Below are 49,528 nucleotides of genomic sequence, written 5' to 3' on the forward strand. Positions count from 1 at the left end.
ATCCGCGATGCGCGCAATCTCAGCGCCGCTGAAGTCGAGAAGGTGCTGAGCTATCAGCGCGAGCATGGCGTGCGCTTCGGTGAAGCCGCCGTCACCCTCGGTCTGGCCAGTCCTGACGACGTGTTGAACGCCCTTGCGCAGCAGTTCCACTATCCCCTGGCCAGTGCCGAGCGGCGCCTCGCCAGCCCCGAGCTGGTCACACTGCTACAACCCTTCTCTGTGCAGGCGGAAGCGATCCGCGCGGTGCGCAGCCAGGTCACGATGCGGCTCAGCAAGCCTGACACCGTGCGCCAGGCCATGGCCGTTATCAGCCCTGCCAGCGGTGACGGCAAGACGTATTTCGCGGCCAACCTGGCCGTAGCCCTAGCCCAGCTTGGCGGACGCACGCTGATCGTCGACGCCGACCTGCGTGGCCCCCGCCAGCATGAGGTGTTCAAGGTCAGCAACTCGGCAGGCTTGTCATCGTTGTTGTCGGGCCGCTCCGAGACTCAGGTCATCCAGGCCGTCGAAGGCGTTCCCGGGCTGTTTGTCTTGCCCTGCGGCCCAATCCCGCCGAACCCGCTGGAACTCATCGAACGTCCGGCCTTTGGCCTGCTCGTGCGCGAGCTGACCTCCAAATTCGACCATGTCGTCATCGACACGGCGGCGGCCTCTCTGGGATCGGACGCCTGCGTCGTCGCCGCAAAGTGCGGTGCGGCTCTGGTGCTAACGCGCCGACATGAGAACAAGGTCGCCGCGCTGCAGGATCTGGTGGCCAGCATGTCTGGCAGCTCGGTGCAATTGATTGGCGCGGTCGTCAACGAGTTTTGAGAAGGTGCGAGCTTGTGTCCGCTGCGTTCGATTCGCGTGTTGCTGCGCCCAAGAAGATGACACGTCAGCCCGAGCTCAAATCCTGGGCGCCGCTGGCGTTGCTGCTTCTCGGGTGGGCCATCATGTACGGGCCCAGCTACTACAACTTGTCGAGAACGATCTGGGCCAGTGACGAACAGGGGCACGGCCCCATCATCCTGGCCGTCAGTGCTTGGCTACTCTTTCGTAAGCACGAGGAATTCGCGGCGCTGAAGCGTGCACCCAGCAACTTTGCTGGCAGCGTGCTGCTGTTGTTGGGCATCGCGGCCTATGCGGTCGGGCGCTCTCAGTCCATCTGGATGCTGGAAATCGGATCTCAGATCCTGGTCCTTGTCGCGCTGCTGCTACTGTTCTTCGGCTCGGCGGGCGTCAAGCTGGCATGGTTCCCGCTTCTGTTTCTGGTGTTCATGATCCCCTGGCCTGGAGACTGGGTGTCCTTCGTGACCTCGCCACTCAAGTCCGCGGTGTCTGCCGTGGCATCCAGCGTCCTGTTTGCGGCGGGGTACCCGGTGGGGCGTTCGGGTGTCATCTTGACGGTGGGGCAGTATCAGTTATTGGTGGCAGACGCCTGTGCTGGTTTGAATTCAATGTTCACGCTGGAGGCTCTGGGGCTTCTGTATATGAACATCATGCAATACACGAGTCTGGTGCGAAATATCGCGCTGGCCATCCTGATCATCCCGATCTCATTTGCGGCCAACGTGATTCGGGTGATGATCTTGGTGCTGGTAACTTACCATTTTGGTGATGAGGCCGGGCAGGGTTTCGTGCATGGATTCGCCGGTATGGTGCTGTTCCTTGTGGCTCTTACGTTAATACTGTTCACGGACAAGGTCGTAGGATTTTTCCTGGAGCGTAAAAAGGGTACGGCATGAAAGGCGACCTGATTAGATCTGGCGTACTTGCTGCTGTGATGGCAGCGGCTTGTGCCATCGCCTTGGCCATTACGCCCAGGGTTTTTCTGGCCGACCTGAAATCGCGTGAAAAACTAGCCAGTATCGTGCCGACGAAATTTGCGGGCTGGGTGGTGGATGACTCCATCTTGCCGGTTCCGCCCAGCCCTGATCTGCAGAAGGTGCTGGATGCCACCTACGACGAAACGGTGGCAATGACATTCAGGAGCGCGGCCGGCGAGCGCGTCATGCTTTCTTTGGCCTACGGGCGCAACCAGCACAAGGGCATGATCACGCACCGGCCCGAGATCTGCTATCCCGCTCAAGGCTTCAAATTGAGCAGTGGCGTCAGCGATGGCTCCGTCGATATCCGCGGCAAGCCGTTGCCCGTGAAACGCCTGGTAGCAACGATGGGCCCACGTAATGAGCCGATCACTTATTGGGTGATGGTCGGAGATGAAATCACGCAATTCGGTTATCCGCATCGCTGGGTTGCGATTCGGTACGGCCTCAAAGGGGAGATTCCAGACGGCGTGCTCGTTCGTGTTTCGTCGATATCGGCGGATGACAACAAAGCTTTCGCGCTGCAAGATGCCTTCATCCAGGATCTGCTGGCCGCCATACCCCCCCAGAATCGCAGTCGCCTTCTCGGTTCAATCTATCAATAATCCCTATTTTTCAATTGCCATTTTGTAGTATGACAAAGACCGCTCTGATTACTGGCGTTACGGGCCAAGATGGTGCCTACTTGGCGGAATTGCTGCTGTCCAAGGGCTATGTGGTGCATGGCATCAAGCGCCGCGCCTCATCCTTCAACACCGACCGCGTCGACCACCTCTACCAGGATCCGCATGTCGACAACCAGCGCTTCAAGCTCCACTACGGCGACCTGACCGACAGCACCAACCTGATTCGCATCATCCAGGAGGTGCAGCCCGACGAGGTCTACAACCTCGGCGCGATGAGCCATGTGGCGGTCAGCTTCGAAAGCCCCGAGTACACGGCCGATGCCGACGGCATGGGCACGTTGCGCATCCTCGAAGCCATCCGGATCCTGGGCCTGGAAAAGAAGACGCGCTTCTATCAAGCGTCCACCTCCGAGCTGTACGGCCTGGTGCAGGAGATCCCGCAGAAGGAGACCACGCCSTTCTACCCGCGCAGCCCTTATGCGGTCGCCAAGATGTACGCCTACTGGATCACGGTCAACTACCGTGAGGCCTACGGCATGTATGCCTGCAATGGCATCCTCTTCAATCACGAGAGCCCGCGCCGCGGCGAGACCTTCGTCACCCGCAAGATCACGCGCGCCGTCGCCCGCATCGCGCTCGGCCTGCAGGACTGTCTGTATCTGGGCAACCTGAGCGCATTGCGCGACTGGGGCCATGCACGGGACTACGTCGAGATGCAGTGGCTGATGCTGCAGCAGGACCAGGCCGACGACTTCGTCATCGCCACCGGCGTGCAGTACAGCGTGCGCCAGTTCGTCGAGTTCGCCGCTGCCGAGCTGGGCGTGACCGTGAGTTTCGAGGGCGAGGGCGAGCAGGAGATCGGCCGCGTCAGCAAGGTCGTTGGCGACAAGGCCAAGTGCAAGGTCGGCGACGTCATCGTGCGCGTCGACCCGCGCTACTTCCGCCCTACCGAAGTCGAAACCCTGCTGGGTGACCCGACCAAGGCCAAGGAAAAACTCGGCTGGGTGCCCAAGACGACGCTGCGCGAGCTGGTTGCCGAGATGGTGCAGGCCGACTACACCGCTGCCCGCCGCGACAGCCTCGTCAAGATGGCGGGCTTCCAAGCCTATGACTACAACGAATGACGAACAAGTCCGCGACGTAGCCGCAGGAAAGCCCGGCGGCTACGTTGCTGCTCTTGACGGCGTTAGAGGTTTGGCGGCGTTGGCCGTTGTCCTCTATCACATTGAATACTCTCATCGATGGTTCGCCAAAGGATATCTTGCCGTTGATCTGTTCTTCATTCTTAGTGGTTATGTGCTGTCCCACAGATATGCGGCTTCTGCTGCTTCCAGGACTGGCTTTTCTAAGTTTGCATGGGCTCGGGTAGCAAGGCTGTATCCGCTCCATCTTGCCACGCTGCTTCTGTTGGCTGCGGCGGAGTTGTGTTTGTCGCTGGCGTTCAATAAGCACGCGGTGATTCCCGACGCCCTCGGCTACACCTTTGTTCTTAATTTATTTTTGTTGCAGTGCGTTGGTCTCTGGGACCACCCTAGCTGGAATACCTCGTCGTGGTCCATCTCCGTTGAATTTTGGGTGAATCTCGGATGGTATTGCTTGCTTGGATACCTGAAGGATCTGCGCGCGCTGATAGTGCTTCTGCTCGTTGTCTGGTTGGGCGGGCTTGGCCTGCTGTTTGCTCACGCTGACGTCCTTGACTACCACGCAGAGTCTATTGGCTTCATCAACGCAGGAATATTGAGGTGTGCCGTTGGCTTCTCTTGTGGAGCATTGGTATTTTATATGCGCCACCAATGGGTTGGATTGCATGAGGCGGCGGGAATTGGATTCCTGATTTTGTTTGCCTTCTTGATTGCTGTGCCATTTGAATCGGTGGACTTTGTGGTTGCCGCAGTTTTATTTCCTATCCTTGTTGTGGCTGCCCTGGGTAAATCTGGTTGGGTCGTCAAGATATGTACTTGGCGGCCGGTAACTTGGCTCGGCTTGATTTCGTATTCAATTTATCTCAATCATTTGCTGGTCATCAAAACCGTCAATTTGATCGGGGCGAAACTAGACTTGCTGCTCCGCGGTGTTCTCATTCTTGCGGTCACGATTGGCTTGTCTTGGTTGACTTACAGATTCGTTGAATCTCCGGCGCGTGCGTTTCTCCAGTCGCGTTGGCGTATACGAAATCAAAGGCCTCTGGAGGCTGGTGTTAATTGAATTTTTGGATGTAATTCCCCTGCCATGGATAAACAATCACATATCTTCGTAACGGGTCATCGCGGCATGGTGGGCTCCGCGCTGGTGCGTCGCCTTGAAAAGGGCGGCTACACCAACATCCTCACCGCCGGCCGCGACACGCTCGACCTGCTTGACCAGAATGCCGTATCCGCCTTCCTCGCGGAGCACAAGCCCGACTACATCTACATCGCTGCGGCCAAGGTCGGTGGCATCCAGGCCAACAACGTCTATCGGGCGGATTTCCTCTATCAGAACCTGCTGATCGAGGCGAACCTCATCCATGGCGCCCACCTGGCCGGCGTGCAGCGCCTGATGTTCCTGGGCTCCAGCTGCATCTATCCGCGCGACTGCCCACAGCCGATCAAGGAAGACTACCTGCTGACCGGCCCGCTGGAGCAGACTAACGAGCCTTACGCCCTGGCCAAGATCGTCGGCATCAAGCTCGCTGAAAGCTACAACCGCCAATACGGCCGGCAGTACGTCAGCGTGATGCCGACCAACCTCTACGGCCCCAACGACAACTACGATCTCGCCAACAGCCACGTGCTGCCCGCGCTGATCCGCAAGGCGCACGAGGCCAAGCTGCGCGGTGACGCCGAGTACGTCGTCTGGGGCAGTGGCACGCCGCGCCGTGAGTTCCTCTACGTCGACGATCTGGCCGACGCCTGCGTGCACCTGATGGAGCAGGGCTACGACGGCGCCCTCGTCAACATCGGCACCGGCGAGGACGTGACCATCCGCGAACTGGCCGAGACCGTCATGAAGGTGATCGGCTTCGAAGGCCGCATCGTCTTCGACAGCAGCAAACCCGACGGCACGCCGCGCAAGCTGCTCGACGTCTCGCGCCTGCAGTCGCTGGGCTGGCAGTTTCGTACCGACCTGCACACGGGCGTTGGGCTCGCTTACGCGGACTTTCTGAAGCGGGCTTGACCGCCATGTCCGGCAGTCTGGCGCAGCCTCCCTTGACCAAGTCCCTCGCTGCTCGCAGCTTCAGCGCACTGCTGTGGTCCTACGCGGGCGCCCTCGCCAAAGTGCTCGCCCAGTTGGTCATCCAGGTCGCGCTGGCGCGAATGCTCGGGCCCCTGGCTTTTGGCCAGGCGGCGATGGTGCTCGTGGTGCTGGGTTTTGGCTGGCTGCTTGCTGATGGTGGATTTGGTTCTGCGCTGATCCAGAAGGCCGAGCTCAGTGACGATGACATCGCTTATGCGCTGGGCTGGGTGTCGTTGCTGTCGCTGATCATCGGCGTTGTCATCTTCGCAAGCGCCCCGCTGCTGGCCTGGCAGCTCAAGGATGAGGCATACACCGACCTGATGCGTGCTTGCGGCGTGCTGATTCCGTTGCAAGCGTTGTCCAACATCCCGATGAGTCTGCTGCGCCGCAACCTCGACATGAAGCGGCAGCAACTGCTCAACGTCGGCGGCTATCTTGTGGGTGTGGGCGTGATCGGAATGGCCCTGGCCCTGGCGGGCTATGGCGCTTGGGCGCTGGTGATCGGATTCGCCGCGCAGACTGTCATCAACCTCGTGTTCGGCTACCTGGCCATCAAGTTCCCCTTGCGGATCAAATTCAGCGGCGATAGGGCTTTGCGAAATTTCGGTTTCAGCGTGATGGCTACCAATATGGCCAACTGGGCGATCGACAGCATCGATCGCATCGTCATCGGCAAGCTGTGGGGCTCGAGCAGCTTGGGCGAATACTCGGCAGCGGGCAACCTCTCGCGCGCGCCGGCTGCCATGCTGGTGGGTGCGGCGCAATCGGTGGTGTTCTCGTCCGCTTCGCGCGTGCAGGATGACCACGCGAGAGTTCGGCGCGGCTTCATTGCTGCGGCTTCCCTGGTGCTGCTCATCACCTGTCCGGTGTTCGGCTTCCTCTCGCTGCATGCGCCTTTGGTGATGCATGTGCTTTATGGGGAACGATGGCTGAATGCAGCGCCCCTGTTTGCAGCGCTCTGCGTCGCCATTCCCAGCTATGCCTTGCTGTCGATTGCGGGCCCCACGCTGTGGAGCGTCGGCGCTGCGCGCAGCGAGTTCAAGGTACAGGCGAGCATCGTCGTGCTGCTGGTCGTGGGCCTGTATCTGCTTTCCGACTATCCGCTGGTGAATGTGGTGTGGCTGGTGCCCGCGCTGTATGCGTTGCGCTCGCTGCTGGTGCTGCTGGCGTTGGCACACCGGATCAGCCTACCCGCAGCGCCGGCCTTGCGCGCTGCGCTGGGCGCGGCGGTGCTGACCGCGGTTGTGCTGCTCACGAGCCTGGGCATACGCAACCTGGCACTTGGCGTGATCGGAGATGGCTTCGCTTCTGCTGCCGTCGGTCTTGTTTGCTGCCTGCTGGCGTTGCGTCTGGGCTCGCAGTGGCTATTGGCACCAGAACTGAGGCAGATGCTGCTCGCGCGTGCGGGTGAGTCGGCTCTGGCGCGCCGCTTGTGCAAACTGCTTGGCATGAGGGCCGACGCCCAATGAGTCCGATGAAGGTTGTTTTCGATCATCAGATTTTTGCGACGCAAGCCTACGGCGGTGTGTCGCGATATTTCGTCGAGCTCGCGCGCGGCATGAGCCCGCGCGATGCGCAAGTCCAGATCTTTGCGCCGGCATACGTCAATCGATATCTCGGCGGGTCTGATCCGCTGCATCCGCTCAGCTTTGAACTGCAGGGCTTGCGCCGCGGCCTCCGGTACCGGCCTTCATTGCTGGCGCCGCTGCTGTGGGGAGCGGTGAAATTCAAGTCGCCGCAAATCTTGCACGAGACCGGCACCAACCACTTCAACCCGGCATCGGCATTGAACGGCGATGGGAGGCTGATCAGCACGGTCCATGACATGACCGTGGAGCGATTCCCCCACTATTTCGATCAGCCGACGCGCCGCATCGAAGCCAAGTTGGCGGCGCTGCGCAGGGCCGACGCCATCATCTGCATCTCTGAATCGACGAAGTCGGATTTGATTTCCTTCTATCCGGAATTCGCCGACAGGTGCCACGTCGTCCATCACGGCGTCACCCAGGACCGCGCCACTGCCCCCCGCCCGGCCGTCCTGCCTCCGAGCTATCTGCTGTATGTCGGCACCCGCCAGACGTACAAGAACTTCGACAACCTCATCCGCGCGCTCGGCGCCGCCAAGGGCTTGCCGGCCTCGCTGCAGTTGGTCTGCTTTGGCGGGGGGCCGTTGAGCGAGGAAGAGAAGGCGCTGTGCAACGCCAGCGGCTGGCCCGTGTCCCGCGTGACGCAGCTTCACGGTGACGACGCCTTGCTGGCCCAGGCCTACAAGCACGCCGAGCTGTTCGTCTTTCCATCGACCTATGAAGGCTTCGGCATGCCGCTCACGGAGGCGATGGTGCAAGCCTGCCCCATCGCCTGCGCGCGAGCCACGTCGTTCCCGGAAGTCTGYGAAGACGGCGCCGAGTACTTCGACCCGGCGGATGTCGGCGACATCGCACGCGTCGTTGAACGGTTGATGGCTGACCCCGCCAGGCGCAGCGCGGTGTCGGCCGCCGGTCAAAAGCGTGTTGCCCACTTCACCTGGGCGCGGTGCGCCGCAGAGACGGCAGCGGTCTATCGAGACGCGCTGAGCCGGAGGGGTCGGCGGTGAGTCGCTTGCAATGGTGCATGCCCGTCGTCAGGGGACGCGGTGCCGGCTTGGGCAATGAGTTGGTGCCCTGGGCGCGCGCCTACCTGATGGCACGGGAGTTGGGTGCACATTGCCTGCACCCCGCCTTTGGGATCAACCAGCGCCGATACGGCCATCACTTCGGCACTTCGAACGCGGATTGGCTGATTCATCGCGGCATGGCCGCGGCCTTGCCCCATGTGCGATTCGACGAGGCCGACTATCTCGCCCATGGAGGCGGGGACGTCAGCGAAGCATTCAGCCGGTTTGCCAAATCGAATGGATTGCATGATCGCGGCCCGTTGGTGGTGCTGACCGAAGGCATGTGGGGCGGCATGCACCACATCGCGCGCGCCAGGGAATTCGTCAGGACGACGCTCTATCGCAGCCGGTACGCGGCGGGCAATTTGTCCGAGTTGTCGGCTCGCCTGGACCCGGCAAAACTGACCGTCGCCATGCACGTGCGGCTTGGTGATTTTCAGGAATCCAAGGCCGAACTGCAGTATTACCGCGGCCGTTTCAATTGCGCGCTGCCGATTGACTGGTTCTTGAATATCGGCAGGCGATTGCTGGCCGAATACGGGACGCGTCTCCAGTTCCAGATTTTCTCGGACGGCTCGCCGGAGCAACTTCGACCGCTGGTCGATTTACTGCATCCCGTAGACACCCGGAGCGCGGCGCCGGCGGATATCTCTGATCTGCTCGCCATGTCGCAAGCCGATTTGCTGGTTTGCTCCGTATCGTCCTACAGCGTATGGGCGGCCATGCTTTCTACGGCGCCATACCTTTGGTTTGAGCCGCAAATGCATCTGCATGGCGACGATATGCTTTCCATCTGGGGCCATGAGAAGGGTCAAGGTCTTGAGGCAAGTCCTACGGTATTGGCTGTAGACATGCAAAGAACATTGGCACCGGATCACCGCCACGGCCGAGCGTTTGCCATAGGCATGGACGACGCCTTGGATGTTCACCTGACACAAACCTTGAACGGGCGGCTCAGATCGCACCAGCGACAGGGTGACCTCATTCAATATGGCGCGGTGGGTCCGGCTCGACAACGGCAGTTCGATTGACCAGCATGGAGTTAACCCAGAATGAATGAAATACTTGCATTCACGTTCGAGGTTTTGCCCTATGTGGCTGCGCTTGTGGCGGCAATCATTGTTGCACTCAGTATCGTTGCCTCCGGCTGGCTGGCTGACAAGTGGAGCGATTCGAGCAAGCTGGCAGTCATTCTTGGAGCGCTCGTTGTCGGCAGTGCGTTGAGCATCCTCCTCAGCGGTCGTACGATTTACTCACAGGACGTGACACTCAACACCCTGGCGGCGCTGCAAGAATCCGACCAAGGCGCCGGTTTCTGGGCCAGTCGACTAACCAACGCGTTGATACTTTTCGTCTCGCTGGGTGAGATATTCCGGTGGTGCACGGGAACACGCAGGATGGCGAGCGGTACGAAATGGGTGCTGCTCAGCTTCTTTTCTTTTTACGTGGCGTCCTATGTTGCGGGCCTGTTGTTTACGACCACGCGCGAAGTCAAGCTGGGTTGGATTTACGCGCCAACAGCCTTTACAGCTGTGGCTTTGCTGGCGCCAGCCGGGATGAATGGCGATGCGCTGCGCAAATTCAAATGGGCATTGATCGGCGTTCTGGCTGCCAGTCTGGTGGGGGCCGCGGTGCTGCCGAGCATGACGGTCGAATCGGGCTATAAATCCTGGATTCCAGGATTTTCCTACCGTTTGTACGGGTTTTCCGATCATGCCAATTCACTTGGCATCGTGGCAGCTCTGGCGGTTATTCTGGAACTCAGCCCATTGGTCAGGAAGCGGCCCAATCTGATATTTCTGGCGATCTCGCTGGCGGCGTTGATCTTTACCCAGTCGAAGACTTCCTGGATCGTGGCGCTGATAGGTGCGATCTTTGTGCGCTTCGAGGATATTCGTGGCTACTCGAAGTCGAGCATGCCCGGCCAATTCACGCTGAAACTCGTCTTCGCCGGCGCCGTCGTTGGATCGCTGGCGGCGCTGGCGTTTGCACTGTCGGCCTATGCCGGCCTGCTGGACCGCCTGCTGAATTTCAAGGAGGGGATCACTTTCACCGGTCGCACGCGGATCTGGGAAATCAGCTGGAATGAACTGCTGAAAAACCCCTTGTTTGGCTATGGGCCTTCGATTTGGGATCCTCTTTATCGTTTTCAAAACAACTTCATGTCTGCCGGACATGCGCACAACCAGTTCTTTCAGACTGCCGGGCAAGCGGGGATTTTTGGTTTGTTGACGCTGGCCTGGTATGTATACCTCTTGGGTCGAAACTGTGCCGGCACATGGCGGGCCAGTTCGGGGCTGGCCGGGATTGCTTTCGTTAGTCTGATGATTCGTTGTTTCTCCGAAAGCCCCATGCGCCTTGGTGGCCTTTCCGGCATGGATTCCGTCCTCCACCTGCTGGCATTTGCGTTCGCGGCAATGTTCATTCATTCAAGAGCGCCCGTTCATGGTCTCGACAGACGAACTCAATTGCTGCACGGACAGCGCGCCTTTTGAAATGAATATTTCTGCTGAGATCAATCGTCCGCGGCGCGTTTGTGCCTTGCTGACGAGCTTCAACCGGCGCGACAAGACGGTCGCATGCCTCACGCGCCTTGGATCTAGTGCGGCATTGCATGGGATCCAGTTGAATGCTGTGTTGGTGGATGACGGGAGTACGGACAAGACAGCAGCTCAGGTATCTGGTGCATTCGATTGGGTCCATGTCATCGTCAACGACGCAGAGCCCCTGTTCTGGTGTCGTGGCATGCACCGGGCATTTGCGGCTGCCCTGGAGCGGGGCTATGACTATTACCTGCTGCTCAACGATGACACGATGCTTGACGATGATGCGCTGCCGCGTTTACTGGCCGACGCTGCAGCATGCGGTTCGCGCACAGAAATGCCGGTCATCGTGGTGGGCAGCACTCGTGACAGTATGTTGGGGACACTGACCTACGGCGGGCAGGAGAGGCCCAACCCGAGCAAGTACACGACATTCGTCAAGATTGAACCGGCAGCGCAACCGCGCCGGGTTGAGACATTCAATGCCAACGTCGTGCTGATACCAGCGGCTGCGGCCCTGCGCGTGGGCAATCTCGACCCTTACTTCGAGCATGCGCTGGGCGACATCGACTATGGCCTGCGTGCCACCGCCGCTGGCGTCGAGATCTGGCTGGCGAGTGGGTTCCACGGCACCTGCGACAACAACAGCGCCGCAGGGACGTTCAAGGACGCAGACAAGCCAATCGCCGCCCGCTGGCGCCACATGCTGAGCCGCAAGGGGCTGCCCTGGCGCTCCTGGCTTCATTTCACACGCCGTCACGCAAGCTGGCAGTGGCCTGTGTTCTTTGCCTGGCCCTATTTTCGATTCTGGCTTGACGGAGGCCGCAAGGCGATATTCCACCGCCACCATTGATTCAATTCGAGCTACCTTTACTCGCTTGACCTGCCATACCCGCAGGGTGAGCTGGTCGTGGTGTTTCGAATCCGTTGTTTGAGAAGGATCATGTCATGGCCGAACTGGCGCCCATCGCGCTATTCACATTCAAGCGTCCGGTGCATACGCAGCGCACGCTGGAAGCGCTTGCGCGCAACCCTGAATTCCTGCGCAGCGAATTGCACATCTTCTGCGACGGCTCCCGTCGCCCGGACGAGGACGCTGCCGTGGAGGCAACGCGCGATGTCGCGCGCAAGTTCCCGCATCCAAACAAGACGGTGCATGATGCACCCAGCAACCGCGGACTGGCGGCGTCTATCATCAGCGGCGTGGGGCGGCTCTGCGCCGAGCATGGCCGGGTCATTGTGGTCGAGGACGATCTGGTCGTAGCGCCAGTTTTTCTGGATTTTCTGAACCGCGGGCTTGAGCGCTATGAAAACGACGACAGAGTGATGCAGATTTCGGGCCATATGTTCCCGGTCGATCTGTCGTCGAATGAAAGCGATGCGGTTTTTCTGCCGTTCACCACCTCGTGGGGTTGGGCGACGTGGCAACGGGCCTGGAAACACTTCGATCCCTCGATGAAATCATTTTCGACTGTCGAAGGCAGTCGAGCGACGCGCAAGCGATTTAATCTTGGCGATGCCTACCCTTACTACTCGATGCTGAAAAAGCAGAAGGCGGGCATGATTGATTCTTGGGCCATTCGTTGGTATTTAAGTGTGTTCGTGCGCGACGGACTTGCGTTATATCCTCGGCGCAGTCTCGTCAGCAATGAAGGATTTGACGGTTCCGGGATGAATTGTGGCGTTGTGGGCAATGGTTCTCAGGACGCCACGGCGACGGAATTCACGCAGGCCTTGGTCAAATTGCCAAGCCCAAAAGACGCGACCGACGTTGCAGCCTTTGGCACGGTAACCGCACTCTTGAGGTCGCAGAATACCTTCTGGGAGCGGGCCCGTCGTCACCTGAAAAATAGATTCGCTTAGCGGATGAAATCCCTTATCAAGTCGCTTTTGTCCTCGTTGGCGCTTTGGCGAATCAAACGGCAATTTGCTTCGCTTAGCGCTGGCGCAGGTAGCCAAGTCTATTACTGGCGTATACGCTCGGGCCGGGGCGGTCATTTACGCATTGGCAATGAATCACGGGTGGAGACTCGCTTAACCATCGAGCGCGAGGGCGCTACTTTGACGGTGGGCGACCGCAGCTTCATCGGTGGAGGAGATATCAGTTGTGCAAGCTGCATTACCGTAGGTGACGATGTAATGATTGCTTGGAACACGACGATCTTTGACCACGCTTCCCACTCGTTGCGCTTTTCTGAGCGAGCCAATGACGTGACGGGTTGGTTGCGTGGGAGCAAGGATTGGTCTGTCGTTCAAGTTGCGCCAGTGCGCATTTGCGATAAGGCCTGGGTTGGTTTCGGCAGCATCGTTCTTCCTGGTGTCACCATCGGCGAAGGTGCTGTGGTGGGTGCCGGATCTGTCGTGACGCGCGATGTCCCGCCATGGACCATCGCAGCTGGTAATCCGGCGCGCGTTATTCGCGAGCTTGCAGAAGATGAGCGGTGATTCGATGACCGTGTTGATCACCGGTGCTCGCGGCTTCATCGGCCGCCACGTGGCACGCCACTTTGCGGACAACGGACATAAGGTGGTCGGCCTTGGTCATGGCGCGTGGCTGGAGTCGGTGCGTGGCCAATGGGGCGTGGCTGAATGGCAGAACGGCGAGATCTCGTCTGCCAATCTGGACGCTTTGTCGGCCCTCGTCGGCGTTCCCGACATCGTCATCCATCTGGCCGGCGGCAGTGCCGTGGGCCCGTCGTTTGCGCAGCCTGCAGAGGACTTTCATCGCTCGGTGGTGGCTGCCAGCGAGCTGGCTGAATGGCTGCGACTTCGCGCACCGACGGCGCGGCTGGTGATGGCGTCCAGTGCGGCCGTCTACGGCGCTGGGCATTCGGGCCCGATTGCTGAGACCGCCCCTTCCACACCCTACAGCCCTTATGGCTTTCACAAGCGCATGGCAGAGTTGGCGCTCGAATCGCACGCCCGCAATTTCGGGCTGCGTGTCGCCATCGTTCGGCTGTTCTCGGTCTATGGCCCAGGCCTGCGCAAACAGTTGCTGTGGGATGCCTGCACGCGGTTGGTGCAGGGCGAAACCCAGCTGAAGCTGGGTGGCACGGGCGATGAGTTGCGCGACTGGCTGCATGTGGACGACGTGGCCCGGCTGATGCTGTGGGCGGCCGAGCGGGCGAGCAACACGGCCGAGGTCATCAACGGCGGTACGGGTGTTGCTACGCCCGTGCGCGAGATTGCACGGCGCCTGTGCACCGCATGGGGCAGCGGTTGCGCGGCGGAGTTCTCGGGTCAGGCGCGGCCCGGAGACCCGGTGCGCCTGGTGGCCGATGTGTCAAAGGTGTGTGCGGCGGGCTTCACGCCCACGCGGGAGTGGGGTGCAGGTCTGGACGACTACGTGGCCTGGTTCCGCGCCCAGCATGCGGCGGCGGTGCAGGAGGAAGCCCGATGACGCGCGTGGCCTTCACCATCTTTGGTGGCGATGGTTGGACGGGTGGCATCAACTACCTGCGCAACCTGCTCTCGGCCGTGGCTGACCTGCCGTCCAAGCCCGTCGAGGCGGTGCTGTTCATCGCGCCGGAAACACCCGCAGACAGTGTGGCCATCCTGCTACCCTTTCTGGCGCAGCCGCCCGTGGTGGTGCCGGGTTGGGGCGCGTCAGCGGGCACGCGTACGGTGCGCCTGCTGGGGAGTGCCGTGCTGCAACGCGACTCGGTGTCGCTGCGCGCTTTCCGCGAGCAGCGGATTGATGTCGTGTTCCAGCATGCAGCCTGGTATGGCTATCGTTTCCCGATGCCCACGTTGGCCTGGATTGCCGACTTCCAGCACCGGCATCTGCCGCAGATGTTTTCGACGGCCAATCGGCTCAAGCGCGATCTGGGCTACGCAGCGCTGAGCCGCTGTGCGACGCGGCTGATGGTCAGCAGCGAGGATGCGCGCCAGGATTGTGAGCGGTTCTTTCCGGCCTCGCGCGGACGCATTTCAGTGCTGCCTTTCTGTGTCACGCCGCCAGACCCGGCGCGACAGTTGGCTGTTCCCGAGGTGCTCCGATCGCATGGCCTGTCCGAGCGCTACTTCTACATGCCGAATCAGCTGTGGCGGCACAAGAACCACCTTGTGGTCATCGAAGCGCTGCACCTGCTCAAGCAGGCCGGTGACCCGGTTGTCATTGTCAGCACGGGCAAGGCGGCAGATGCGCGCAATCCCGATCACCCTCAGAAGGTGCTCGCGCTGGCCCGTCAGTACGGTCTGGAGCAGCAGTTCCGTTTTCTCGGGTTGGTGCCCTACGAGCATGTGATGCCGCTGGCGATGGGCTCGGCGGCCCTCATCAATCCTTCGCTGTTCGAAGGCTGGAGCACAACGGTGGAGGAGGCGAAGGCGCTGGGCGTGCCCATGGTCTTGTCCGACATTCCGCTCCATCGCGAACAAGCCGGCCCGCTGGCGCGCTATTTTGAGCCGACCAGCTCCCAGGAACTCGCCGCGTGCCTGCGCGATGCTTGGGCAACGCTCCCGAATGCCGCATCGCGCGGCGACACGCAGCAGCAGGCGCTGTTGCACTACCGTCAGTCACGGTCGCAGTTTGCGGACCGGTTCGCCAACCTGGTCGCAGGGTTGGCGAAGCGCGAGGGTGGCGCTACCGCTGCCCTCGGCACCACGTCGCCTTGACCATCGTGATAGCCCAGCCGTTTTCCACCTTTCTGAACTGGTCGCGATGGTTAGCCGCTGCTTTGGTGGTCATTGCCCACGCGCGGCACCTGCTTCTTGTTGATTACAGGCAGGTGCTCGCACCAAACATGGCCATCAAGGCACTCTATTTCTTCACTGGCCTTGGGCACGAGGCTGTCGTTGTCTTTTTCGTGATCAGCGGCTATCTGGTGGGGGGCTTGAGTTTGCAGAAATGGAGGACCAAGGGGGTCAACCTTGGCACCTATGCCGTCGCACGCGTAAGCCGCATATACACCGTCCTGATTCCTGGCCTTTTGCTGGGCGCGACCCTTGACTGGATCGGGTGGCATTTCTTCAACCATAGCGCCCTCTACACGGCCGCTGCGCAGTACGGAAGCTCTATGAACACGACGGTTTCCGAGAATCTCGGGCTGTCGACATTTCTTGGCAATCTCCTGATGCTGCAAGGGATAAGCGTGCCGCGTTTGGGCAGCAATGCGCCGCTGTGGAGCCTGGCCAACGAATGGTGGTACTACACGGCGTTCGCGCTGCTAGCCGGCGGGTTGCTAGCACCCAGTCGGGGGCGCAAGGCAGCCCTGTTGGTGCTACTGCTGCTGTTGACCGTACTGTTACCGCCACGCCTGATGCTGTGGGTGTGCGTGTGGTGCCTTGGTGTCGCCGCGGCAGAGTGGATAGAGCGTGGGCGGCGCTTCCCCCCGTTTTGGCTCGGCGCGCTCCTGTTCGGTGGCGCACTCATTGCGTCGCGGCTGAGCCATAACGTTGAAACCGCAGCTGACGAAGCCGGGGTTTTCTCAGGCTTTGGACGCGACCTGTTGTTTGGCCTCGCATACACCCTGTTGTTGGTCTGCGCAGCAACCGGCTTGCGCCGTGCGCCCAGCTTTTCCCGCCTGCACCATCGTCTTGCCGATTTCTCGTACAGCACCTATGTGATTCACTTCCCGGTGATGCTGCTGATGGTGGCTGTCGCGTTCTCCTTTGGCCTGGTCGGTGTTCAGGTACAGCCCACGACTTTCAACCTGACGTTCTTGTTCGTGTGGATCGCTTTGGTGTACGTCTGCTGCTACGGATTCTTTTGGTTGTTTGAAAGACATACCGACAAGATCAGGCGCGGCCTCGGCTCATTGCTTCTAGGGCAACCGAAAGCGCCTGCGCGGCCTTGAGCTGATCGGGCGTACATGCAGCCGATGTGACAACAGCGCAGCTGTGCGCAGCAATGAAAGCGGGAGCCGCGATGCATCGCACCGGGCTCCCGAAGTGGGGTGAAGCCAGCAGGTCTGGCGACAGCGTGGCGACCTTACAGGTTTGAAGCCTTCAGACCGGCAAGGCACGAACTCGCCGGGGTGACGCCATTCGAAATAAAGCCAAGCCAGTTGAGGCGCTTGAAGTTGGCTGTCTTCATGGCCAAGTTGTTGACGGTCACCTTCTCCCCGTTGGTCCGCGTCATCTCCAGCTTCCATACGCCGCTTGGCTGCGCCATGGGGGCCGTCACTTTGAACTTGATCCATTGCCCCACATCGACCGAGGCAACCGTAGTGCCACGGACTTGAACACCCTTGGAACTGATGAACATCGTCGGGCCGCCTTCATAGGGGCTGCCGTCATCGCGCCACTCGTGCCAGAAACTGGTGGCGGCATCGATCTGCAGGCTGAACTCGACCGTGGTGATCCCCGTCGTGTGGTTCAGCTTGGCATACGCCATCGGCTCGTAGGTATTTTGGAACGTGGCGTTGTCGTAGTAGGCCAAGCATTTGCCGCCCGGGGCGTCTGCCTTGTTGATGACCTTTATCGAGTTGGGATCGTTGCCGAGGATGTAGGTAAAGCCTGTCGAGGGCCGTGAACCAGCGGTCGTGCCGGCGATGTCGAGCGTCCATTCCAGGCCGGTTGCTACCAAGGCGGGTGCCAGCAGTTCCTTGCCGATCACCGCAGGCAGGGCTGGCGCAGGCAATGCAAGCACGGCAAGGGCGGCCGTGGTGCCTTTGATCCCCAGCGCTGTATTGATGACGGGCGTCCATGTCGCGGAGTTGCTGCTGACGGACAACGGTGCCGAGGTCGTCGTGATCGCCGTCTTGCTGGTGGTGCAGCCGGTGCCGCAGATCGAGTTGTCAACGGTGGTGCTGAGGTTGCTGGAGACCTCGTTGATGGAGGCCGCCACCTCTGGCGCCTTGGCCAGGTTGCCGAAGACCTGCGGCTTGTTGGAGACAAACAGGTTGGCGCGCACGGTCAGGTTGGTCGCGGTGTCCAGACGGCCGACGTTAACGTCCGGCGCGTCACTGGCCACGAACACATTGTTATGCAGCGTGTTGTCGCGACCGTATTGCAGGAAGTAGCCGCCGCTGTCCGTGCCAACCACGACATTGGTCTGCATGATGATGCCGCTGCTGCCCTGGTCGTTGTATAGGCCCCAGCCGCCACCGCCATTGCCACCGTAATGGCGCACCTCGCGGATCACGTTGTTCGTGATCGTGGTGCCTGGCGACTTGCCCAGTGTGTAGATGCCGCCCAGGTCGGCCATCTGGCCCTGGCCGATGTTGTAGAGCAGGTTGCCGTTGATCTTGTTGCGTCCAGAGCCGGCATCGGCGTAGCCCCAGGTCCAGCCCACCGAGATACCGGTGTAGGTTGTGCGGTAGACGTTGTTCCACTGCACCTGGTTGTCCCAGGTCTGGCCCAGCCAGATGGCCGCTGCGCCTGGGAAGACTTTGCCAGTCTCAGAGACGTTATTGCCGTTGATCTGATTGGCGCCGCTGGCGTAGGTGTCGCTGGGGCTCTGGCTGGTCAGGCCGACGCGAATGCCGCCCGCACCGGTGTTGGTGAAGGTCGAATTGCTGACCTTGGACTCCCGCACGCTGTCGCGCAGCCAGATACCCCAGGCCGCCGTCTGCGAGACCTGGCATTGATCGAAGACGATGGCGCGGGCTTTGTTGACCTCGATGGCGGCGCCCAGCTCGACTGCCGATTGGTGGTCGACGAAGCCGGTGGCAGGCGTCAGGAAGCGGGTGTGCGCGAACGACAGGCCGATGAAGCGCAGGTTCTGTACCTGCTTGGTGTTGGACTCGCCCTGGATGAGGAACAGCTTCTCGAGCAGGGGCAGGGTGGGCGTGACCGATTGGCCGGCTTCGTCGGCCTGGCGAATGTAGCGGATCACGCCGCTCTCGTAGATCCACTCGCCCGGCGCATCCAGTGCGGCGACGACGTTCTCCACGAAGTAGCGCTGCGACACGCCAAAGTTCTGGAAGGGCCAGAGCGACCGGGGCGTCACGCGCACCGCACCGGTGGGTGTGCCCAGCGTGTACAGGTGGTGGCGGCTGCTCGTCCACGAGTGCATCACGTCGACGATGGCGCGCGCCTTGTCGGCGGCACTGAGGTTGGCCATCCAGGTAAGGTCGGCAGCGGCCGGCGCAAAGGCCTCAGAGCCTTGGTTGTCTATCGGGTCGGTGGCAAGCACGATGGGCCGCTGGACGAACCACGCCGAACCGGCGTTGGGCTGGCGGGCCAGGATGGCGCGGCGGCCGTTGACATAGAGCTGTGAACCGCCGGGGATCACGGCGGCATCGACCGGCGCATTGAAGCTCAGCGCGGTGACCGTGCTGGGTGCCGTCTGCGTGCCAAGCGATTTGCCGCCGCTGATGGTGACCGTGCCGACCTGGCGCGCCTCATAACTGACAGGAGCCGCTGTCGTGCCGGAGTCGGACGAGTTGAACCCCAGCGTGCTGCTGAGCGGGTAGGTGCCGGGGCCGATCAGCACACGTACCGGCAGGCGGGTCGCCGAGCCGGCGAGCATGGCGGCCAGCTTGACGCGAGCGAGCGCTTGAGCGCGTGCCAATGTCAGGACGGGGCCGTCCGCGGCGCCGACGGTCTGGGTGGCCCCAGTCGCGGCGTCGCTGCCATTGGCTTCGACGTAGATGCGAACGTCGGACACCACTTCGGAGGTTGCCGCTGCGATCTTGGCGGTAGGGCCAGCTGTGGCGGCGGCCGTGCTCGCGACCGTGGTGCTATTGAGTTGGCCGCCCCCGCTCGTTGTCGCGAGGATGGTGACGCTGCCCTGCGTCTGCGTGCCGCTGCCGGACGTCGAGCTTCCAGGTGTCGTAGTGCTGCTGCCCGTCACGGTCGAGGTGGCAGCGCGCGCACCTGTCGTGGGTGTGGCTGCCGTCGTCACGGCTTGCGCAGCGGACGCCGCGGAAGCGGCCGATGCCGGGGCCTCAGCCGCCGAGGCTGCAGCGGCGCTGGCTACCGCAGCCGACGCGGAGCTGTCGACGGGAGCGACTGCGGCCTGCGAGTGCGAATCCGCGCTCCCGCCCCCGCCACCGCCACAGGCGGTCACGGCAAGCACTGAGCCAATGATGGCACTCGTCAGCGCGGACAGTTGCATGGGCGAACGGGAGGTGGATCGATACAGCATTGAAGGTGGGCCCGGTAAGAGGAAGCGGGCAAACGAGCCGCTCTAGTCAGCATTCTCTCGACTACGAAAAATCGCAAGCGCCAACTCTGCCGCGCTTCCAGAGCGCCATTCGTAACTCAATAAAACACGCGCCAATTAGTGCCCGCTCGTACGTTTGCTTACGGGGGTTAGGCACTCTCTCAGTGCATACCAAACAAATAGCGAGTTACCGACAAGATACCGCTTCCACAGGCGGCCAGGTTCCTGACCAAGGCGGAAGAGCCATTCGAGGCCCGATTCGCGCATCCATTTCGGCGCTTGTTTCTTGGTGCCGGCGATCAGCGCAAACGCCAGGCCCACACCGATGGCAACTGGCTTCAGCTGGCTGCGATGGGTGTCCATCCAGAATTCCTGCTTGGGGCAACCAAGGCCGACGAATACGATGCCTGCGCCCGACTCATTGATGCGCTGGACGATTTCGGCGTCGAAGGGCGGCTCGGCCGGCAGCATGGGCGGCGAGACCAGACCGGCGATCTGCAATGTGGGAAAGCTCGCCAGCAGATTGCGTTGCAGATGCTCGAGCTCCTCGGGCGTGCCGCCGTAGAAGAACACGCTGACCTGCTCCTGCGCAGCGCGTTCGGCCAGATCGAGCACAAGCCCCGGGCCATATACCCGTTCCGCGTCCTGACGCTGCTGGAAGGCGCGCAGCGCCCATACCAGGGGCATGCCGTCGGTCACGACGGTCGTGGCGTTCTCCATCAGCTGCGCAAGCCGCGGCGTGCGCTTTGCGCGGGTCAGCATGTCGACGTTGGCGACGCAGACCAGCCCGCCTTGTGCCTGCCGGGCCTGGGCCATGATTGACTCCACGGCCGTCGGCATGGAGCCGACAGACAGGCGAATGCCGAACAGCTTGGTTTCTGAGAGCGTGGAGTGACCAGGAAGCATGAGGCGGTTGCGTACGAGGGGCGCTTGAAGTTTCGAGCCGGAGCAACTTGGGCCAGGACAAGCTCGGACAGGGGCACGGATGGGGCGATGCGCGTGGGCGCTGCCGCTGGCGTCGGCAGGCAAATCGAGCCTGGATAGCCAACGTCGATCAGAATAGCGGCTTGACGGCGCGGCCGCGAGCTTTGCGAACATAGTTTTGGGGGATACGTCTTGAAGGTTTTGGTCACCGGCGCCGCCGGCTTCATCGGCATGCATGTCAGCCAGATCCTTCTGGCACGGGGCGACCAAGTCGTCGGCCTGGACAACCTCAACGACTATTACAGCCCCCAGCTCAAGCACGACCGCTTGGCGCGCCTGACGCCCAAGCCCGGTTTCAGCTTCGTGCAGATGGACGTGGCGGACCGCGCCGGCATGACCAAGCTCTTTGCCGACGAACGCTTCGATCGCGTGGTGCATCTGGCTGCCCAGGCCGGGGTGCGCTATTCCATCGAGAACCCGCACGCCTACATCGACAGCAACATCGTTGGCTTTACCAACATCCTGGAAGGCTGCCGCCACAGCGGCGTGCAGCATTTGGCCTACGCGTCCAGCTCCAGCGTCTACGGCGGCAACACGCTGATGCCGTTCTCTGAGCATCACAGCGTCGACCATCCCATCAGCCTCTACGCGGCGACGAAGAAGGCGAACGAACTGATGGCTCACACCTACTCGCACCTTTTCGGGTTGCCGACGACGGGCCTGCGCTTCTTCACGGTCTACGGTCCCTGGGGCCGGCCGGACATGGCGCTGTTCCTGTTCACCAAGGCCATCATCGAGGGGCGGCCCATCAACGTGTTCAACCACGGCAAGATGATTCGCGACTTCACCTATGTCGACGATATCGCCGAGGGCGTCGTGCGCGTGCTGGACCGCACGGCAACTTCCGATCCTGATTACGATCCCGCCAAGGCCGATCCGGCGCGCTCCAGCGCACCTTACCGGGTCTTCAACATTGGCAACCATGCGCCCATCCAGCTAATGAGCTTCATCGAGGCCATCGAGCAGGCCGTGGGCCGCGAGGCGGTCAAGAACTTCATGCCGCTGCAGGATGGCGACGTGCCGGCCACGCATGCCGATGTAGAAGAGCTGGCGGCATGGACGGACTTCCGCCCTGCCATGCCTGTACCCGAAGGCATCCAGCGCTTTGTCGCCTGGTATCGGGACTACTACAAGGTCTGATCCCAACGGCGCTGTCATGCGCCTGCGTTACAAACGCGTGAACCGTTTCTGCAAGAGGATAGAGAATGAAAGTCACCGCCATCGGCACCGGCTATGTCGGCCTAGTCACCGGGGCCTGCCTGGCCGAGATGGGCAACCACGTGGTTTGCCTGGACGTGAATCCCGAAAAGATCCGTGTCCTGAACGATGGCGAGATCCCCATCCACGAACCCGGTCTGCTGGAGGTGGTGCGCCGCAATGTGGCGGCCGGCCGCCTGCAGTTCACGACCGACGTGGACATGGCCGTCCAGCACGGCACGCTTCTCTTCATCGGCGTGGGCACGCCGCCCGACGAAGACGGCTCGGCCGACCTGCAATACGTGGTTTCCGCGGCCCGCTCCATCGGCCAACGCATGACCGACTACAAGGTCATCGTCGACAAGAGCACGGTGCCGGTCGGCACGGCCGACAAGGTCCGCGCCGCGGTCAAGGAAGAACTCGAAAAGCGCGGCCTGGGTGACATGGCCTATGCCGTCGTCTCCAACCCTGAGTTCCTGAAGGAAGGCGCGGCGGTCGACGACTTCATGAAGCCCGATCGTGTCGTCATCGGTTCCGACGATGAGCAGGCCACGCTGTTGATGCGCGCCTTGTACGCGCCTTTCAACCGCACCCAGGACCGCATGCTGGTCATGGACGTGAAGAGTGCCGAGTTCACCAAATACGCCGCCAACGCGATGCTGGCCACGCGCATTAGCTTCATGAACGAACTGGCCTTGTTGGCCGAGCGCGTCGGCGCCGACATCGAGCTGGTGCGCCGCGGTATCGGCTCGGACCCGCGCATCGGCTACCAGTTCCTCTATGCAGGGGCCGGCTACGGCGGTTCCTGCTTCCCCAAGGACGTCAAGGCGCTGGTCAAGACCGCTGCCGATAACGGTATCCCTCTGAAAGTGCTGACGGCCGTGGAAGAGGCCAATGAGCGTCAGAAGCGCGTGCTGGTCGACAAGGTTGTTGCGCGTTTCGGAGACGACCTCAAGGGCCGCCGCTTCGCCATCTGGGGCCTGGCCTTCAAGCCCAATACCGACGACATGCGCGAAGCACCGTCGCTGGTGGTCATCGACGAGCTGACGAAGCGCGGCGCGACGGTGGCGGCCTATGACCCGGTATCGATGCCCGAGACAGCCCGCGTGCTCGGCCCGCGCGACGACGTGACGCTGGTCGAGCGTGCCGAGGCGGCGCTGCAGGGTGCGGACGCGTTGCTGATCGTGACCGAATGGAAGGAGTTCCGCACGCCGGACTTCGACGCCATCAAGTCGACGCTCAAGGCGCCTGTCGTGTTCGACGGCCGCAATCTCTATGACCCCAAGCTGATGAAGGCGCTGGGCATCGACTATCGCGGCATTGGTCGTGGCTGAGAGCCGCCTTCGTTCAAAGCCGCACTAGGGCTGTGGCTTGAGGTCAAACGCCAGTTCTATCGCTTTGTCGCTGCCGTTGGTCCATGTCCAGCAGTAGCGTCCGGCCGATGGCGCTTCGACCTTGCCGTTGGCCCTCCAGCCGTCCGTCGAGGCTCCCACCGGCGTCTTGTGGCTGCCATCCATCTGGTAGATGGCGTAGCTCAGCGTCTGGGACGATTCGAAGGACCAGATCAGCTTCTGGTTTGCTTTGAGTTCGCCGCAAAACTCGTAGGTCTTGGCGGGCTGCACCTTGACGGTCCGGGTGTACCTGCCTTCGCCGAGCCATTTGATTTCGAGCGACTGCGCGGAAGCCGCACTGCAGGCGACCAAGGAAACAATCAGCGCGAGACAGCGGGCAAGGCGGCATGAGGGATTCTTCATGTTGAACAACTCCTGGCTCGTGCGCTCCGTGGAAGCCGAGCTAATCGAAACACCTGGCGGCGCCCAGCAGTGGGGCGGCCACATCCTTGGCTGACAGCTGAGGCGTGATGCCGTCCAGCGGCCAGGCGATGGCGATGCCGGGATCATCCCAGCGCACCGAGCCTTCGTACTCAGGCGCGTAGGGTCCGCTGGTCTTGTAGAGAAAATCCGCGGTTTCGCTGATGACGACGAAGCCATGGGCGAAACCGGGCGGGATCCAGATCTGGCGCTGGTTCTCGGCCGACAGCTCAAAGCCGACCCAGCGGCCGAAATTGGCGCTGGAGCGCCGCATGTCGACGGCCACGTCGAACACGGCGCCAGTCACGCAGCGCACGAGCTTGCCCTGGGGCTGCGGGTTGAGCTGGTAGTGCAGGCCGCGCAGCACGCCGCGCGAGGAGCGCGAATGGTTGTCCTGCACGAAGTGGACGTTGTAGCCCAGCGCCTTGTTGAAGCGTTCCTCGTTCCAGGTCTCCATGAAGAAGCCGCGAGCGTCGCCAAAGACCTTGGGCTCGATGAGCAGGACCTCGGGCAGGGCGGTGGGGATCACGTTCATGTCAGAAGGCGCGGTCGGTCAGCAGCTTGAGCAGGTACTGGCCGTAGCCATTCTTGGCGAGCGGCTTGGCCAGGGCCTCGACCTGGGCCGCGTCGATCCAACCGGCGCGGTAGGCAATCTCTTCCGGGCAGGCCACCTTCAGGCCCTGGCGCTTTTCCAGTGTGGCGATGAATTGGCCGGCTTCGAGCAGGCTGTCGTGGGTGCCGGTATCCAGCCAGGCATAGCCGCGGCCCATGATCTCGACATTGAGCTGGCCCTGGCGCAGGTATTGGGCGTTGACGTCGGTGATCTCGAGTTCGCCGCGGGCGCTGGGCTTGATGGCGGCGGCGATGTCGCAGACCTGTTCGTCGTAGAAGTACAAGCCCGTCACCGCGTAATTGCTCTTCGGGCTTTTCGGCTTTTCTTCGATGGACAGCGCGCGTTGCTGGGCATCAAAGTCGACCACGCCGTAACGCTCGGGGTCGGTCACGTGATAGGCGAAGACGCTGGCGCCGTTGTCGCGGCCGGTGGCGCTGCCGAGCAGGCCGGCAAAGTCATGGCCGTAGAAGATGTTGTCGCCCAGCACGAGGGCGCTGGGCGCGCCGCCAACGAAGTCGCGGCCGAGGATGAAGGCCTGGGCCAGGCCATCGGGGCTGGGCTGCACGCAATAGCTGATGTTCAAGCCCCAGCGTGCGCCATCGCCGAGCAGGGCTTCGAAGCGGGGGGTGTCCTGCGGGGTGCTGATCAGCAGGATGTCGCGAATGCCCGCGAGCATCAATGTGCTCAACGGGTAATAGACCATCGGCTTGTCATAGACCGGCAGCAGCTGCTTGCTGACGGCCAGTGTGGCCGGGTGCAACCGCGTGCCGGAGCCGCCTGCGAGGATGATGCCTTTGCGGTTCTTCATAGGGGTCCTAAAGGATTTCCTCGAGCATGCGCTGGACGCCCTGCTGCCAGGGTGGCAGGACGAGACCGAAGCGCTGCTGCAGCTTGGCGGTGGCCAGGCGCGAGTTCAGCGGGCGCTTGGCGGGCGTCGGATAGTCGCTCGTTGGAATGGCGAGGATCTGATCCGGCGCGACCTTGATGTTGGCGCCGCGGGCGCGTGCGAATTCGATGACGAAGCGGGCGTAGTCGTGCCAGCTCGTCGTACCGTCGGCCACCGCATGGTAGGTGCCAGTAAACGCGGGGTTCACGCGCGCGGCGCGAAGCATGTGCACGGTCAGGTCGGCGAGCAGTTCGGCCCCCGTGGGTGCACCGATCTGGTCGGCAATGACCTTGAGCTGCTCGCGCTCGGTGGCCAGGCGCAGCATGGTCTTGGCAAAGTTGCCGCCACGTGCCGCGTAGACCCAGCTGGTGCGCAGGATGAGGTGCTGGCAACCGCTGGCGCGGATGGCGTCTTCGCCCTCAGCCTTGGTTGCGCCATAGACGCTGAGCGGGCCGATGGGCGCCTCTTCGTCACGGGCATGGCTGCCGCTGCCGTCGAAGACGTAGTCGGTCGAGTAATGCACCAGCAGGGCGCCCATGCGCTTGGCCTCAATGGCGAGCAGGGCGGGCGCGGCGGCGTTGATCTGGCGGGCTAGCGCGGGCTCGCTCTCGGCCTTGTCGACGGCGGTGTGTGCAGCCGCATTGACGATGACATGGGGAGCGATGTCTCTGACCCGGGCCAGCAGCGCCTCGGGTTGGGTGAAGTCGGCACCGTCGTCATGGTCCATCGCGACGACCTCGCCGGCCACGGCCAGCGCGCGTTGCAACTCCCAGCCGACCTGGCCGCCCTTGCCGAGAAGGAGGATCTTCATGGCTCAGCTGTATTGCTTGGCGACCCAGTCCCGGTAGGCGCCGCTCTGCACGCGCGCGACCCATTCCGGATGGTCCAGATACCACTGCACCGTCTTGCGAATGCCGGTCTCGAAGGTCTCGGCCGGGCGCCATCCCAGTTCGCGCTCGATCTTGCGCGCGTCGATGGCGTAGCGGCGGTCGTGGCCGGGACGGTCCTTCACATAGGTGATTAGGCGCGCGTAGGGGCCGTCTGCCGAGGGCTTGAGTTCGTCGAGCAAGGCGCACACCGTCTTGACGATGTCGATGTTGGCTTTCTCGTTCCAGCCGCCGATGTTGTAGGTCTCGCCCACCTTGCCACCGGCCAGCACGGCGCGGATGCCGCTGCAATGGTCGGTCACGTAGAGCCAGTCGCGGATCTGCTGGCCGTCGCCGTAGACGGGCAGGGGCTTGCCCGCCAGCGCGTTGACGATCATCAGCGGGATCAGCTTCTCGGGGAAGTGATAGGGCCCGTAGTTGTTCGAACAGTTGGTGGTGACGACCGGCAGGCCATAGGTGTGGTGCCAGGCGCGCACGAGATGGTCGCTGGCGGCCTTGCTGGCCGAGTACGGACTGTTGGGCTCGTAGGGATTGGTTTCGGCAAAAGGCGGGTCCGACGGTTTCAGCGAGCCATAGACCTCGTCGGTCGAGACGTGATGGAAGCGGAAGGCCGCCTTGGCCTCATCCGCCAGCCCGCCCCAGTAGGCGCGCGTAGCCTCCAGCAGCGTAAAGGTGCCGTCGACGTTCGTCTTCATGAAGGCGCCCGGGCCATGGATGGAGCGGTCCACATGGCTCTCGGCCGCGAAATGGACGATGGCGCGAGGCTGGTGCGTGGCCAGCAGTTGGTCGATCTGCGCACGATCGCAGATGTCGCCCTTGACGAAGACGTGGCGCGCATCGCCGTCCAGCGAGGCCAGGTTCTCGAGGTTGCCGGCATAGGTCAGCACATCGAGGTTGACGACGGGCTCGTCGGATTGGCGCAGCCAGTCCAGCACGAAGTTGCTGCCGATGAAACCGGCACCGCCGGTGACCAGGATCGTCATGTCGTCATTCTCAATGGGGTCCGGGACGGCATGCTAGACGGGGAAGCGGCATGCAAGCCGCCGAAAAGCCGGAACTTTCAGGCCCGCCCGTAGGTGTCCTCGAAGCGGACGATGTCGTCCTCGCCCAGGTAGGAGCCGGACTGCACCTCGATGATCTCCAGCGGCACCTTGCCCGGGTTGGCCAGGCGGTGGGTCTGGCCCAGCGGGATGTAGGTGGATTGGTTCTCGGTCAGCAGGATGGTCTTGTCGCCGTTGACGATCTCGGCCGTGCCGCTGACGACGATCCAGTGCTCCGCGCGGTGGTGGTGCATCTGCAGGCTCAGGGACGCGCCGGGCTTGACCATGATGCGCTTGACCTGGAAGCGCTCGCCCGAATCGATGCTGTCATACCAGCCCCATGGGCGGTGCACCTTGCGGTGCAGGGCATGTTCGCCGCGTTGTTCGGCGCCCAGGCGGTTGACGATCTGCTTGACCTCCTGGCTGCGCGAACGGTCGCTGACGAGCACGGCATCGGCCGTCTCGACGACGACGATGTCCGTCAGGCCCACGACGCCCACAAGGCGGCTGGTGGCGTGGACCAGGGTGTTCTTGCTGTCGGCGAACAGGGCGTCACCGACGAAGGCATTGCCATCGGCATCCTTGTCGGCCACCTGCCAGACGGCCTCCCAGGCACCCAGGTCGTTCCAGCCGGCATCCAGCGCGACCATGCGCAGGGGGATGTCCGTCCCGGGGCAGCGCTCCATGACGGCGTAGTCGACGGATTCGCTGGGCACGGCGGCGAACTCCGGCTTGCCGGGGCGCACGAATTTGGCGTCGGTCTTGCGCGCGTCCCAGGCGGCGCGCGTGGCGGTGGCGATGTCGGGGCGGAAGCGCTCCAGCGCCTTCATCCAGACGCTGGCGCGCAGCACGAACATGCCGCTGTTCCAGWAGTAATCGCCTTCGGCCAGATAGCGCTCGGCCGTCTCGAGGTTGGGCTTCTCGACGAACTGCGCGACCGCCAGGCCGGCGGAGTCACCCGAGGTGCGGATATAGCCATAGCCCGTCTCGGGCCGGTCCGGCGTGATGCCGAGGATGGCGATGGCACCCTCGGCGGCGATGCGAACCGCATCCTGCAGCGCCTTGGTGAACGCGGCGGGGTTGGTGACGGTCTGGTCGGCCGGGGTGACGACGAGCACCGGATCCTTGCCACCCTCAAGCGCGGCCAACGCGGCCAGCGTCAGCGCCGGCGCCGTGTTGCGGCCCAGCGGCTCCAGCAGCACGCTGCTGGGCTCCTGCCGGGTCTCGCGCAGTTGGTCCAGCACGAGAAAACGGTGCTCCTCGTTGCCGACGATGCAGGGGCCGGCCAGCTCGAATTCGGGCGAGGCCAGCGCAGCCAGGCGGCGCGCAGCCAACTGGAACAGGCTTTCGTTGCCCGACAGCACGAGGAACTGCTTGGGATAGCCGCTGCGCGACAGTGGCCAGAGCCGGGTGCCTGAGCCGCCGGCCATGATGACGGGTTGGACTTGAATCATGCGGGGTGAAATCCGTGGGGGTTGAGTTGTTGCCAGCGCCAGCTGTCCTGGCACATGCGGGCGAGATCGAGTTTGGCTTGCCAGCCGAGCATTTCGCGTGCCAGCGCCGGGTCGGCCCAGCAGGCCGCGATGTCGCCGGGGCGGCGCGCGACGATTTCGTAGGGCACGCTGCGGCCGCTGGCGGCCTCGTAGGCGCGCACCAGATCGAGCACGCTGTAGCCCTGGCCGGTGCCGAGGTTGACGGTCAGCGAGCCGGTGTTGGCCAGCAGCCAGCGCAATGCGGCGACATGGCCCTCGGCCAGATCGCTGACATGGATGTAGTCGCGCACCCCGGTGCCGTCAGGCGTCGGGTAGTCATTGCCAAAGACCGAGAGCTTGGCGCGCCGGCCCACCGCCACCTGGGCGACATAGGGCATCAGATTGTTGGGCGTGCCGCGCGGGTCTTCGCCGATGCGGCCACTCTCATGGGCGCCGACCGGGTTGAAATAGCGCAGGCAGGCGGTCTGCCAAGCTGACTCTGCGATGCCGAGGTCGTGCAGGATCTGCTCGCCCATCAGCTTGGTSGCGCCRTAGGGGTTGGTCGASGAGGTCGRYGCGTCCTCGCGCAGSGGCAGYTTKTCSGGWGCGCCGTAGACGGTGGCGCTGGAGCTGAACACCATGCGCRTGCARCCRTGGCGYTTCATGRCCTCGCAGGTRTTGACCAGSCCRCCGASGTTGTTGCGGTAGTAGGCCAGCGGCTGGCTGACCGATTCGCCAACGGCCTTGTAGGCGGCGAAGTGCACGACCGCGGCTGGCCGGTAGCTGCCGAAGATCTCGTCCATGGCCGCAGCGTCACAGACGTCGGCGCGCTCGAACTCGATGGGCGCGCTGGCGAGTTCGGCCAGGCGCTCCAGCACGACAGGAGAACTGTTGACGAAGTTGTCGACGCCCACGACACGGTAGCCCGCCTGTTGCAACGCCAGCCAGGTGTGCGATGCGATGTAGCCGGCGGCCCCGGTGAGCAGGATGGTGGTCATCAGTAGAGGATGACTTGGCCGGTGCAGCCATAGCTGCTGGCGCTGTAGACGTACAGTGGCACGCTGCTGTCCCGGCTGGCATGGTCGTACTGGCAGCCCAGGCTGATGCCGCGCGAGAAGGYCCAGCGCAGGCCGAGGTTGTAGGTCTTGCTGGCCTCGAAGGCATCAAAGAGGGCGGTGGACGCCTCGGTGGTGCGCCGCGTACGCTTGTCGGCGGCATTGGCGCTGAGGCTGAGCTTGCCGGTGAGGGCGTAGTTGCTGCCAAGCTGCCAGGTCGTGTAGATGCGGTTCACGTCCGGCGCGCGGACGACGCTCTCCTGGCCCGTGTCGCGGGAGTACTGCAGGTTGAACTGCAGCTTGGCCGTCGGCTGCCAGTTCCAGCCGACGGAGCCGGTCGTGCCACTGAAGTCGCTCAGGACCTGGAGACTGTTCTTGGTTTTGCTGCGGCTGATGCGGGTGTTCAGCGTGCTGCGGCCGCCGGTACTCCAGCGCACGGTGAAGTCGATGTCGTCGCGCGTGTAGTCGTTGGGCTCCGTAAGCGCCCTGGGCTGCAGGGTGGCGGGGTCGATCGTGAAGAAGCCGTTGGGATAGCGAGGGTTCTGGCCCTTGCTGTGGCGGGCGACCAGCCCCAGCCTCACATTGCCTCCTGGCATGGCGTAGACGCCCAGGGAAGCGGTGTTCTGGTGGTAGGCGAAGCGGTCGTATTCTTCAGCGGTGAATTCACGCCGGCGATACAGCCAGCCGCCTTCCAGGGAGTAGCGCGTGCCGACGCCCAAGCGCGCAACCGCTTGGTATTCGTCGTTGCGCTCGTTGTTCTTCTTGAAGATCTGCGTGACGCCGTTGCCGACGTTGAAGTCGGCCAGCGAGCGGTCCGATTTGGCACTCAGCGTGCCGGAGAGGTCGCCAACGGTCTGCCAGTCCAGCGCTGCTCGTGCTGTGTAGGACAGATTGTTCAGTTCGCGGTTGTTGCGGTAGCGGTTGTCCTGCACCGAACCATCCAGCCTGAGGTGCTGGCGCCCTAGTCGCTCGTCCAGCCCGCCGAGCAGGCCGATGCTGACCACGTTGTCGTTGTTGCTCGCGCTGCTCTCGCGGAAGATGTTGGAGACATGGGTGACGCCCAGCGAGCCACCGATGTAGAAAGGGGCGGTGTCGTCCGTCTGCGCCCACGCCGGCTGTCCCAAGGCAGCGACCGCGGCGGCAAGTGCTACAAGCCGCGCTGTGGTGGAGATTCGAATGGGCTTAAAAGGCATGTCGATCAAACACCACCAGCCTTACCGTCCGCAGAATGATCTGCAGATCGAGGGCCAGTGACCAGTTGCGCAGGTATTCCAGATCGTATTCGACGCGCGCCACCATCTTGTCGATGGTGTCGGTCTCGCCGCGCAGGCCATTCACCTGGGCCCAGCCGGTGATGCCCGGCTTGACCTTGTGGCGCACCATGTAGGCCTTGATGATCTTGCGGTATTCCTCGTTGTGGGCCACGGCGTGCGGGCGCGGCCCGACGATGCTCATGCGACCCTGCAGCACATTGATGAATTGCGGCAGTTCGTCCAGCGAGGTGCGGCGGATGAAGGCGCCAAAGGGCGTGATGCGCGCGTCGCCCTTGGTGGCCTGTTTGACCACGGGACCATTGTCCTGTGTCCGCATCGAGCGGAACTTGTAGACGATGATCTCCTCGCCATCCAGGCCGTTGCGCTTCTGCCTGAAAATGACAGGGCCTGGTGAGCTGAGCTTCACGCCAATGGCCAGGGCAAGCAGGATGGGCGAGATGAGGATCAGGATCAATGTGGCCAGAATGACGTCGCTGACGCGCTTGATCAGCTGGTTGGTGCCGGTGAAGGGCGTCTCGCAGATGCCGACCACCGGCACGCCCGAGATGTCCTGCAGGCGGCCCTGGATGATGCTGATGCCGAACACGTCGGGCACGAAGAACAGCGAGGCCGTCGTGCCCTGCACCTGTTCCAGCAACTCGACGATGCGAGGCTGCGACCCCAGGGGCAGGGTGATGTAGACCTCGCGCACGCCCTTGTCGCGCACGAACTCGCTGAGCTGGGGCAGGGTGCCCAGGATGGAGGCGCCGGCTTCCGGGTGCAGGCGCTCAGGCGCACGGTCGTCGAAATAGCCCAGGCAGACGACGCCCTGAGAGTCGCGCAGCGCTCGCGCCACCTTGTGGCCCAGCACGCCCGCGCCGACGACGACCGCCGTGCGGCGCGCGCCCGGGTCGCGTGCCCGCCATTGCTGGATGCGCCGGCCCGTCTCGATGGCGGCGATCTGGACGGCAGGTGTGATGACGGCCCACCACAGCAGCACCTCGTCCTCGAAATAGTGCAGGCTGTTGGTGGCGTAGCCGCACAGCAGCAGGATGCCCAGCAGCACCAGCCAGGAGGACAGCACGTCCACAAGGGCGCTGGCCGGGTGGTCGCTGAAGCGGTTGCGGCCCGGGAAGGTGAGGGCGAAGACGAGCAGGCACAGCGTCAGGGTGGGGCGCAGCACCGGCTCGTCGAAGTGACCGTTCACGACAAGAAAGGTCAGAACGATGATGCCGGGCTCCAGGAAAGCGGCGATCAGGGATTCGACCGACTGCGGTGCGCTGTAGAACGTCCTCTTGTAGCTGCGGTCCTCAAACATCTTGGTGGGTTTGGTAGTCCTCGGGTCAGGGTGTACCCGAGGCTGAAAAGGATCAGGGATTCTCTACCAACAAATTTGACGGCCGAACCGTCGGCGTCCCCTGTTCATGGTCCGCTGCCTACAATCTTGTATATGTCTGCTTCCTGGCCCCTGCCGCCCCTGCCGCCCCTGCCTCCGCTGCCGTCCATCTCGCCCTTGCTGATGCCGGCCCTGCAGGATCGCCTTGTTTTGCTGATCAACCATGTCGTGTCGCGGGAGCCCATCGCGGCGCAACGCCTGCGGCCGCTGGCTGGGCGTGGGCTCGTCGTCCACCTGGCAGGCTGGCCTAGCCTGCTGCCGGCGGCGCCTGATTTGATACTCGGTGTCACACCAGCGGGTCTTTTTGAACGCCTGGACGCCGCCCCGGCAGGCGCCGGCGGCCTGCGCATCGAGATCGATGCATCCAACCCCGCCAAGCTGGCTCTGGGTGCATTCACGGGAGAGGCGCCCACCGTCAGCGTGCAGGGCGATGCCGCTTTCGCTGGCGAGATGCACTGGTTGATGGACAACCTGCGCTGGGACATCGAGGACGATCTGGCCGGCATCGTCGGGCCGCTGCCCGCCCGCCAGCTCGCCCAGTTCGGCCGCACCTTGCGGCGCACGTTGTCGGGCATGGCCGCGCGTTTTGCGACGACGACGTCCGGTAGCGGCGCATGAGGTTTGTCTCGCGGCTGCTGGTCATTCTGTGGACGGTCTGGCGCTTCGGTCTCGATGATCTGGCCTTGTCGGGCCTGCGTCGCAAGCGCTTCAGGCTGCTGCGTCGCCTGACCCGGCTGGGCCGGCGCTGGCAGCAGCCGCGCGGCGTGCGCCTGCGGCTGGCGCTGGAGCACCTCGGCCCCATCTTCGTCAAGTTCGGCCAGGTGCTGTCGACGCGGCGCGACCTGCTGCCGCTCGATGTCGCGCTGGAGCTGGCCAAGCTGCAGGACCGCGTGCCGCCCTTCCCGGCGGCGCTGTCGCGTGAAATCGTCGAGCGCGCCTTCGGCCGGCCGCTGGAGGAACTGTTCGCCACCTTCGACGCCGAGCCAGTGGCCAGCGCCAGCATCGCCCAAGTGCATTTCGCGACGCTGAAGGACGGCCGCGAGGTCGCCGTCAAGGTGCTGCGCCCCGGCATGCTGGACATCATCGACGACGACCTGTGGCTGATGCGCCAGCTGGCCGTCTGGATCGAGCGCTTCTCCGCCGATGGCCGGCGCCTGAAACCGCGCGAGGTGGTTGCTGAGTTCGACACTTATCTGCACGACGAGCTGGACTTGGTGCGCGAGGCCGCCAATGCCGCCCAGCTGCGCCGCAACATGGCCGAGCTGGATCTGATCATGGTGCCCGAGATGCACTGGGACCTGTGCAGCTCCGAGGTCATCGTCATGGAGCGCATGAAGGGCGTGCCGATCTCGCACCGCCCGGCGCTGGAGGCGGCCGGCATCGACATCCCCAAGCTGGCCCGCGACGGCGTGACCATCTTCTTCACCCAGGTGTTTCGCGACGGCTTCTTCCACGCCGACATGCACCCGGRCAACATCCAGGTGAGCCTGGCGCCCGAGACCTTCGGCCGCTACGTCGCGCTGGACTTCGGCATCATGGGCACGCTGACCGAGGTGGACAAGGACTACCTCGCCCAGAACTTCATCGCCTTCTTCCAGCGCGACTACAAGCGCGTCGCCGAGCTGCACATCGCTTCCGGCTGGGTGCCGCCCGAAACCCGGGTCGATGCGCTGGAAAGCGCCGTCCGCGCCGTCTGCGAGCCTCATTTCGACCGGCCGCTGAAGGACATTTCGCTGGGCCAGGTGCTGATGCGGCTGTTCCAGACCTCGCGCCGCTTCAACGTCGAGATCCAGCCCCAGCTGGTGTTGCTGCAGAAGACGCTGTTGAACGTTGAGGGCCTGGGCCGCCAGCTCGATCCCGAACTCGACCTCTGGGCCACGGCCAAGCCCTTCCTGGAGCGCTGGATGAACGAGCAGGTCGGCTGGCCGGCGTTCAACAAGCAGTTGATGAAGGAGGCGCCGCGCTTCGCACAGCTCATCCCCGAGCTGCCGCGCCTGCTGCACGACGCCCTCAAGAGCCAGGCCCGGCGTGCCGACGACGCCGAGACCCGCGCTCTCGTGCGCGAGCTGCGGCGCACCAACCGGCTACTTTCCGGTTTGCTCTGGGGCGCCGCGGGCTTTGCCATCGGCGTCGCCGTGGCTTGGCTGACCGTGCGCTTTCTGGACATCAGCCCCTAGCGAGGCTCGCCAGCCGCGCCCTCATAATCCGCGCCAAATTTTTCGGCCCTTATTGCGCTCATGAACACCACGCTCATCGTTTTCGTCGTGCTCTATCTGCTCGGCACGCTGGGCATCGGTGTCTGGGCCGGCACGCGGATCAAGAACACCAGCGACTTCGCCGTCGCCGGGCGCAGCCTGCCGCTGATCATGGTCGTCACGACCACCTTCGCAACCTGGTTCGGCGCCGAAACCGTCATGGGCCTGCCGGCCAAGTTCGTGCAGGGCGGCCTGGGCGCTGTTGTTGAGGACCCCTTCGGCGCCGGTTTCTGCCTGGTGCTGGTGGGTGCCTTCTTCGCCGCGCGGCTGTACCGGATGAACCTGCTGACCATCGGCGACTTCTACCGCCAGCGCTTCGGCAAGGGCGTCGAGGTGTTCTGCTCGCTGGCCATCATCCTCAGCTACCTCGGCTGGGTGGCGGCCCAGGTCACGGCCCTGGGGCTGGTGTTCAACATCCTGACCGACGGCGCCATGAGCCCGCAGACCGGCATGGTCGTCGGTCTGCTGGCGGTGCTGGTCTACGTCGTCATCGGCGGCTTCCTGGCCGTGGCCTGGACGGACTTCATCCAGATGATCGTGCTGGTCATCGGCCTGAGCGTCATCGCGGTGTTCGCCTCGGACCTGGCCGGCGGCGCAGACAAGGTGCTGGCCCTGGCCAAGAGCCGCGACCTGGGCCGCTTCCTGCCCAACCCGACCTTCACCGAGATGGCCATGTTCCTCGGCTCGGGCCTGACCATGATGCTGGGCTCCATCCCGCAGCAGGACGTGTTCCAGCGCGTCATGTCCGCCAAGGACGCCAAGACGGCCCAGCGCGGCGCCATGATCGGCGGCTTCAGCTACATCGCCTTTGCCTTCGTGCCGATGTTCATCGTGCTGGCCGCCGTGGCCGTCATGGGCGACAAGGCGCTGGAACTGGCCCAGAACGACTACCAGCGCGTGCTGCCCAGCTTCGTCATGGGCCACATGCCGCTGTTCATGCAGATCCTGTTCTTCGGTGCGCTGTTGTCGGCCATCAAGAGCACCTCGTCAGCCACGCTGCTGGCGCCGACGACCAGCTTCGTCGAGAACATCCTCAAGCAGATCCGCCCCGGCATGAGCGACAAGCAGTCTCTCGTGGCGATGCGCGTCACGCTCGTCATCTTCGCCTTCGCCGTGCTGGCCTACGCCATCGCGCTGCAGGGCACATCCATCTACGACCTCGTCAGCGCCGCCTACCAGGTCACCCTGGTCGCCGCCTTCGTGCCGCTGGTCTTTGGTCTGTACTGGGGCCGCTCGACGACCCAGGGCGCGGTGTTCTCGATCTTTGCCGGCATCGCCGTCTGGGTGGCCTTTTTCCCGCAGGTGACGACCTGGGGCGAGCTCTTCCCGGGGCAACTGGCCGGCCTGCTGGCGGCGCTGGCGGGCATGGTGGTCGGCTCGCTGATGCCCCAGGTGCTGACCGACCGTCGCGAGCACGTCAGCCACCATCTCCAGCCTCATCCCTGAGCGTGTCCCTTAAAATGTCGGGCTTTGCGTCTCTTCGAGCCCGACCATGCCAATCTACGCCTATCGCTGCAGCGCCTGTGGTCACGCCAAGGATGTGCTGCAAAAGCTGTCCGACGCGCCGCTGACCACCTGCCCCGCCTGCGCGGCGCAGAGCTTTTCCAAGCAGGTCACCGCAGCTGGTTTCCAGCTGAAGGGCTCGGGTTGGTATGCAACCGACTTCAAGGGTGGCTCGACCGCCGCCCCCGCGGCCCCGGCCGCCGGCGATGCTGCCAAGCCCGAAGCCGCCAAGGCTGAAGCATCCGCATCGCCGTCTTCCTCCACCTCCTGCGGCGGCTCCTGCGCCTGCCACTGACCGAAAAGCTTCGTGGGCGCTTCCTTACGCAAATACCTCGTTGCCGGCCTGCTGGTCTGGCTGCCGCTGGCCATCACCATCTGGGTGCTGGCCCAGGTGCTGGACGTCGTCAACGGCGTCTTCGGGTCCATGCTGGCCGCGCTGGCCCTGATCATGCCGGCCTCGCTGCGCGAGGCCATCCTGGAGCTGCGCCATGTGCCCGGCCTGGGGCTGGTGATCCTGGTCGGTGGCCTGTTGGCCACCGGCGTCCTCGTTGCCAACATCTTCGGCCAATGGCTGCTGACGCAATGGGACCGGCTGATGTCCCACATCCCCATCGTCAAGAGCATCTACAGCTCGGTCAAGCAGGTGTCGGACACGCTGTTCTCCAGCAGCGGCAACGCCTTTCGCGAAGCCGTCCTCGTGCAGTACCCGCGTGCCGGTAGCTGGACCATCGCCTTCGTGACCGGCACGCCCAGCGGCGAGGTGGCCTGCCACCTGGAGGACGAGCACGTCAGCATCTACGTGCCCACCACGCCCAACCCGACCTCGGGCTTCTTCCTCATCGTGCCCAGGTCGGACGTGAAGCCCCTGCACATGACGGTGGACGAGGCGCTGAAATACATCATCTCCATGGGCACCGTGGCGCCGCTGCCCCATCCCGTAGACCTCGGCGCCATCGCCGACGAGGCGGCGCGAAACCAGCCGGGTTGAGCGCCCCGGCAGGCGTTCAATCCTGAGAGCCAAGCGAGCTCGCCAGCGCCCCAAGAACACCCCCTGAAAAGAATTCGGAGAAATCCCATGCGTACCTGCTATGCCGGCCAAGTCAGCGAAAAGCTGCTCGACCAGACCGTGACCCTGATGGGCTGGGCCCATCGCCGCCGTGACCATGGCGGCGTCATCTTCATCGACCTGCGCGACCGTGAAGGCCTGGTCCAGATCGTCTGCGACCCCGACCGCGCCGACAGCTTCAAGATTGCTGAGGACGTCCGCAGCGAGTTCTGCCTCAAGATCGTCGGCAAGGTGCGCGCCCGCCCGGCCGGCACCGAGAACGCCAACCTCGTCAGCGGCAAGATCGAAGTGCTCTGCCACGAGATCGAGGTGCTGAACCCGTCGGTGCCCATCCCCTTCCAGATCGACGAGGACAACCTCAGCGAGACGACCCGCCTCACGCACCGCGTGCTGGACCTGCGCCGCCCCTACATGCAGAACAACCTGATGCTGCGCTACCGCGTCGCGATGGAAGTCCGCAAGTTCCTGGACGAGCACGGCTTCGTCGACATCGAGACGCCGATGCTGACCAAGAGCACCCCGGAAGGCGCGCGCGACTACCTCGTGCCCAGCCGCGTGCATGACGGCCACTTCTTCGCGCTGCCGCAGTCGCCCCAGCTGTTCAAGCAGCTGCTGATGGTGTCGGGGTTCGACCGCTACTACCAGATCACCAAGTGCTTCCGTGACGAGGACCTGCGCGCCGACCGCCAGCCCGAGTTCACGCAGATCGATATCGAGACCTCCTTCCTGACCGAGGAAGAGATCCGCTCGATGTTCGAGGGCATGATCCGCCACGTCTTCCGCAAGGCGCTGAACGTCGAGCTGGGCGACTACCCGGTCATGAAGTACGCGGAAGCCATGCACCGCTTCGGCTCCGACAAGCCCGACCTGCGCGTCAAGCTCGAGTTCACCGAGCTGACCGATGCGATGACGACGGTGGACTTCAAGGTGTTCAGCGGCCCGGCCACCACGCCGGGTGGTCGCGTCGTCGCGCTGCGCGTGCCCAAGGGCGCGTCCATGAGCCGCGGCGAGATCGACGCCTACACCGAGTTCGTCAAGATCTACGGCGCCAAGGGCCTGGCCTGGGTCAAGGTCAACGAAGTGGCCAAGGGCCGCGAAGGCCTGCAGTCGCCCATCGTCAAGAACCTGCACGACGAAGCCGTCGCCGAGATCCTGAAGCGCACCGGCGCCCAGGACGGCGACCTGCTGTTCTTCGGTGCGGACAAGGCCAAGGTCGTCAACGACGCCATCGGCGCGCTGCGCCTGAAGGTCGGCCACAGCGAGTTCGGCAAGGCCAATGGCCTGTTCAACGACGTCTGGGCGCCGCTGTGGGTCGTCGACTTCCCGATGTTCGAGCACGATGAGGAGAACAACCGCTGGGCGGCCGTTCACCACCCGTTCACGGCACCCAAGGACGGCCACGAGGACCTGATGACGTCGGACCCGGGCAAGTGCATCGCCAAGGCCTACGACATGGTGCTCAACGGCTGGGAGCTGGGCGGCGGCTCGGTGCGTATCCACCGTGCCGAGGTGCAGGCCAAGGTCTTCGAGGCGCTCAACATCAGCGCGGAAGACCAGCGCATCAAGTTCGGTTTCCTGCTGGACGCGCTGCAGTACGGTGCGCCCCCGCACGGCGGCCTGGCTTTCGGCCTGGACCGCATCGTCACGATGATGACCAAGGCCGAGTCCATCCGCGACGTCATCGCCTTCCCCAAGACCCAGCGCGCCCAGTGCCTGCTGACCGGCGCGCCGTCGCTGGTGGACGAAAAGCAGCTGCGCGAGCTGCACATCCGCCTGCGCAATTCGGCGGCTGCGGCGCAGTAAGCCCGCACGGCTCCGGCACCAAAAGCCTCGCGGTCGCGAGGCTTTTTTCTTGATGGCGCCCCCGCAGGCCCGGGGGAGAGGGCGTCCGGCCGTCCCGCTTTCCTGGGACGGGTCGGCGTGAGGGGCAAGGCAGACTCCCGCCGATGAACATCCGTCCCTTGCTCGCTCTTCCCGTTGTCGCGCTGCTGCTCGTCGGCTGCGGCAAATCGTCCACCACGCTGGGCGATGGCGGCTCCGTCATCAGCGGCTCGGCCGGGCCGGCCGGTGCGCACAAGGCCAGCCGCGAGCTGGTCAAGTGCGATGCACCGGTGGCGACGCTGGCCCTGGTCGAGAACCCCAACGGCTATGCCTACTCCAGCAGCTACCAGCTGCCGTCCAGTCCCGTGCCCCTGGTTCGCCTGCTGGCCCAGCAGAGCGGCTGCTTCCGGGTTGTCGACCGCGCCGCCGGCCTCAAGGCGACCGTGCGCGAGCAGGAACTCAAGGAAGCCGGCATCCTGCGCCAGCAGGGCAACACGGTGAGCAAGGGCAAGGGCTACGAGGCCCAGTACAGCCTGACACCCAGCCTCACCTTCAGCGAGCAGGACGCGGGCCGCCAGATCGGCGGCATCCTGCAGGCCATTCCCTATCTGAACAAGCTCGTCGGCGCGGCCGAGCAGGTCAAGCTCAAGCAGGCCCAGGCAGCCCTGCTGCTGACCGATAACGAGACGACCGAGCAGGTCGCTGCGTCCACCGGTTCGGTCGAGGTGGCCGACCTGGGCGTCGGCGGCGCCGTGCTGGGCAAGCTCGGTGGCGCGGCCGGCGCGGGCTGGAGCAATTCCAACGAAGGCAAGGTCATCGCTGCGGCCTTCCTGGACGCCCACAACCAGCTCGTCGCCCAGGTGCGCGAGCTGCAAGCCAAGGAGCTGCCGCCCGAGGTGGCGCGGCGCAAGAAGACCTGATTCTTCATGGGCTTGGCCGGCGCTATGCTGGCCGCATGCCCCCGGCCAAGCCCTTCAAGATCCCCGAGTCCGTCCTCGTCGTCATCCACACGCCGGACCTGCAGGTTCTGCTCATCGAGCGCGCTGACCATCCCGGCTACTGGCAGAGCGTCACGGGCTCCAAGGACACTCCCGACGAGGCGCCCGCGGAGACCGCACGCCGAGAGGTGCTGGAGGAAACGGGCTTCGACATCGCCGCATTGGGCGGTGAGCTGCGCGACTGGCATCTCGCCAATGTTTACGAGATTTACCCTCACTGGCGCCATCGCTACGCCCCGGGCGTCACGCGCAATACCGAACACGTCTTCGGCCTACAACTGCCTGAGGCGTTGACGCCGGTACTGGCTCCGCGCGAGCATCTATCGTGGCTCTGGCTACCCTGGCATGAGGCTGCCGACCGCTGCTTCTCACCATCCAACGCCGAAGCCGTGCTGCAACTGCCCCGCTTCAGCGCCGCAATCTTATGAAGCCCCCACGCTCACTCCGTTCGCTGCCCCCCGAGGGGGCGCTCAGCGGCTTCGGGCGGCCGCACGCCGCTGAGATGCCATGAGATCCGTCGCCCGCCCCACCCCCCATCCGCCCGGCGAAGTGCTGCGTGTGGCCACCTACAACATCCACAAGGGCGTGCGCGGCCTCGGGCCGGCAAAGCGCCTGGAGATCCACAACCTGCAGATGGGTGTGGAGGCCATGGACGCCGACCTCGTCTGCCTGCAGGAGGTGCGTCTCTTCCATCACCGCGAAGCCGCCTACTTCGACCGCACCTGGTTCGGCTGGCCCGAGAAGGGCCAGGCCGAGTTCCTCGCCCCCGAAGGCTATGAGGTGGCCTACCGTACCAATGCAACGACCAAGTTCGGCGAGCATGGCAACGCGCTGCTGTCGCGCTGGCCCATGGGCGACATCGGCCACCACGACGTGTCGGACCACTCCCTGGAGCAACGCGGCCTGCTGCATGTGCCGGTGCACTGGCATGGCACGGTCGTGCACGTCGTCGTCGCGCATTTCGGGTTGATTCATTCCAGCCGCATGCGCCAGGTTGACCGCCTCGCCAGCTTTGTGCGCGACAACGTGCCCGAGGGCGCGCCGTTCCTTGTTGCCGGCGACTACAACGACTGGGGTGAGCGTCTGGACACGCCCATGCGTGCCCACGGCCTGCGTCGCGCGACGGCACCGCACGGGCGGACTCGGGCCCCCACCTTTCCATCGCGCCTGCCCGTGTTCGCGCTGGACCGCGTCTACATGCGTGGCCTGCGCTGCACCGGCGTTCAGGTGCCGCGCGGCCCGAGCTGGTCGCGCATGTCAGACCACCTGCCGCTGATCGTGGAGCTGGCCCTCGAATGAGGCGCCTGGGGTCGAGGCGGCGCCGACGCCACCAGGCCGCCGACCCCGGCTTCGTTGGCGGCAATGAGGTCGAACTGCTGCGCGGCGGCGAGCAGCTTTTCACGCGCATGCATGCAGCCATCCACGGCGCGAGCCGCGAGGTCTGGCTGGCGACCTATATCTTTCATCACGACGCCACCTCGCTGGCCCTGGCCGATGCCTTGATTGCGGCGGATCAGCGTGGCGTGCGCGTGCGCCTCGTCGTCGATGGCTTCGGCAGCAACGCCAGCATCAGGACGCTGCGCGAGCGCTTTGCCGGCAGCGGCGTGGCCCTGGCGGTGTTCCGGCCCATGGATCGCTGGTGGCGCTGGTTCCAGCCGGGCCAGTTGCGCCGCCTGCACCAGAAGCTTTGCGTTGTCGATGGCGAGCAGGCCTTCGTCGGCGGCATCAACGTCATCGATGATCGCCTGGACATGCACCATGGCGTCACCGAGCTGCCGCGGCTGGACTTCGCCGTGCAGGTGAGTGGCGGCCTCGTTGACCTGGTCGCGCAGAGCGTGCGCTCGATCTGGTCACGCGCCTGGCTGGGCCGGGAGTTCGACGATGCACTTATCGACTACGTGCCGTTGCGGCGCCGTTTCGGCCTCTGGGTGACTCAGCTCTGGCGTGGGCCGCAGCGGCTGGGCGAGCCGGTGTCGCATCTGCAACCGGTCCGCGCCGCCTTCGTGCTGCGCGACAACCTGCGCCGGCGCCGCACCATCGAGCATGCCTATGCCGATGCCATCACCGACGCCCGCGAGAGCGTCGACGTGGTCTGCCCTTATTTCTATCCCGGTCAACGCATTCGCCATGCCCTGCGCCGCGCCGCTGACCGCGGCGTGCGCGTGCGCCTGCTCCTGCAAGGCAAGCTGGATTACCGGATCGCGGGCTGGGCTGCCGAAGCGCTGTATGCGGACCTGCTCGGCCATGGCGTCGAGATCTACGAGTACACGCCAGCCTTCCTGCATGCCAAGGTCGCCGTCGTCGACGGCCAGTGGGCCACGGTCGGCAGCTCCAACATCGACCCGCTGTCACTGCTGGTCAACCTGGAGGCCAACGTCGTCGTGCAGGACGCCGGCTTCGCGGTTCAACTCGCCAGCGAGATCGAGGCCGCCATCGCGGTCTCGCAGCGCGTCGGCGAGCGTGCCGGTACCGGCCTGCGCGCCTTGCTGCACAAGGCCGTCGTCGTGTGGTTTGCCTACGTGTTCTTGCGCGTCGCAGGCGCGGCGGGGCGCTACTGAGCGAAACCCGGCGCGTGCTCGGCCTTGAGCGCTCCGGCCTGCACCAATGCGGCCGCGCGCTCGATGTCCGGCGCAAGGTAGTGATCGGCCGGGCTGCTGGCGCAGTCGGCGCGCAGCCGCGTGTGCAGGGCCTCCACCGGCGCCGAACTCTGCAGCGGACGCAGGAAGTCGATGCCCTGGGCCGCCGCCAGCAGCTCAATGGCAACGATGTGGGCCGTGTTGTCGATCATGGCGTGCAGGCGGCGCGCGGCAAAGGTGGCCATCGACACGTGATCCTCCTGGTTGGCGCTGGTCGGCAGGCTGTCCACGCTGGCCGGGTGGGCCAGGCTCTTGTTCTCGCTGGCCAGGGCCGCGGCCGTCACGTGGGCGATCATGAAGCCGCTGTGCAGGCCGGCGTCGGCCGTCAGGAAGGGCGGCAGGCGCGAGATGGCCGGGTCGATCAGCATGGCGATGCGGCGCTCGGCGATGGCGCCCACCTCGGCGATGGCCAGGGCGAGGTTGTCGGCCGCGAAGGCCACCGGCTCGGCGTGGAAGTTGCCGCCCGAGATCATCACGTCGTCGAACACCAGCGGGTTGTCGGTGACGGCATTGGCCTCGCGCACCAGCACGCCGGCGGTGTGGCGGGCCTGGTCCAGGCAGGCGCCCATGACCTGAGGCTGGCAGCGCAGGCAATACGGGTCCTGCACGCGCTCGTCGCCCTCGCGGTGCGACTGGCGGATGGCGCTGCCGGCGAGCAGCTCGCGGTAGACGCCGGCGACCTCGATCTGGCCCGGCTGGCCGCGCACCTCGTGGATGCGGGCGTCGAAGGGGCCGTCACTGCCGCGTGCCGCGTCCAGCGTCATCGCGCCGCTGGCCAGGGCCGTGGCGAACAGGCCCTCGAAGCGCAGCAGCGCGTGCAGGGCCAGGGCCGTGCTGGCCTGCGTGCCGTTGATGAGGGCCAGGCCCTCCTTGGCGGCCAACGTCAACGGTTTCAGCTCCAGGCGGGCCAGTTCGTCGCGTGCCGGAATGCGTTTGCCAGCCACCAGTGCTTCGCCTTCGCCCATCAGCGCGAGCGTGAGGTGAGCCAGTGGCGCCAGGTCTCCACTGGCGCCCACCGATCCCTGGCAGGGCACATAGGGGACGAAGCCGGCGCTGAGCGCATCCAGTAGGGATTGCACGACCTCGCGGCGTACGCCGGAGAAGCCCCGCGCCAGGCTGCCCGCCTTGGTGGCCAGCATCAGGCGCACGACCTCGGGCGACATCGGCGCGCCGACGCCCACCGCGTGGCTGCGGATCAGGTTGAGCTGCAGTGCCGCGAGCTGGTCCTTGGCAATGCGCGTGCTCGCCAGCTTGCCGAATCCTGTGTTGACGCCATAGACGGGCGCATCGCCCGCGGCGGCGGCAGCGACCAGGGCGGCGCTCTTGTCGACGGCACGCCAGTCGTCGAGCTGCAGCGCAGCGCGGCCGGCGGCGATGTCGGCGAGTTGATCGAGCGTCAGTTGTCCGGGGATGAGTTTCATAGAAGACTTCACAGGGAAGGCAGGTTCAGTTCGTTCTTCTTCGCGCAGTCGACGGCGGTGTCGTAGCCCGCGTCGGCGTGGCGCATGACGCCGGTGGCCGGGTCGTTCCACAGCACGCGCGAAATGCGCTTCGCGGCCGCGTCGGTGCCATCGCAGACGATGACGACGCCGGAATGCTGCGAGTAGCCCATGCCCACGCCGCCGCCGTGGTGCAGCGACACCCAGGTGGCGCCGCCGGCCGTGTTCAGCAGTGCGTTCAGCAACGGCCAATCAGATACGGCGTCCGAGCCGTCCTTCATGCCTTCGGTCTCGCGGTTGGGGCTGGCGACGGAGCCGCTGTCCAGGTGGTCGCGGCCGATGACGATGGGCGCCTTCAGCTCGCCGCTCTTGACCATCTCGTTGAAGGCCAGGCCCGCGAGGTGGCGCTCGCCCAGCCCCAACCAGCAGATGCGCGCGGGCAGACCCTGGAAGGCGATGCGCTCGGCGGCCATGTCCAGCCAGCGGTGCAGGGCTTCATGCCGGGGGAATAACTCCTTCAGCTTGGCGTCGGTCTTGCGGATGTCCTCGGGGTCGCCCGACAGCGCCACCCAGCGGAACGGGCCCTTGCCCTCGCAGAACAGCGGCCGCACATAGGCGGGCACGAAGCCGGGGAAGTCGAAGGCGTTCGTCACGCCCTGGTCCTTCGCGACCTGGCGGATGTTGTTGCCGTAGTCCACCGTCGGGATGCCCAGTTGCTGGAAGGCCAGCATGCCCTTCACATGGTCGGCGCAGCTCTTGGCGGCGGCCGCTTTCAGCTCGGCGTGCTGGGCCGGGTCGGCTGCTGCGGCCTTCCACTGCTCCACGCTCCAGCCGGCCGGCAGATAGCCGTGGATGAGGTCGTGCGCCGAGGTCTGGTCGGTGACGAGATCGGGCCTGATGGCCGTGCCCTGCTTGCAGCGCTCGGCAAGCTGCGGGATCAGCCGCGCCGCGTTGCCCAGCAGCGCGATGGACTTGGCCTCGCCGGAGGCCGTGTACTTGGCGATGCGGTCCAGCGCGTCGTCCAGATCGAAGGCCTGCTCGTCGACATAACGGGTCTTCAGGCGGAAGTCGATGCGCGACTGCTGGCATTCGATGTTCAGCGAGCAGAAGCCCGCGAAGGTGGCGGCCAGCGGCTGGGCGCCGCCCATGCCGCCCAGGCCCGCCGTCAGCACCCAGCGGCCCTTGGCCACGCCGCCGTAATGCTGGCGGGAGGCCTCGGCGAAGGTCTCGTAGGTGCCCTGCACGATGCCCTGGCTGCCGATGTAGATCCAGCTGCCCGCCGTCATCTGGCCGTACATCATCAGGCCCTTGCGGTCCAGCTCGTGGAAGTGCTCCCACGTGGCCCAGGCCGGTACGAGGTTGGAGTTGGCCAGCAGCACCCGCGGCGCGTCCGGGTGGGTGCGGAACACGCCGACCGGTTTGCCCGACTGGATCAGCAGCGTCTCGTCGTCGTTCAATTCACGCAGCGATTCACAGATGGCGTCGAAGGCCTCCCAGTTGCGCGCCGCCTTGCCGATGCCGCCATAGACGACCAGAGCATCCGGGTTCTCGGCCACGGCGGGGTCGAGGTTGTTCTGCAGCATGCGGTAGGCGGCTTCTGTCAGCCAGCTCTTGCAGCTGAGCTGGGTGCCGGCGGGCGCTTTGACAGGGCGGGGCAGGGATGACATCGGGTACTCCTGAAAGTGCCGCGAACTCTAGTTGTCTATACAAGTCAAGTCAACTAGGATGGCGCCCATGCCCAGAAGCCCGGCCAGCCCCGAACCCCAGTACCTCAAGGTCAAGAACCATCTGCGCGAAGGCATCGCCAGCAGCCACTGGGTGGCCGGCGATCTGCTGCCCAGCGAAGGCGCTCTTGTCGCCCAGTTCGAAGTCAGCCGCATGACGGTGAACCGGGCGTTGCGCGAGCTGGTGCAGGAAGGGCTGATCGAGCGCGTCCAGGGCGTGGGCAGCTTCGTCGCCCAGCTGCATCGCATCTCGTCGACGCTGAATGTGCGTGACGTGCATGAGGAGATCCTCGAGCGCGGCGGCATGCACGAAGCGCGCGTGCATGCGCTCTTGAAGGGCAAGGCGACGCCGCAGCAGGCGGCCGAGCTCGGCCTCAAGCGTGGTGCGCCCGTCTTCCTCAGCCTCATCGTGCACCTGGAGAACGGCGTGGCCATCCAGTGCGAGGAGCGTGCCGTCAACCCGGCCAGTGCGCCCGACTATCTTTCACAGGATTTCACGCGCATCACGCCGACGCATTACCTGCTGGAGGTGGCGCCGCTGTCCGAAGCGCGCTACATGATCGAGGCGGCCCTGCCCGGCGAGGTTGAAGCCAAGCTGCTCGGCATCAACCGCCGCGCCCCCTGCCTGGTCGTCAAACGCATCACTTACAGCCGCGGTGTTGCCGTAACCAGCGTGAAACTGACCCACCCCGGAGCACGTTACCAATTGCAAGGGAGCTTCGCGGCATGAGCTGCGCCGCACAGAGCTGCGGAAAATGCTCCACTCCCGTGAGGCGGGCTTGAGCGCAAGGAAAAGAACATGAGTTGGAGCAGGGTCAGCGCGGCCGACGTGCAGCCGCAGGCCTGGAAAAACACGGGCGGCACCACGCGCGAGCTGCTCGCCTGGCCGCACGCCCATGACTGGGCAGTCCGCGTCAGCGTCGCGCGCGTCGAGCGTGACGGGCCGTTCTCGGCCTTCCCCGGCGTGCACCGCTGGCTGGCCGTCATCGGCGGCGCGGGCCTGCGCCTGTTCGACTGGCCGCAGAGCATCGGCGACGAGCCGCTGCGTTTCGACGGTGGCCTCGCCCCCGAGGCCGAACTCATCAAGGGTGAGACCGACGTCTTCAACGTGATGGAGAGGCGCGGCAACCTGGAGGTCGAGTCGGCCCACCATGTGCTGTTGCCCAAGACGCCTTGGGTGGGCCTGTTCACCGTCAACGGCGGCCTGCTCGAGCATGGCCACCGCGCGATGCCGATGGCGCCGTTGACGCTGGCCTGGTGTGAGGACCCTGTGGCGCAGAGCTGCGTTTTCACGGGCGAGGGCAATGCCTGGTGGTTGACCTGGGGCCCCGATACATGAAGCTATGGCGCGGCGGGGTTCTTGCGACGCTGGCCGGCGAGCATGGCTGGGGCCTGATCGACGACGGCGCTCTGTTGGTCGAGGACGGCCTGCTGCGCTGGGTCGGCCCGAGCGCCGAGGCTCCTGCGGCCGAGCAGACCATCGAACTGCATGGTGCCCTTGTCACGCCGGGGCTGGTGGACTGCCACACCCATCTCGTCTACGGCGGCAGCCGCGCCAACGAGTTCGAGCAGCGGCTGCATGGCGCGAGCTATGCCGACATCGCCAAGGCTGGTGGCGGCATCCGCTCCACGGTCGCGGCGACACGTGCGGCGAGCGAGGCCGAGCTGTTGGCCGCCGCCCGCAAGCGCGCCCAGGCCCTCATCCGCGAGGGCGTCACAACGCTGGAGGTCAAGTCCGGCTATGGGCTGGACGCCGCCACCGAGGCGCGCATGCTGCGCGTCGCGCGCCAGCTCCAAGGCCTGGGCATTGACGTGCGCACGACCTATCTCGCCGCCCATGCCCTGCCGCCCGAGTTCGCCGATGCCGACGACTACATCGCCGCTGCCTGCCTGTGGCTGCCCGACCTGTATGAGGCCGGCCTCGTCGATGCGGTCGACGCCTTCTGCGAGCACATCGCCTTCAGCCCGGCCCAGGTCGCGCGCGTGTTCGACGCAGCGCAGCGGCTGAACCTGCCGGTCAAGCTGCACGCCGAGCAGCTCAGTGACCAGGGCGGCACCCAGCTCGCGGCCCGTTACCGAGCACTGAGCTGCGACCACCTTGAGTTCCTCAGCCCGGCCGGTGTTCGGGCCATGGCTGAGGCGGGCACCGTCGCGGTGCTGCTGCCCGGCGCCTTCTATGCGTTGCGCGAAACCCAGCTGCCGCCGATTGCCGCGCTGCGCGAGGCCGGCGTGCCCATTGCCATCGCCACCGACCACAACCCTGGCAGCTCGCCGACACTGTCGCCGCTGCTGATGTTGAACATGGCCTGCGTGCTGTTCCGCCTGACACCCGAGGAGGCGCTGCGCGGCCTGACCGTCAACGGCGCCCGTGCCTTGGGCCTGACCGACCGCGGTCAGCTCGTGGCTGGCCAGCGCGCCGACTTCTGTGTCTGGGATAGCGCGCACCCCCGCGAGCTGGCAGCATGCTTTGGGCATAACCCGCTGAAAGAACGGGTCTTCCAAGGAAATCAGGGAGGGTCATGAGCGTCTATCGCCTGCAGCAGGGCCGCGCGCCGCTGTTGATCAGCCTGCCGCATGTCGGCACGGAGATTCCGCCCGAGCTGGCCAAGCGCCTGGTGCCGCGCGCCCTGGCCAGCGAGGACAGCGACTGGCACCTGGAGCGCCTTTACGGCCCGCTGGCATCAGCGCTGGGCGCCAGCCTCATCGTGCCGCGCTACAGCCGCTACGTCATCGACCTGAACCGGCCGCCGGACGATCAGCCTCTCTATCCCGGCGCTTCGGGAGGTACCGGCCTGGTGCCGACCCGTTTCTTCACCGATGACCCTCTCTACGTCGACGGCGCCGAGCCGGACGCCATCGAGATCGCCGCGCGCCGCGAGGCCTACTGGGGGCCGTATCACGAGGCGCTGGCGGCCGAGCTGGCACGCCTGCGGGCCGAACACGGCCATGCATTGCTCTTTGATGGCCACAGCATCCGCTCCGAGCTGCCCTGGCTGTTCGAGGGCCGGTTGCCGGCCCTCAACCTCGGTACGGCCGATGGCGCCTCCTGCGCGCCCGCCATCACCGAGCGGCTGGCCGCGCTGCTGGCCAGCCAGCGGCAATTCAGCCAGGTCGTCAACGGCCGCTTCAAGGGCGGCTACATCACTCGCCACTATGGCCAGCCCGGCCAGGGCTTGCATGCGGTGCAGCTGGAGATGTGCCAACGCTGCTACATGAATGAGGCAGCGCAGCCCTCGGGTGCCTACGACAACGCCCTGGCGACTGACGTGGCGCCGTTGATTGAAAAGATGTTGAAAGAGATGCTCGCATGGCAGCCTTGAAGCGACTGCACGCCAGCCTGGCCTGGGTGGATGGCCGTTGGCAGCGCGACGTGCTGCTCAGCGTCGACGCGAATGGCCATTGGTCGGAGATTACGGTCAACCTGTCGGCACCGCCAGACGCGGAGAAGCTCGGCGGCCCGGTCATCCCCAGCCTTGTCAATGCCCACAGCCACGCCTTCCAGCGTGCTTTCGTCGGGCTGGCCGAGCGCCGCGACGCCGGGCAGGACGACTTCTGGAGTTGGCGCGACCGCATGTATGCCCTGGCCCTGCGCATCTCGCC

45 protein-coding genes and 1 pseudogene (1 of these 46 only partly in view) are annotated in these 49,528 nt (G+C 64.5%); 33 read left to right on the plus strand and 13 right to left on the minus strand.

Translation table 11 applies throughout. The annotated features are described in order from the left end of the window. The 16 genes from ACXJKJ_RS14530 to ACXJKJ_RS14605 form a co-directional block, all read left to right on the plus strand. A protein-coding gene (locus ACXJKJ_RS14530) for a polysaccharide biosynthesis tyrosine autokinase (protein ID WP_457390618.1) crosses the window boundary here: on the plus strand, positions 1-810 show its 3' portion. The gene continues 45 nt to the left of window position 1, outside the view; the window shows 810 of its 855 coding nt (coding positions 46-855); its start codon lies off the left edge, out of view; the stop codon is at positions 808-810. Positions 811-824: 14 nt separating this feature from the next. Further along, positions 825-1,724 (plus strand): exosortase B, encoded by a 900-nt coding sequence (gene xrtB, locus ACXJKJ_RS14535; protein WP_457390619.1) that lies wholly within the window; start codon positions 825-827, stop codon positions 1,722-1,724. Continuing rightward, a complete protein-coding gene (gene epsI / locus ACXJKJ_RS14540; RefSeq protein ID WP_457390620.1) occupies positions 1,721-2,410 on the plus strand; it encodes an exosortase-associated protein EpsI, B-type in 690 nt (229 codons plus the stop codon). Before xrtB ends, epsI begins: the two co-directional genes overlap by 4 nt. A 29-nt stretch (positions 2,411-2,439) precedes the next feature. Next, complete coding sequence (gene gmd, locus ACXJKJ_RS14545; protein ID WP_457390621.1) at positions 2,440-3,555, plus strand: GDP-mannose 4,6-dehydratase; 1,116 nt, start codon at positions 2,440-2,442, stop codon at positions 3,553-3,555. Further along, positions 3,539-4,636, plus strand: coding sequence for an acyltransferase family protein (locus ACXJKJ_RS14550; RefSeq protein ID WP_457390622.1), 1,098 nt, complete (start codon positions 3,539-3,541; stop codon positions 4,634-4,636). Before gmd ends, ACXJKJ_RS14550 begins: the two co-directional genes overlap by 17 nt. Positions 4,637-4,660: 24 nt before the next feature. Next, the gene (locus ACXJKJ_RS14555) at positions 4,661-5,587 is read left to right on the plus strand and encodes a GDP-L-fucose synthase family protein (protein WP_457390623.1); all 927 of its coding nucleotides are present in this window, start codon (positions 4,661-4,663) and stop codon (positions 5,585-5,587) included. Positions 5,588-5,619: 32 nt separating this feature from the next. Next, a complete protein-coding gene (locus ACXJKJ_RS14560) occupies positions 5,620-7,116 on the plus strand; it encodes an oligosaccharide flippase family protein (protein ID WP_457390624.1) in 1,497 nt (498 codons plus the stop codon). Between the two features lie 5 nt (positions 7,117-7,121). Further along, positions 7,122-8,240 carry a glycosyltransferase family 4 protein gene (locus ACXJKJ_RS14565; RefSeq protein ID WP_457390625.1) on the plus strand — a complete coding sequence of 373 codons (1,119 nt, stop codon included), beginning with the start codon at positions 7,122-7,124 and terminating at the stop codon, positions 8,238-8,240. 17 nt (positions 8,241-8,257) lie between these two features. Next, complete coding sequence (locus ACXJKJ_RS14570; protein WP_457390626.1) at positions 8,258-9,331, plus strand: hypothetical protein; 1,074 nt, start codon at positions 8,258-8,260, stop codon at positions 9,329-9,331. Positions 9,332-9,352: 21 nt separating this feature from the next. Beyond that, positions 9,353-10,795: an O-antigen ligase family protein gene (locus ACXJKJ_RS14575; RefSeq protein WP_457390627.1), complete on the plus strand. Its 1,443-nt coding sequence runs from the start codon at positions 9,353-9,355 to the stop codon at positions 10,793-10,795. Continuing rightward, complete coding sequence (locus ACXJKJ_RS14580; protein ID WP_457390628.1) at positions 10,746-11,696, plus strand: glycosyltransferase family 2 protein; 951 nt, start codon at positions 10,746-10,748, stop codon at positions 11,694-11,696. The genes ACXJKJ_RS14575 and ACXJKJ_RS14580 overlap by 50 nt, the downstream gene beginning before the upstream one ends. 95 nt (positions 11,697-11,791) lie before the next feature. Then, positions 11,792-12,706, plus strand: coding sequence for a glycosyltransferase family 2 protein (locus ACXJKJ_RS14585; protein ID WP_457390629.1), 915 nt, complete (start codon positions 11,792-11,794; stop codon positions 12,704-12,706). 3 nt (positions 12,707-12,709) lie between these two features. Beyond that, positions 12,710-13,288 (plus strand): acyltransferase, encoded by a 579-nt coding sequence (locus ACXJKJ_RS14590; protein ID WP_457390630.1) that lies wholly within the window; start codon positions 12,710-12,712, stop codon positions 13,286-13,288. A 4-nt stretch (positions 13,289-13,292) separates the two neighbouring features. Then, a complete protein-coding gene (locus ACXJKJ_RS14595) occupies positions 13,293-14,243 on the plus strand; it encodes an NAD-dependent epimerase/dehydratase family protein (protein WP_457390631.1) in 951 nt (316 codons plus the stop codon). Further along, entirely contained in the window at positions 14,240-15,457 is a 1,218-nt protein-coding gene (locus tag ACXJKJ_RS14600; protein ID WP_457390632.1) for a glycosyltransferase family 4 protein, read from the plus strand. Before ACXJKJ_RS14595 ends, ACXJKJ_RS14600 begins: the two co-directional genes overlap by 4 nt. Positions 15,458-15,462: 5 nt before the next feature. Further along, positions 15,463-16,638 (plus strand): acyltransferase family protein, encoded by a 1,176-nt coding sequence (locus ACXJKJ_RS14605; protein WP_457390664.1) that lies wholly within the window; start codon positions 15,463-15,465, stop codon positions 16,636-16,638. A 134-nt stretch (positions 16,639-16,772) separates the two neighbouring features. On the opposite strand, the gene ACXJKJ_RS14610 is transcribed toward ACXJKJ_RS14605, so the two are convergent. Both ACXJKJ_RS14610 and ACXJKJ_RS14615 read right to left on the minus strand, forming a co-directional pair. Then, complete coding sequence (locus ACXJKJ_RS14610) at positions 16,773-19,631, minus strand: right-handed parallel beta-helix repeat-containing protein (RefSeq protein ID WP_457390634.1); 2,859 nt, start codon at positions 19,629-19,631, stop codon at positions 16,773-16,775. Between the two features lie 378 nt (positions 19,632-20,009). Further along, on the minus strand, positions 20,010-20,798 hold the full coding sequence (locus tag ACXJKJ_RS14615; protein ID WP_457390635.1) for a WecB/TagA/CpsF family glycosyltransferase: 789 nt from the start codon (positions 20,796-20,798) through the stop codon (positions 20,010-20,012). Between the two features lie 210 nt (positions 20,799-21,008). On the opposite strand from ACXJKJ_RS14615, the gene ACXJKJ_RS14620 reads away from it, so the two are divergent. Further along, on the plus strand, positions 21,009-22,016 hold the full coding sequence (locus ACXJKJ_RS14620) for an NAD-dependent epimerase (protein ID WP_457390637.1): 1,008 nt from the start codon (positions 21,009-21,011) through the stop codon (positions 22,014-22,016). 65 nt (positions 22,017-22,081) lie between these two features. Next, positions 22,082-23,407: a UDP-glucose dehydrogenase family protein gene (locus ACXJKJ_RS14625; protein WP_457390638.1), complete on the plus strand. Its 1,326-nt coding sequence runs from the start codon at positions 22,082-22,084 to the stop codon at positions 23,405-23,407. A gap of 24 nt (positions 23,408-23,431) precedes the next feature. Here the strand turns inward: ACXJKJ_RS14625 and ACXJKJ_RS14630 are convergent, their stop codons facing one another. The 9 genes from ACXJKJ_RS14630 to ACXJKJ_RS14670 form a co-directional block, all read right to left on the minus strand. Continuing rightward, positions 23,432-23,827: a hypothetical protein gene (locus tag ACXJKJ_RS14630; protein ID WP_457390640.1), complete on the minus strand. Its 396-nt coding sequence runs from the start codon at positions 23,825-23,827 to the stop codon at positions 23,432-23,434. A gap of 40 nt (positions 23,828-23,867) precedes the next feature. Further along, entirely contained in the window at positions 23,868-24,419 is a 552-nt protein-coding gene (rfbC, locus tag ACXJKJ_RS14635; RefSeq protein WP_457390642.1) for a dTDP-4-dehydrorhamnose 3,5-epimerase, read from the minus strand. Position 24,420: 1 nt separating this feature from the next. After that, positions 24,421-25,305: a glucose-1-phosphate thymidylyltransferase RfbA gene (rfbA, locus tag ACXJKJ_RS14640; protein WP_457390643.1), complete on the minus strand. Its 885-nt coding sequence runs from the start codon at positions 25,303-25,305 to the stop codon at positions 24,421-24,423. Between the two features lie 7 nt (positions 25,306-25,312). Then, positions 25,313-26,194, minus strand: coding sequence for a dTDP-4-dehydrorhamnose reductase (rfbD, locus tag ACXJKJ_RS14645; RefSeq protein ID WP_457390644.1), 882 nt, complete (start codon positions 26,192-26,194; stop codon positions 25,313-25,315). A 3-nt stretch (positions 26,195-26,197) separates the two neighbouring features. After that, positions 26,198-27,253 carry a dTDP-glucose 4,6-dehydratase gene (gene rfbB / locus ACXJKJ_RS14650; protein WP_457390645.1) on the minus strand — a complete coding sequence of 352 codons (1,056 nt, stop codon included), beginning with the start codon at positions 27,251-27,253 and terminating at the stop codon, positions 26,198-26,200. Between the two features lie 77 nt (positions 27,254-27,330). Continuing rightward, complete coding sequence (locus ACXJKJ_RS14655; protein WP_457390646.1) at positions 27,331-28,764, minus strand: mannose-1-phosphate guanylyltransferase/mannose-6-phosphate isomerase; 1,434 nt, start codon at positions 28,762-28,764, stop codon at positions 27,331-27,333. Continuing rightward, on the minus strand, positions 28,761-29,780 hold the full coding sequence (galE, locus tag ACXJKJ_RS14660; protein WP_457390648.1) for a UDP-glucose 4-epimerase GalE: 1,020 nt from the start codon (positions 29,778-29,780) through the stop codon (positions 28,761-28,763). Before galE ends, ACXJKJ_RS14655 begins: the two co-directional genes overlap by 4 nt. Further along, complete coding sequence (locus tag ACXJKJ_RS14665) at positions 29,780-30,961, minus strand: hypothetical protein (protein ID WP_457390650.1); 1,182 nt, start codon at positions 30,959-30,961, stop codon at positions 29,780-29,782. The genes galE and ACXJKJ_RS14665 overlap by 1 nt, the downstream gene beginning before the upstream one ends. A gap of 58 nt (positions 30,962-31,019) precedes the next feature. Then, positions 31,020-32,408, minus strand: a complete 1,389-nt coding sequence (locus ACXJKJ_RS14670) for an undecaprenyl-phosphate glucose phosphotransferase (RefSeq protein ID WP_457390652.1) — start codon at positions 32,406-32,408, stop codon at positions 31,020-31,022. A 132-nt stretch (positions 32,409-32,540) separates the two neighbouring features. Between ACXJKJ_RS14670 and ACXJKJ_RS14675 the strand changes: the two genes are divergently transcribed. The 10 genes from ACXJKJ_RS14675 to clsB all read left to right on the plus strand — a co-directional run bounded on the left by ACXJKJ_RS14675 (position 32,541) and on the right by clsB (position 42,687). Continuing rightward, the gene (locus tag ACXJKJ_RS14675; protein WP_457390653.1) at positions 32,541-33,104 is read left to right on the plus strand and encodes a hypothetical protein; all 564 of its coding nucleotides are present in this window, start codon (positions 32,541-32,543) and stop codon (positions 33,102-33,104) included. Next, entirely contained in the window at positions 33,101-34,663 is a 1,563-nt protein-coding gene (gene ubiB, locus ACXJKJ_RS14680) for a ubiquinone biosynthesis regulatory protein kinase UbiB (protein WP_457390654.1), read from the plus strand. The genes ACXJKJ_RS14675 and ubiB overlap by 4 nt, the downstream gene beginning before the upstream one ends. Positions 34,664-34,723: 60 nt before the next feature. After that, complete coding sequence (locus ACXJKJ_RS14685; RefSeq protein WP_457390655.1) at positions 34,724-36,187, plus strand: sodium:solute symporter family protein; 1,464 nt, start codon at positions 34,724-34,726, stop codon at positions 36,185-36,187. Between the two features lie 46 nt (positions 36,188-36,233). Beyond that, positions 36,234-36,539: an FmdB family zinc ribbon protein gene (locus ACXJKJ_RS14690; protein ID WP_457390656.1), complete on the plus strand. Its 306-nt coding sequence runs from the start codon at positions 36,234-36,236 to the stop codon at positions 36,537-36,539. Between the two features lie 12 nt (positions 36,540-36,551). Then, a complete protein-coding gene (locus ACXJKJ_RS14695; protein ID WP_056204058.1) occupies positions 36,552-37,232 on the plus strand; it encodes a DUF502 domain-containing protein in 681 nt (226 codons plus the stop codon). Between the two features lie 87 nt (positions 37,233-37,319). After that, on the plus strand, positions 37,320-39,113 hold the full coding sequence (gene aspS, locus ACXJKJ_RS14700) for an aspartate--tRNA ligase (RefSeq protein ID WP_457390658.1): 1,794 nt from the start codon (positions 37,320-37,322) through the stop codon (positions 39,111-39,113). Positions 39,114-39,256: 143 nt separating this feature from the next. Further along, on the plus strand, positions 39,257-40,051 hold the full coding sequence (locus ACXJKJ_RS14705; RefSeq protein ID WP_457321859.1) for a CsgG/HfaB family protein: 795 nt from the start codon (positions 39,257-39,259) through the stop codon (positions 40,049-40,051). Between the two features lie 35 nt (positions 40,052-40,086). Beyond that, positions 40,087-40,557, plus strand: a complete 471-nt coding sequence (nudB, locus tag ACXJKJ_RS14710; RefSeq protein ID WP_457321861.1) for a dihydroneopterin triphosphate diphosphatase — start codon at positions 40,087-40,089, stop codon at positions 40,555-40,557. 79 nt (positions 40,558-40,636) lie between these two features. Next, positions 40,637-41,428, plus strand: coding sequence for an endonuclease/exonuclease/phosphatase family protein (locus ACXJKJ_RS14715; RefSeq protein ID WP_056204046.1), 792 nt, complete (start codon positions 40,637-40,639; stop codon positions 41,426-41,428). After that, positions 41,425-42,687 carry a cardiolipin synthase ClsB gene (gene clsB / locus ACXJKJ_RS14720; RefSeq protein WP_457390659.1) on the plus strand — a complete coding sequence of 421 codons (1,263 nt, stop codon included), beginning with the start codon at positions 41,425-41,427 and terminating at the stop codon, positions 42,685-42,687. Before ACXJKJ_RS14715 ends, clsB begins: the two co-directional genes overlap by 4 nt. On the opposite strand, the gene hutH is transcribed toward clsB, so the two are convergent. Both hutH and hutU read right to left on the minus strand, forming a co-directional pair. Continuing rightward, positions 42,681-44,186: a histidine ammonia-lyase gene (hutH, locus tag ACXJKJ_RS14725; RefSeq protein ID WP_457390660.1), complete on the minus strand. Its 1,506-nt coding sequence runs from the start codon at positions 44,184-44,186 to the stop codon at positions 42,681-42,683. The two genes, clsB and hutH, sit on opposite strands and share 7 nt — an antisense overlap. 8 nt (positions 44,187-44,194) lie before the next feature. After that, positions 44,195-45,871 (minus strand): urocanate hydratase, encoded by a 1,677-nt coding sequence (gene hutU, locus ACXJKJ_RS14730; protein ID WP_457390661.1) that lies wholly within the window; start codon positions 45,869-45,871, stop codon positions 44,195-44,197. Between the two features lie 67 nt (positions 45,872-45,938). Between hutU and hutC the strand changes: the two genes are divergently transcribed. The 5 genes and pseudogenes from hutC to ACXJKJ_RS14755 form a co-directional block, all read left to right on the plus strand. Further along, complete coding sequence (gene hutC / locus ACXJKJ_RS14735; RefSeq protein ID WP_056204511.1) at positions 45,939-46,658, plus strand: histidine utilization repressor; 720 nt, start codon at positions 45,939-45,941, stop codon at positions 46,656-46,658. Positions 46,659-46,727: 69 nt separating this feature from the next. Next, on the plus strand, positions 46,728-47,267 hold the full coding sequence (locus ACXJKJ_RS14740) for a HutD/Ves family protein (protein WP_056204036.1): 540 nt from the start codon (positions 46,728-46,730) through the stop codon (positions 47,265-47,267). Next, on the plus strand, positions 47,264-48,451 hold the full coding sequence (gene hutI / locus ACXJKJ_RS14745; RefSeq protein ID WP_056204033.1) for an imidazolonepropionase: 1,188 nt from the start codon (positions 47,264-47,266) through the stop codon (positions 48,449-48,451). Before ACXJKJ_RS14740 ends, hutI begins: the two co-directional genes overlap by 4 nt. Further along, positions 48,448-49,248: an N-formylglutamate deformylase gene (gene hutG / locus ACXJKJ_RS14750; protein WP_457390663.1), complete on the plus strand. Its 801-nt coding sequence runs from the start codon at positions 48,448-48,450 to the stop codon at positions 49,246-49,248. Before hutI ends, hutG begins: the two co-directional genes overlap by 4 nt. Then, positions 49,236-49,528 (plus strand): annotated as a pseudogene (locus tag ACXJKJ_RS14755) (formimidoylglutamate deiminase); the annotation flags it as partial. The gene hutG and the pseudogene ACXJKJ_RS14755, both read left to right, overlap by 13 nt.

This window comes from Roseateles sp. P5_E1 (genome assembly GCF_054049335.1).

Excerpts from the sequence above, each read along its gene's own strand:
- ACXJKJ_RS14740 (WP_056204036.1), top strand. The coding sequence starts at position 46,728 with ATGAGTTGGAGCAGGGTCAGCGCGGCCGACGTGCAGCCGCAGGCCTGG.
- ACXJKJ_RS14570 (WP_457390626.1), top strand. The coding sequence starts at position 8,258 with ATGCCCGTCGTCAGGGGACGCGGTGCCGGCTTGGGCAATGAGTTGGTG.
- ACXJKJ_RS14590 (WP_457390630.1), top strand. The coding sequence starts at position 12,710 with ATGAAATCCCTTATCAAGTCGCTTTTGTCCTCGTTGGCGCTTTGGCGA.
- aspS (WP_457390658.1), top strand. The coding sequence starts at position 37,320 with ATGCGTACCTGCTATGCCGGCCAAGTCAGCGAAAAGCTGCTCGACCAG.
- ACXJKJ_RS14690 (WP_457390656.1), top strand. The coding sequence starts at position 36,234 with ATGCCAATCTACGCCTATCGCTGCAGCGCCTGTGGTCACGCCAAGGAT.
- ACXJKJ_RS14585 (WP_457390629.1), top strand. The coding sequence starts at position 11,792 with ATGGCCGAACTGGCGCCCATCGCGCTATTCACATTCAAGCGTCCGGTG.
- rfbB (WP_457390645.1), bottom strand. The coding sequence starts at position 27,253 with ATGACGATCCTGGTCACCGGCGGTGCCGGTTTCATCGGCAGCAACTTC.
- rfbC (WP_457390642.1), bottom strand. The coding sequence starts at position 24,419 with ATGAACGTGATCCCCACCGCCCTGCCCGAGGTCCTGCTCATCGAGCCC.
- ACXJKJ_RS14575 (WP_457390627.1), top strand. The coding sequence starts at position 9,353 with ATGAATGAAATACTTGCATTCACGTTCGAGGTTTTGCCCTATGTGGCT.
- ACXJKJ_RS14705 (WP_457321859.1), top strand. The coding sequence starts at position 39,257 with ATGAACATCCGTCCCTTGCTCGCTCTTCCCGTTGTCGCGCTGCTGCTC.
- ACXJKJ_RS14625 (WP_457390638.1), top strand. The coding sequence starts at position 22,082 with ATGAAAGTCACCGCCATCGGCACCGGCTATGTCGGCCTAGTCACCGGG.
- ACXJKJ_RS14615 (WP_457390635.1), bottom strand. The coding sequence starts at position 20,798 with ATGCTTCCTGGTCACTCCACGCTCTCAGAAACCAAGCTGTTCGGCATT.
- ACXJKJ_RS14580 (WP_457390628.1), top strand. The coding sequence starts at position 10,746 with ATGGTCTCGACAGACGAACTCAATTGCTGCACGGACAGCGCGCCTTTT.
- hutH (WP_457390660.1), bottom strand. The coding sequence starts at position 44,186 with ATGAAACTCATCCCCGGACAACTGACGCTCGATCAACTCGCCGACATC.
- epsI (WP_457390620.1), top strand. The coding sequence starts at position 1,721 with ATGAAAGGCGACCTGATTAGATCTGGCGTACTTGCTGCTGTGATGGCA.
- clsB (WP_457390659.1), top strand. The coding sequence starts at position 41,425 with ATGAGGCGCCTGGGGTCGAGGCGGCGCCGACGCCACCAGGCCGCCGAC.
- hutG (WP_457390663.1), top strand. The coding sequence starts at position 48,448 with ATGAGCGTCTATCGCCTGCAGCAGGGCCGCGCGCCGCTGTTGATCAGC.
- hutU (WP_457390661.1), bottom strand. The coding sequence starts at position 45,871 with ATGTCATCCCTGCCCCGCCCTGTCAAAGCGCCCGCCGGCACCCAGCTC.
- ACXJKJ_RS14670 (WP_457390652.1), bottom strand. The coding sequence starts at position 32,408 with ATGTTTGAGGACCGCAGCTACAAGAGGACGTTCTACAGCGCACCGCAG.
- ACXJKJ_RS14675 (WP_457390653.1), top strand. The coding sequence starts at position 32,541 with ATGTCTGCTTCCTGGCCCCTGCCGCCCCTGCCGCCCCTGCCTCCGCTG.
- ACXJKJ_RS14600 (WP_457390632.1), top strand. The coding sequence starts at position 14,240 with ATGACGCGCGTGGCCTTCACCATCTTTGGTGGCGATGGTTGGACGGGT.
- rfbD (WP_457390644.1), bottom strand. The coding sequence starts at position 26,194 with ATGAAGATCCTCCTTCTCGGCAAGGGCGGCCAGGTCGGCTGGGAGTTG.
- rfbA (WP_457390643.1), bottom strand. The coding sequence starts at position 25,305 with ATGAAGAACCGCAAAGGCATCATCCTCGCAGGCGGCTCCGGCACGCGG.
- ACXJKJ_RS14715 (WP_056204046.1), top strand. The coding sequence starts at position 40,637 with ATGAGATCCGTCGCCCGCCCCACCCCCCATCCGCCCGGCGAAGTGCTG.
- nudB (WP_457321861.1), top strand. The coding sequence starts at position 40,087 with ATGCCCCCGGCCAAGCCCTTCAAGATCCCCGAGTCCGTCCTCGTCGTC.
- ACXJKJ_RS14595 (WP_457390631.1), top strand. The coding sequence starts at position 13,293 with ATGACCGTGTTGATCACCGGTGCTCGCGGCTTCATCGGCCGCCACGTG.
- ACXJKJ_RS14685 (WP_457390655.1), top strand. The coding sequence starts at position 34,724 with ATGAACACCACGCTCATCGTTTTCGTCGTGCTCTATCTGCTCGGCACG.
- hutI (WP_056204033.1), top strand. The coding sequence starts at position 47,264 with ATGAAGCTATGGCGCGGCGGGGTTCTTGCGACGCTGGCCGGCGAGCAT.
- ACXJKJ_RS14550 (WP_457390622.1), top strand. The coding sequence starts at position 3,539 with ATGACTACAACGAATGACGAACAAGTCCGCGACGTAGCCGCAGGAAAG.
- ACXJKJ_RS14555 (WP_457390623.1), top strand. The coding sequence starts at position 4,661 with ATGGATAAACAATCACATATCTTCGTAACGGGTCATCGCGGCATGGTG.
- ACXJKJ_RS14630 (WP_457390640.1), bottom strand. The coding sequence starts at position 23,827 with ATGAAGAATCCCTCATGCCGCCTTGCCCGCTGTCTCGCGCTGATTGTT.
- hutC (WP_056204511.1), top strand. The coding sequence starts at position 45,939 with ATGCCCAGAAGCCCGGCCAGCCCCGAACCCCAGTACCTCAAGGTCAAG.